General features: G+C 67.2%; 49 protein-coding genes and 1 tRNA gene (2 of these 50 cut by a window edge). 30 read left to right on the top strand and 20 right to left on the bottom strand.

Annotated features, from left to right (window positions below; translation table 11 throughout):
* Nucleotides 1-845, top strand: the 3' portion of a protein-coding gene (locus tag GC146_RS15580) for a DUF4147 domain-containing protein (protein WP_291840688.1). The gene continues 358 nt to the left of window position 1, outside the view; only the last 845 of its 1,203 coding nucleotides appear in the window; its start codon lies beyond the left edge, outside the window; it ends in the stop codon at nucleotides 843-845.
* A gap of 58 nt (nucleotides 846-903) precedes the next feature.
* Here the strand turns inward: GC146_RS15580 and dctP are convergent, their stop codons facing one another.
* Genes dctP through GC146_RS15550 form a run of 6 tightly spaced genes read right to left on the bottom strand, consistent with a single transcriptional unit; the run spans nucleotide 904 to nucleotide 6,720 of the window.
* Nucleotides 904-1,962, bottom strand: a complete 1,059-nt coding sequence (gene dctP, locus GC146_RS15575) for a TRAP transporter substrate-binding protein DctP (RefSeq protein ID WP_291840685.1) — start codon at nucleotides 1,960-1,962, stop codon at nucleotides 904-906.
* A 28-nt stretch (nucleotides 1,963-1,990) separates the two neighbouring features.
* Nucleotides 1,991-3,484, bottom strand: coding sequence for a TRAP transporter large permease (locus tag GC146_RS15570; protein WP_291840682.1), 1,494 nt, complete (start codon nucleotides 3,482-3,484; stop codon nucleotides 1,991-1,993).
* A complete protein-coding gene (locus tag GC146_RS15565) occupies nucleotides 3,484-4,077 on the bottom strand; it encodes a TRAP transporter small permease subunit (RefSeq protein WP_291840679.1) in 594 nt (197 codons plus the stop codon). Before GC146_RS15565 ends, GC146_RS15570 begins: the two co-directional genes overlap by 1 nt.
* A 60-nt stretch (nucleotides 4,078-4,137) precedes the next feature.
* Nucleotides 4,138-4,653, bottom strand: a complete 516-nt coding sequence (locus tag GC146_RS15560) for a flavin reductase family protein (RefSeq protein ID WP_291840677.1) — start codon at nucleotides 4,651-4,653, stop codon at nucleotides 4,138-4,140.
* 1 nt (nucleotide 4,654) lies between these two features.
* On the bottom strand, nucleotides 4,655-5,551 hold the full coding sequence (locus GC146_RS15555) for an aldo/keto reductase (protein WP_291840674.1): 897 nt from the start codon (nucleotides 5,549-5,551) through the stop codon (nucleotides 4,655-4,657).
* Entirely contained in the window at nucleotides 5,551-6,720 is a 1,170-nt protein-coding gene (locus tag GC146_RS15550; RefSeq protein ID WP_291840672.1) for an LLM class flavin-dependent oxidoreductase, read from the bottom strand. Before GC146_RS15550 ends, GC146_RS15555 begins: the two co-directional genes overlap by 1 nt.
* Before the next feature lie 84 nt (nucleotides 6,721-6,804).
* Between GC146_RS15550 and GC146_RS15545 the strand changes: the two genes are divergently transcribed.
* Complete coding sequence (locus tag GC146_RS15545) at nucleotides 6,805-7,536, top strand: GntR family transcriptional regulator (RefSeq protein ID WP_291840669.1); 732 nt, start codon at nucleotides 6,805-6,807, stop codon at nucleotides 7,534-7,536.
* Nucleotides 7,537-7,541: 5 nt separating this feature from the next.
* Nucleotides 7,542-8,630, top strand: a complete 1,089-nt coding sequence (locus tag GC146_RS15540) for a Gfo/Idh/MocA family oxidoreductase (RefSeq protein WP_291840666.1) — start codon at nucleotides 7,542-7,544, stop codon at nucleotides 8,628-8,630.
* On the opposite strand, the gene GC146_RS15535 is transcribed toward GC146_RS15540, so the two are convergent.
* Nucleotides 8,627-9,517, bottom strand: a complete 891-nt coding sequence (locus GC146_RS15535) for a LysR substrate-binding domain-containing protein (RefSeq protein ID WP_291840663.1) — start codon at nucleotides 9,515-9,517, stop codon at nucleotides 8,627-8,629. The two genes, GC146_RS15540 and GC146_RS15535, sit on opposite strands and share 4 nt — an antisense overlap.
* Before the next feature lie 126 nt (nucleotides 9,518-9,643).
* Between GC146_RS15535 and GC146_RS15530 the strand changes: the two genes are divergently transcribed.
* Nucleotides 9,644-10,801 carry a glycine cleavage T C-terminal barrel domain-containing protein gene (locus tag GC146_RS15530; protein WP_291840660.1) on the top strand — a complete coding sequence of 386 codons (1,158 nt, stop codon included), beginning with the start codon at nucleotides 9,644-9,646 and terminating at the stop codon, nucleotides 10,799-10,801.
* Nucleotides 10,802-10,811: 10 nt separating this feature from the next.
* Here the strand turns inward: GC146_RS15530 and GC146_RS15525 are convergent, their stop codons facing one another.
* The 4 genes from GC146_RS15525 to GC146_RS15510 all read right to left on the bottom strand — a co-directional run bounded on the left by GC146_RS15525 (nucleotide 10,812) and on the right by GC146_RS15510 (nucleotide 17,287).
* Nucleotides 10,812-13,871: an efflux RND transporter permease subunit gene (locus GC146_RS15525; RefSeq protein WP_291840657.1), complete on the bottom strand. Its 3,060-nt coding sequence runs from the start codon at nucleotides 13,869-13,871 to the stop codon at nucleotides 10,812-10,814.
* A complete protein-coding gene (locus GC146_RS15520) occupies nucleotides 13,868-14,920 on the bottom strand; it encodes an efflux RND transporter periplasmic adaptor subunit (RefSeq protein WP_291840654.1) in 1,053 nt (350 codons plus the stop codon). Before GC146_RS15520 ends, GC146_RS15525 begins: the two co-directional genes overlap by 4 nt.
* A complete protein-coding gene (locus tag GC146_RS15515) occupies nucleotides 14,917-15,981 on the bottom strand; it encodes an efflux RND transporter periplasmic adaptor subunit (protein WP_291840650.1) in 1,065 nt (354 codons plus the stop codon). The genes GC146_RS15520 and GC146_RS15515 overlap by 4 nt, the downstream gene beginning before the upstream one ends.
* 112 nt (nucleotides 15,982-16,093) lie before the next feature.
* Nucleotides 16,094-17,287: an iron-containing alcohol dehydrogenase gene (locus GC146_RS15510; RefSeq protein WP_291840648.1), complete on the bottom strand. Its 1,194-nt coding sequence runs from the start codon at nucleotides 17,285-17,287 to the stop codon at nucleotides 16,094-16,096.
* Between the two features lie 129 nt (nucleotides 17,288-17,416).
* Between GC146_RS15510 and GC146_RS15505 the strand changes: the two genes are divergently transcribed.
* The gene (locus GC146_RS15505; RefSeq protein WP_291840646.1) at nucleotides 17,417-18,316 is read left to right on the top strand and encodes an alpha/beta hydrolase; all 900 of its coding nucleotides are present in this window, start codon (nucleotides 17,417-17,419) and stop codon (nucleotides 18,314-18,316) included.
* A 106-nt stretch (nucleotides 18,317-18,422) separates the two neighbouring features.
* Here the strand turns inward: GC146_RS15505 and GC146_RS15500 are convergent.
* From GC146_RS15500 to GC146_RS15480, 5 genes are all read right to left on the bottom strand, one after another.
* Nucleotides 18,423-18,497: transfer RNA gene (locus GC146_RS15500), tRNA-Gly, on the bottom strand.
* Between the two features lie 91 nt (nucleotides 18,498-18,588).
* Nucleotides 18,589-19,404, bottom strand: coding sequence for a phosphodiesterase (locus GC146_RS15495; RefSeq protein ID WP_291840643.1), 816 nt, complete (start codon nucleotides 19,402-19,404; stop codon nucleotides 18,589-18,591).
* 3 nt (nucleotides 19,405-19,407) lie between these two features.
* The gene (locus GC146_RS15490; protein ID WP_291840641.1) at nucleotides 19,408-19,791 is read right to left on the bottom strand and encodes a VOC family protein; all 384 of its coding nucleotides are present in this window, start codon (nucleotides 19,789-19,791) and stop codon (nucleotides 19,408-19,410) included.
* Nucleotides 19,792-19,992: 201 nt separating this feature from the next.
* Nucleotides 19,993-23,436 (bottom strand): pyruvate carboxylase, encoded by a 3,444-nt coding sequence (gene pyc, locus GC146_RS15485; protein WP_291840638.1) that lies wholly within the window; start codon nucleotides 23,434-23,436, stop codon nucleotides 19,993-19,995.
* A 153-nt stretch (nucleotides 23,437-23,589) separates the two neighbouring features.
* Nucleotides 23,590-24,027, bottom strand: coding sequence for a CHRD domain-containing protein (locus GC146_RS15480; RefSeq protein WP_291840635.1), 438 nt, complete (start codon nucleotides 24,025-24,027; stop codon nucleotides 23,590-23,592).
* A gap of 184 nt (nucleotides 24,028-24,211) precedes the next feature.
* On the opposite strand from GC146_RS15480, the gene GC146_RS15475 reads away from it, so the two are divergent.
* A complete protein-coding gene (locus GC146_RS15475; protein ID WP_291840631.1) occupies nucleotides 24,212-26,677 on the top strand; it encodes a UvrD-helicase domain-containing protein in 2,466 nt (821 codons plus the stop codon).
* Nucleotides 26,678-26,749: 72 nt separating this feature from the next.
* Here GC146_RS15475 and GC146_RS15470 read toward each other — a convergent pair whose 3' ends face one another.
* Nucleotides 26,750-27,349, bottom strand: a complete 600-nt coding sequence (locus GC146_RS15470; protein WP_291840629.1) for a LysE family translocator — start codon at nucleotides 27,347-27,349, stop codon at nucleotides 26,750-26,752.
* Nucleotides 27,350-27,423: 74 nt separating this feature from the next.
* Here GC146_RS15470 and GC146_RS15465 point away from each other — a divergent pair, with 74 nt between their 5' ends.
* Together GC146_RS15465 and GC146_RS15460 are read left to right on the top strand one after the other, a co-directional pair.
* Nucleotides 27,424-27,876: an Lrp/AsnC family transcriptional regulator gene (locus GC146_RS15465; protein WP_291840626.1), complete on the top strand. Its 453-nt coding sequence runs from the start codon at nucleotides 27,424-27,426 to the stop codon at nucleotides 27,874-27,876.
* A 72-nt stretch (nucleotides 27,877-27,948) separates the two neighbouring features.
* Nucleotides 27,949-29,778 (top strand): hypothetical protein, encoded by a 1,830-nt coding sequence (locus tag GC146_RS15460; RefSeq protein WP_291840624.1) that lies wholly within the window; start codon nucleotides 27,949-27,951, stop codon nucleotides 29,776-29,778.
* A 490-nt stretch (nucleotides 29,779-30,268) separates the two neighbouring features.
* Here GC146_RS15460 and GC146_RS15455 read toward each other — a convergent pair whose 3' ends face one another.
* Nucleotides 30,269-30,499, bottom strand: coding sequence for a DUF1127 domain-containing protein (locus GC146_RS15455; RefSeq protein WP_291840621.1), 231 nt, complete (start codon nucleotides 30,497-30,499; stop codon nucleotides 30,269-30,271).
* 263 nt (nucleotides 30,500-30,762) lie between these two features.
* Here GC146_RS15455 and GC146_RS15450 point away from each other — a divergent pair, with 263 nt between their 5' ends.
* The 9 genes from GC146_RS15450 to murD all read left to right on the top strand — a co-directional run bounded on the left by GC146_RS15450 (nucleotide 30,763) and on the right by murD (nucleotide 41,884).
* Nucleotides 30,763-31,848: an Mrp/NBP35 family ATP-binding protein gene (locus GC146_RS15450; RefSeq protein WP_291840619.1), complete on the top strand. Its 1,086-nt coding sequence runs from the start codon at nucleotides 30,763-30,765 to the stop codon at nucleotides 31,846-31,848.
* Nucleotides 31,849-32,486: 638 nt separating this feature from the next.
* Complete coding sequence (locus GC146_RS15445; protein WP_291840616.1) at nucleotides 32,487-32,984, top strand: cell division/cell wall cluster transcriptional repressor MraZ; 498 nt, start codon at nucleotides 32,487-32,489, stop codon at nucleotides 32,982-32,984.
* A gap of 4 nt (nucleotides 32,985-32,988) precedes the next feature.
* Complete coding sequence (gene rsmH, locus GC146_RS15440; RefSeq protein WP_291840613.1) at nucleotides 32,989-33,969, top strand: 16S rRNA (cytosine(1402)-N(4))-methyltransferase RsmH; 981 nt, start codon at nucleotides 32,989-32,991, stop codon at nucleotides 33,967-33,969.
* 2 nt (nucleotides 33,970-33,971) lie between these two features.
* Nucleotides 33,972-34,361 carry a cell division protein FtsL gene (locus GC146_RS15435; RefSeq protein ID WP_291840610.1) on the top strand — a complete coding sequence of 130 codons (390 nt, stop codon included), beginning with the start codon at nucleotides 33,972-33,974 and terminating at the stop codon, nucleotides 34,359-34,361.
* Entirely contained in the window at nucleotides 34,358-36,139 is a 1,782-nt protein-coding gene (locus tag GC146_RS15430; RefSeq protein WP_291840609.1) for a penicillin-binding protein 2, read from the top strand. The genes GC146_RS15435 and GC146_RS15430 overlap by 4 nt, the downstream gene beginning before the upstream one ends.
* Before the next feature lie 24 nt (nucleotides 36,140-36,163).
* On the top strand, nucleotides 36,164-37,687 hold the full coding sequence (locus GC146_RS15425; protein ID WP_291840605.1) for a UDP-N-acetylmuramoyl-L-alanyl-D-glutamate--2,6-diaminopimelate ligase: 1,524 nt from the start codon (nucleotides 36,164-36,166) through the stop codon (nucleotides 37,685-37,687).
* Nucleotides 37,684-39,126 carry a UDP-N-acetylmuramoyl-tripeptide--D-alanyl-D-alanine ligase gene (gene murF, locus GC146_RS15420; protein ID WP_291840603.1) on the top strand — a complete coding sequence of 481 codons (1,443 nt, stop codon included), beginning with the start codon at nucleotides 37,684-37,686 and terminating at the stop codon, nucleotides 39,124-39,126. The genes GC146_RS15425 and murF overlap by 4 nt, the downstream gene beginning before the upstream one ends.
* Nucleotides 39,127-39,131: 5 nt before the next feature.
* Nucleotides 39,132-40,214 carry a phospho-N-acetylmuramoyl-pentapeptide-transferase gene (gene mraY / locus GC146_RS15415; protein WP_291840600.1) on the top strand — a complete coding sequence of 361 codons (1,083 nt, stop codon included), beginning with the start codon at nucleotides 39,132-39,134 and terminating at the stop codon, nucleotides 40,212-40,214.
* A gap of 272 nt (nucleotides 40,215-40,486) precedes the next feature.
* Entirely contained in the window at nucleotides 40,487-41,884 is a 1,398-nt protein-coding gene (gene murD, locus GC146_RS15410; protein WP_291840596.1) for a UDP-N-acetylmuramoyl-L-alanine--D-glutamate ligase, read from the top strand.
* 6 nt (nucleotides 41,885-41,890) lie between these two features.
* Here murD and GC146_RS15405 read toward each other — a convergent pair whose 3' ends face one another.
* Both GC146_RS15405 and GC146_RS15400 read right to left on the bottom strand, forming a co-directional pair.
* Nucleotides 41,891-43,018 carry an NADH:flavin oxidoreductase/NADH oxidase gene (locus GC146_RS15405; RefSeq protein ID WP_291840593.1) on the bottom strand — a complete coding sequence of 376 codons (1,128 nt, stop codon included), beginning with the start codon at nucleotides 43,016-43,018 and terminating at the stop codon, nucleotides 41,891-41,893.
* A gap of 53 nt (nucleotides 43,019-43,071) precedes the next feature.
* A complete protein-coding gene (locus GC146_RS15400) occupies nucleotides 43,072-44,253 on the bottom strand; it encodes an NAD(P)/FAD-dependent oxidoreductase (RefSeq protein WP_291840590.1) in 1,182 nt (393 codons plus the stop codon).
* A 139-nt stretch (nucleotides 44,254-44,392) separates the two neighbouring features.
* Between GC146_RS15400 and GC146_RS15395 the strand changes: the two genes are divergently transcribed.
* From GC146_RS15395 to GC146_RS15335, 13 genes are all read left to right on the top strand, one after another.
* Nucleotides 44,393-45,559: a putative peptidoglycan glycosyltransferase FtsW gene (locus GC146_RS15395; protein WP_291840588.1), complete on the top strand. Its 1,167-nt coding sequence runs from the start codon at nucleotides 44,393-44,395 to the stop codon at nucleotides 45,557-45,559.
* Entirely contained in the window at nucleotides 45,559-46,653 is a 1,095-nt protein-coding gene (locus GC146_RS15390) for a UDP-N-acetylglucosamine--N-acetylmuramyl-(pentapeptide) pyrophosphoryl-undecaprenol N-acetylglucosamine transferase (protein ID WP_291840585.1), read from the top strand. Before GC146_RS15395 ends, GC146_RS15390 begins: the two co-directional genes overlap by 1 nt.
* A gap of 17 nt (nucleotides 46,654-46,670) precedes the next feature.
* Entirely contained in the window at nucleotides 46,671-48,086 is a 1,416-nt protein-coding gene (gene murC / locus GC146_RS15385; RefSeq protein WP_291840582.1) for a UDP-N-acetylmuramate--L-alanine ligase, read from the top strand.
* The gene (locus GC146_RS15380; RefSeq protein ID WP_291840774.1) at nucleotides 48,086-48,352 is read left to right on the top strand and encodes a DUF2484 family protein; all 267 of its coding nucleotides are present in this window, start codon (nucleotides 48,086-48,088) and stop codon (nucleotides 48,350-48,352) included. Before murC ends, GC146_RS15380 begins: the two co-directional genes overlap by 1 nt.
* Complete coding sequence (locus GC146_RS15375; protein ID WP_291840580.1) at nucleotides 48,349-48,597, top strand: DUF2484 family protein; 249 nt, start codon at nucleotides 48,349-48,351, stop codon at nucleotides 48,595-48,597. Before GC146_RS15380 ends, GC146_RS15375 begins: the two co-directional genes overlap by 4 nt.
* Nucleotides 48,598-48,633: 36 nt before the next feature.
* The gene (locus GC146_RS15370) at nucleotides 48,634-48,939 is read left to right on the top strand and encodes a hypothetical protein (protein ID WP_291840577.1); all 306 of its coding nucleotides are present in this window, start codon (nucleotides 48,634-48,636) and stop codon (nucleotides 48,937-48,939) included.
* A 204-nt stretch (nucleotides 48,940-49,143) separates the two neighbouring features.
* The gene (gene murB / locus GC146_RS15365) at nucleotides 49,144-50,061 is read left to right on the top strand and encodes a UDP-N-acetylmuramate dehydrogenase (RefSeq protein WP_291840574.1); all 918 of its coding nucleotides are present in this window, start codon (nucleotides 49,144-49,146) and stop codon (nucleotides 50,059-50,061) included.
* Between the two features lie 90 nt (nucleotides 50,062-50,151).
* A complete protein-coding gene (locus GC146_RS15360) occupies nucleotides 50,152-51,066 on the top strand; it encodes a D-alanine--D-alanine ligase (RefSeq protein ID WP_291840571.1) in 915 nt (304 codons plus the stop codon).
* Complete coding sequence (locus GC146_RS15355) at nucleotides 51,054-51,941, top strand: cell division protein FtsQ/DivIB (protein WP_291840568.1); 888 nt, start codon at nucleotides 51,054-51,056, stop codon at nucleotides 51,939-51,941. The genes GC146_RS15360 and GC146_RS15355 overlap by 13 nt, the downstream gene beginning before the upstream one ends.
* Nucleotides 51,941-53,275, top strand: coding sequence for a cell division protein FtsA (gene ftsA, locus GC146_RS15350; protein WP_291840566.1), 1,335 nt, complete (start codon nucleotides 51,941-51,943; stop codon nucleotides 53,273-53,275). Before GC146_RS15355 ends, ftsA begins: the two co-directional genes overlap by 1 nt.
* Nucleotides 53,276-53,450: 175 nt before the next feature.
* Complete coding sequence (ftsZ, locus tag GC146_RS15345; protein ID WP_291840563.1) at nucleotides 53,451-55,073, top strand: cell division protein FtsZ; 1,623 nt, start codon at nucleotides 53,451-53,453, stop codon at nucleotides 55,071-55,073.
* Between the two features lie 220 nt (nucleotides 55,074-55,293).
* A complete protein-coding gene (gene lpxC / locus GC146_RS15340; RefSeq protein ID WP_291840560.1) occupies nucleotides 55,294-56,214 on the top strand; it encodes a UDP-3-O-acyl-N-acetylglucosamine deacetylase in 921 nt (306 codons plus the stop codon).
* 132 nt (nucleotides 56,215-56,346) lie between these two features.
* Nucleotides 56,347-56,510: the beginning of an outer membrane protein assembly factor BamD gene (locus tag GC146_RS15335; RefSeq protein ID WP_291840772.1), read on the top strand. 691 nt of this gene lie beyond the right edge of the window; only the first 164 of its 855 coding nucleotides appear in the window; its start codon is at nucleotides 56,347-56,349; its stop codon lies off the right edge, out of view.

Below are 56,510 nucleotides of genomic sequence, written 5' to 3'. Positions count from 1 at the left end.
TGCTGCCTGCGCCAGTGGCGGGGGTTAGCCTGCAGGACAAGGCCGAGGTCAGCCGGCTGTTGTTGGCGTCGGGTGCCGATATCCGGGCGATGAACCTTGTCCGGCAGAACCTGTCGCGGCTGAAGGGTGGGGGTCTTGCCCGGCTGGCCGCGCCCCATCCCGTCACCGCGCTGATCCTGTCGGACGTGGTGGGGGATGATCTTTCGACCATCGCCAGCGGGCCGACGGTGGCACCCCTGGGTGGCCCGGCAGAGGCGCGCGCGGCGCTGGTGCGGTTCGGGATCTGGGACAGGGTGCCCGCCCCGGTGCGCACCCACCTGGGGCAGGCGGCCCCCGCCGGGCCGCTGCCGCCGGTCGAGAACCAGTTGATCGGCTCGAACGCGCAGAGCCTGGCCGCGATGGCCGCGGCCAGCCCCGGCGCGCGGGTTATCTCTCGGCCCATCGAGGGCGACGTGGCCGCCGCGGCGCGCGCCATCTGCGATGCCGCGGGGCCGGGCGTGACCCTTTGGGGTGGCGAGACGACGGTGGTGCTGCGCGGGCAGGGGCGCGGCGGGCGCAACCAGGAACTGAGCTTGCGCATCGCGGCCGAGGCCGCGCGGCGCGGCTGGCCCGCGCCCTGGGCCTGCCTGCAGGGCGGAAGCGACGGTCGCGACGGGCCGACGGACGCGGCGGGCGGGCTGGTGGATGACGGCACGCTGGGGCGGATCGCGGCGGCGGGGCTGGACCTGGACCGGATCCTTGCCACGAACGACAGCTATACCGCGCTGGCCGCCGCGGGCGATCTGCTGATGACCGGGGGCACCGGGACCAACGTGGCCGACCTCGGCGTGCTGATCCGGCCCTGAAACGCGAAAGGGCGCGGCCCCCTTCAGGACCGCGCCCCCCGTTTTCAGATCATGACCCTCAGTTCAGGTCGGTCTTGTACTGCGCGGCAAGTTGCGCATTGACGTCGGCCACAGCCGAGCGCAGCGCGGCCAGCATTTCCTTGCCGCCGTCGACGTTGTTCTCGAACCAGGTGTAGACCGGCTCGGCCGCCTTGGCGAACTGGGCCTTCTCGTCGGCGGTGGGCACGTAGACCTCGCCACCGGCAGCCTTGAACGCGTCATAGGCCGGGATCGACTTGCGCTTGGGGCTGGCGAAAGTGGCCTGCTGCAGCGCGTAGAAGCCGTCATCGACGATCTTGCGCATGTCTTCGGGCATCGCCATGAACTTGTCGTTCGACATCCACCAGAAGGCGCCCATGTAGCTGTGGTTGTCCAGCGTCAGGTACTTCAGGCCGGCATCGGGGAACTTCATGTTCATGATGTCGGTGATGCCGTTGGCGGTGCCTTCAACCACGCCGGTCTGCAGCGAGGTGAAGAGTTCCGGCCATGGAATCGGCGTCGGGCTGGCGCCAAGCGCACGGGTCAGCTCCTGCGGCAGGTCGGCCGGCACGGTACGCATCTTCAGGCCGGCCATGTCGGCGGGCGTGTGGATGGTGTGCTCGGTATTGGCGAACGAACGCCAGCCGCCGGTGTTGCCGATGGTCATCAGCCGGATCTTGCCGCCAGAGGCGTCAAGCGCGGCCTTGCGCATCGTTTCGACGAACGGGCCCGACAGCACGGCTTCGGCCACGCGGTCGTCGTTCATCAGGTAAGGCAGGTCGAGGACCTGCACGAACGGGAAGATCGACGCAGCACCGCCCGAAGTGGAGATGTAGACGTCGATTGAGCCGTCGGCGACGGCCTGAAGGCATTCCTCGCCGGTGGCACACAGCTGCGTGCCCATGAAGATCTCGACCTTGATCGCCCCGTTCGAGGCGTTCTCGACGTAGTTCTTGAACACGGTCAGACCGTCATAGTCCTCGTCCTGTTCGTTCGAGTTGGCGGTGGCGCGAATGGTGTATTGCTGCGCGAAAGCACTCACCGCCCCCCCGCCGATCAGCGCTGCGGTCAGCAGCACTCTTGTCAGACCCTTAAGCATTGGTTTCCTCCCTATTTGCTATGGTCGGTCATTGGGCGAAGCCCGCAAGACGCGGGATCGTCATCGAAATGAAGGGGAAATAGGTAATCAGGAAGATCACCAGAATTTCCACCAGCAGGAACGGCATGATCGCCTTGACGATGGTCTCTACTCGTTCGCCGCTGACGGATGACGCGACGAACAGCACCAGCCCCATCGGCGGTGTGGCAAGGCCCACGGTCAGGTTCACCGACATGATGATGGCGAAGTGCACCGGGCTGACGCCGAGGCCGATGAAGATCGGGGCAAGGATCGGCCCGAGGATGATGATCGCCGGCCCTGCATCAAGGAACATGCCTACCACGAACAGCAGGATGTTGATGAGAAAGAGCAGGATCAACGGATTGCTCGACAGGCCAAGGATGCTGTGGGTCAGGATCTCGGGCGCGTGTGACAGGCTCACGACGGTTTTGAACGCCACCGCCGCGCCGACTAGCAGCAGCACGGCCGAGGTGCCCAGCGCCGACCGCGACAGGACGCCTGCAAGATCCTTCAGCGTCATCGAATGAAGGATGAAGAAGCTGATGACCAGCGCATAGGCCACGGCAACGGCACTTGCCTCTGTCGGGGTCGAGACCCCCAGAAGGATGCCGCCGAGAATGATGATCGGCGTTTGCAACGGTGCGACGGCCTTCTTGCAGATCAGCCGGAAGTCATGGCTGGCGCGCCGCCGCATCCAAAGCAGGAAAAGATGCGCCAGCGGCAGGCCCACCACGAAGACCGCCCAACCGGGGATCGCACCGGCGGCATCAAAACCAATCGCCCAGCGCGCAAGGCTGTAGATGCCCCAGATGATGGCCGCGAAATTCACCCGCAGCAGCACGAAGCTGACCCAGTATTCCAGCCCGGTAATGGTCTGGTTGGCATGCACGATCCGCTCGGCCTTGGGCAGGTCGTAGCGGTCGGCCATCAGCACCACGACCAGCATCAGGCCAAGGCCCACCAGCAGGCCCGGCACGATCCCGGCCAGAAACAGCGCCGCGACGCTTTCGCCCATCACGTAGGCATAGATGATCATGATGCCCGAGGGCGGGATGATCGGCCCGATGACCGAACTTGCCGCCGTCAATGCCGCGGCGAAACGACGGGTATAGCCGTTCTTTTCCATCGCCGGGATCAGGGTGGAGCCCAGTGCGCTGACATCGGCCACGGCCGACCCCGACATGCCCGCGAAGAGGATCGAGGACAGGATGTTGACGTGGGCAAGGCCGCCACGCAGGTGGCCCATGAAGGCCTGGCTGAAATCGACCAGCCGCGTAGTGATGCCGCCGCGGTTCATGATCTCGCCTGCCAGCATGAAGAACGGCAGCGCCATCAGCGGGAAGCTGTCCATGCCGGAATAGACGTTGCGGTAAAGCACGGCGAGGTCGCGGCCCTGGCCGTTGAGCATCAGCAGCGCGCCGGGGGCGGCCAGCAGGGCAAAGACCACCGGCAGGCCGACCATGATCAGGACGAGAAAGACGGGAAGAAACCAGATCAGCATCAGTCGGCCCTCGCCACATCGGGGTCGGCCAGCTGCGTCAGGCGGTCACCGGCCCCGAAGAGGGTGATGACCTGACGCAGGATCAGCTCGACATTGATAAGGATCAGCATCCCCATGCCCAGCGCGAGCGAGGCATAGGCCCATGAATTGCGGAACCGGATCTGCTGACCGCCGAAAAGGTCGAACGGCAGCCGCAGCGACGGGCTGGTGCCGCGCCCGGTCAGGCTGAAGACATGGCTCCAGACGCCCTTCTGGAACATGATCACCAGCACGCCCAGCGAGATGGCCAGCAGGATCAGCGACAAGATCGCCGAAATGGTCCGGGGCAGGGCGCGGCCCAGCATGTCGATCGAGACGAAGCCGCCCTGCCGGTAGGCCAGCGGCGCCATCAGCCCGGTCATCCAGAGCATACCGAAGCGCGCGCCTTCCTCTGTCCAGGCCGGCGCGTCGTTAAGGACGTAGCGGAAGAACACCTGACCCAGGATCAGGCACACCATCACCGACAAGGCGATCACCGCCAGAATACGGCCCACGGCAAGAATTACCGTGTTGAGCCGTTCGAGGGGCCAAAGGACCCCGAACAACAGCGCCATGCGGCACCCTCCCTGATCGCGGCCCCCTCCCCGGGGCCGGTTTCTTTTCGCGGGGTCTTGCTAGGCCCCGCGTCCGAAATGCCCGTAACTGCCGCCATGAAATACCAGCGGCACGCCGGGCGCATGATGGGCGCGGATCACCCGGCCCACCACGATGTCATGATCGCCGGCATGATGCGCGGCCTCGAAATTGCACTCGAAGATCGCCAGCACACCCGAGAGCAGCGGCACACCGGCATTGTTGGGCGTCCAGTCCAGGCCGTCAAAAGCGGTCTTGGAGCGGGTGAAGGCGTCGCAGACATGCTTTTGATCCGCGGCCAGTACATGGATGGCAAAGCGCGGCGCGCGGGCGAAATGCTCGAACCGGCGCGAATGGCGCGAAGGCGACCACAGCACCAGCGGCGGGTCGAGCGAGACGCTGGCAAAGCTGTTGGCAGTGATGCCCATCGGCCCCTCTTCGGTGATCGTAGTGATCACCGTCACGCCCGTCGTGTAGGCGCCAAGAGCCCCGCGAAAGGACTGCGAATCCTCGACGGGCGAGAAGCTGTTGTTCAGGATGGCGGGGCCGGCGTCCATGTCAGGCTACCTCTTGGCCAAGCGCGGCCGTGTAAAGTTCGTACCAGGTCTGCCGGTCCATCCTGACGCGCAACGCGTCGGAAAGGCGTGCAATTCGCCCCAGATTGTTGGTGCCCATCACGGGCAGGATACGTGCCGGATGCGCAAGCAGCCACGCCACCGCCACGGCACTGGCATCCACGCCATGACGCGCTGCGACCTCGGCCATCTTGCCCTGCAACACGACGTTGCCCGGCTGTCCGCCGACCAGCGCACCGCCGCCCAGCGGCGACCACGCCATCAGCGGGGTTCCGTGGCGCTGGTGAAACGCCACGTCGCCGTTGGTGAAACCCTGATGTGCCAGCAGGCTGAGTTCGATCTGGTTGGTCAGCAGCGGCGTCTTCATCGCCGATTGCAGCAACTCCCAGTCCCACGGGCGGAAATTGGACACGCCAACGGCCCGCACCTTGCCCGACTGCACAAGCTCGTCCAGCGCGGCGCCGGTGACGGCATGGTTCATCATCGGGTCGGGGCGGTGGATCAGCAGAAGGTCGATGTAATCGGTGTTCATCAGCCGTAGCGAGGCATCGACCGAGGCCGTGATATGCGACCGCCCGGTGTCATAATACTTCACCCGCGCATCTGCGTGCCGGCCCGCCGGGGCGACGATGCCGCATTTCGTGACAAGCTCGATCTTGTCACGCAGGCCGCTGCCCTTCAGCGCATGGCCCAGAATCTCTTCGGCCATGTAGCCGCCATAGATATCGGCCTGGTCCATCGTGGTGATGCCCTGCTCAAGGCAGGCCTCGATCTTGGCGCGCACATGGGCGGGCGAGGTATCGGCATCGTCGTCCAGCCGCCACATGCCGTAGACGATTCGGCTGAGCGTCAGGTTCTTGTCGAAACGCACCCGTTCCATCAGCGGCGCACCCCACAGCCCAGCGGTGTCGCCGGCGTTTCGGCCGGCACCCGACCATAGACATGGGGGAGCGATACCGTTGTCAACTCCGGCAGGACGCGGGTGCCGAAATGGCGCGCCTCGTCGATATGCGGATAGCCCGACAGGATGAAGGCGCGGATGCCCATCTTGCGGTAGTCCTCCAGCGCGCTCAGCACCTGGTCGGTGGAGCCTACCAGCGCCGCGCCGCAGCCCGACCGCGCGCGGCCCACGCCGGTCCACAGGTTCGGCTCGACATAGCCGAACTGGTCGGCCAGCTCGCGCGCACGGGACTGGTGCGACACGCCCAGGCTGATCGAATCATGCGCCCGGTCGCGGATCAGCTTGCCGTATTCGTCGTCCAGCTTGCTGACGAGATGCTCGGCATATTCCTTCGCCTCGGCCTCGGTATCGCGGACGATCATGTGCACCCGCAGCCCGTAATCGAGCGTGCGGCCATGCGCCTCGGCGCGTGCATGGACCGCGCGCATCCGCTCGGCCAGCATGTCCTTGGTCTCGGGCCACATCAGGTAGACGTCGCACTGCGCGCCGCACAGCTCCAGCGCGTCGGGCGAATAGCCCCCGAAATAGAGAAGCGGGCCGCCGTTCTGCTGGTAGGGCTTGGCCGGATCGGTCGTCAGACCCGAAAACTGGTAGATCTCGCCCTGATGCTCGATCGTGTCCTGCGTCCAGGCCTGCCGCAGGATCTGCACCACTTCGTGGCTGCGGCGGTAGCGGAAGGCGCTGTCGGCCTTCTCGCCCGGAAAATCCGAACTGATCACGTTCAGCGTCAGCCGGCCCTTGAGCATGTGGTCCAGCGTGGCGACCGTGCGCGCCAGCATGATCGGATGCATCTCGCCGCAGCGGATGGCGGCAAGGAAGTTGATGCTGCTGGTCAGCGGCGCCATGCCGGCTACGAAGCTGAGCGTATCCTGCCCGACCTGATAGGACGAGGGGGCCAGGATGTTGCGAAAGCCCTGCTTTTCGGCCTCCAGCACGATGTCGCGGCAATGCTCGAAGCTGGACCGCAGCTCGCCGTCGGGGACGCCGAGATATTCGTAGTCATCCGAGCAAAGGGCCGAGAACCATGACACTTCCGCGCCATCCAGATCGGCGCTGGTAACCGGGACAACCTGTTGGGACGCTGCCATCGACTCTGTTCCTCTCCCCTCGATTTGCACTTGCGTAGCATCCCAAAACGAATGCATCAATAGTGTATCAATTCGGGACGCAACATGAGTGTGCAGGCGGGCAGAGGCGATCCGGGACGGGGATCGCTGCCGAAATACATCCAGATCAGCGAGATGCTGATTCGCCGGATCGCCGCTGGGCAACTGGCCGATGGCACGCGCCTGCCGCCCGAGCGCGAGATGGCGCAGGGCCTTGGCATCGCCGTGGGCACGTTGCGCAAGGCGCTGGCCGATCTCGATGAAAAGGGCCTGCTGCACCGGGTGCAGGGGTCGGGCAACTACATTCGCACCCGGCCGGAAGTGGCCAGCCTTTATGCGTTTTTCCGGCTGGAGCGGGTCGAGGGCGGGGGGCTGCCCACGGCCGAGGTCCTCTCGCTCGACCTGATGGGCAAACCGTCCGATGCGCCCGATTTCGGACCTTCGACGCTGGCGCACCGAATCAGGCGCCTGCGGCGTCTGGACGGCGAGACCGTGGCGCTGGAGGAAATCTGGCTCGACGCGAGTCATGCCCAGGCAATCGCGGCGGGCGAACTGGTCGAATCACTGTATCTCTACTACCGCCGCGCGCTGGGCCTCGTGATCACCCGCGCCGAAGACCGGGTCGGTGCCGCGCCGATGCCGGACTGGACGCCGCCCGCCGCGCCGTTGCCGGCCGGCGCGACGGCAGGCTTCATCACCCGGCTGGCCTGGGCCCAGACCGGGGCACGCGCGGAATATTCGCGCACATGGTTCGATTCTGAAAAGGCGGTCTATGTAAACCGCATGGGAAGGGGCTGACTAAATTGAAGAAGATCAACTATGGCCTGATCGGCTGCGGGATGATGGCGCAAGAGCACGTCCGCAACATTGCGCTGCTGCCGGAGGCGCGCGTCGCCGCCGTCTTTGACCCGGTCGATGACCTGGCACGGCAGGCCGCCGCGCTGGCGGGTGGCGCCGAGGTGATGGCCTCGTTCGAGGCGCTGCTGGCGCGCGACGATCTGGATGCGCTGGTCATCGCCAGCCCCAACTTCCTGCATGTCCCGCAATTGCAGCAGATCGCGGCCAGCGCTCCGCGCCCGGTGCTGGTGGAAAAGCCACTTTATACCGATCCCGCGCAGGCGGCCTGGGTCGCCGAATTCGCGAAAACCTATCCGGCGCCGGTCTGGGTGGCGATGGAATACCGCTACATGCCCCCCGTCGCCGCGCTGATCGCGCAGGCCGAGGCCGCGACGGGCGGCATCCGGATGTTCACGATCCGCGAACATCGCTTTCCCTTCCTGCCCAAGATCGGCGACTGGAACCGCTTCAACGCCAATACCGGCGGCACGCTGGTGGAGAAATGCTGCCATTTCTTCGACCTGATGCGGCTGGTGCTGCGGTCGGACCCGGTGCGCGTGATGGCCAGCGCCGGACAGGCTGTGAACCACCTTGACGAGACCTACGACGACCGGACCCCTGACATCTGGGACAATGCCTATGTCATCGTCGATTTCGCCAACGGCGCGCGGGCCATGCTGGAGCTGTGCATGTTCGCCGAAGGCTCGCGCTATCAGGAGGAAATCAGCGCGGTCGGCCCCACCGGCAAGATCGAGGCGCTGGTGCCCGGACCGGGGCGGTTCTGGCCGCCGCACCTTGGCGAGCCGCCCACCGCGCAGTTGATCGTCAGCCCGCGTCACCCGAAGGGCCCCGAAATGCGCGAGATCCCGGTGGATCCGGCGCTGCTCGCCGCGGGCGACCACAACGGCTCGACCTTCTACCAGCACCAGAAATTCGCGGCCGTCGTGCGGGGCGAGGGCACGCCGGAGGTCACGCTGCATGACGGCGCGATGGCGGTAGCCATAGGCCTTGCGGCGCAGGAATCGGCCCGCACCGGGCAGGCCGTCACGCTTTAGCCGCCGCGGTTGACCACGTTCACTGGGTCGGCCTCGGCCTCGGACAAAAGCCATGCGCGGAAGGCGCCCGCGTCGGGGTGGGCGCCGCCCGCCTCGGGCAAAAGCAGGTGAAACGCCTCGGCCACCGGCACCCCAAGGTCGAGCGGGCGCACCAGCCGTCCGCCCGCCAGCGCGCCCGTCGTCATCGACGAGCGGCCCAGCGCCACGCCCACCCCCGCCTCGGCCAGTGCGAAGGCCATCAGCGAGGTATCCACTTGCAGCCCCGGCCCCTGCGCCGACACCCCCGCCGTGGCCAGCCAGCGCCCCCAGCCCTCTTCGTAGCCCAGCACGTGCAGCAGGCATTGGCCCGCGATGTCCTCGGGCGTGGTTACGAGATCGGGCAGGCAAAGCGGCTCCAGCACCTCCCAGGTCAGCCGGTCGCTGCGAAAGCCGGGCCAGGGGCCGGTGCCATAGCGGATGTCGAGGTCGTAGCGGTCCTTGTCGCTGCCCTCGTTCCAGACGCTGGAGACCAGCCTCAGCGCCCGGCCCGGATGCGCGTCGCGCCAGCGCGGCAGGCGCGGGGCCAGCCATGTCACGGCGAAACTGGTGGCCACCCGCACCGTCAGAACGCGCGCGCGCCGGGTGCCAAACACCTCCTCGGTGCCCTCGGCCAGCCGTGCGAAGGCATCGCGCAGCTTGGGCACATAGGCCGCGCCCACCTTGGTCAGCGTCAGGCTTCGCGGCCCGCGTTCGAACAGTGGCGCACCCAGCGCCTGTTCCAGCAGGCGCACCTGCTTGCTGACCGCCGCCTGCGTCAGGTGCAGTTCGGCGGCCGCATGGGTAAAGCTGAGATGCCGCGCCGCGGCCTCGAAGGCGCGCAGCCAGGGCAGCGGGGGAAGCTGTGCCATGCGCGGCAGGTTAGCATGACCGAGCCATAACGAAAACGGGGTCATTGGCATCGAATGTGTCGTTTGTCGCGCGGGCCACCTTGGCACAAGGATCGCGCCACCACCGCTTTCACGAAGGTCGCCACCATGGTCCAGATCGCCCCCGCCGAACCGCTCGTCACCGCGCTGCCGCGCCCGGCGACGTTCCAGATTTCCCCCTCCGCGCGCCTGCGCCCCTCGCCCTTCTTCGAGGCGACGGTGGCCGAAGGCGTGACGGCGATGACCACCTACAACCACATGCTGATGCCCACCTCCTACGGCCACCCGGAAGAGGAATACTGGCGGCTGATCAACGGCGTCTCGATGTGGGACGTGTCCTGCGAGCGGCAAGTGCAGCTTGCCGGCCCCGATGCGGGGCGGCTGGCGCAGATCCTCGCCACCCGCGACCTGTCGAAATGCAAGGTCGGGCAGGGCAAGTACGTGGCGCTGTGCAACCATGACGGCGTGCTGATCAACGACCCGATCCTGCTGAAGCTGGACGAGGACCGCTACTGGCTGTCCATCGCCGACAGCAACATCTGGTTCTGGGCCCGCGCCATCGCCGCCGAACGCGGCCTGCGGGTGGAGGTCAGCGAGCCTGACGTGTCGCCGCTGGCCGTGCAGGGGCCGCGGGCCGAGGACGTGGTGGCCAGCATCTGCGGCGACTGGGTGCGCGACCTGAAATATTTCTGGTTCAGGGAGACCGAGATCGCCGGCATTCCCGTGGCGGTGCAGCGGTCCGGCTGGTCGAAACAGGGCGGGTTCGAGATCTACCTCAAGGAGGCCAGCCGCGGGGCCGAACTGTGGGCCATCGTGAAGGAGGCGGGCCAGCCCTACGGCATCGGCCCCGGCAACCCCAACTGGGTGGAGCGGATCGAAAGCGGCCTGGTCTCTTACGGCGGCGATACCGACGGGCAGACCAACCCCTTCGAGGTGCGGATGGGCAAATACGTGGACCTGCACGTGCCCGACGACACCATCGGCATTCAGGCCCTGCGCCGGATCGCCGCCGAGGGGCCGAAACGCCATTCGCTGGGCATTCGCCTTGACGGCGGGGCGCCCGCCGCGCCCGCCTTCCGCTGGAACGACATCGTGGTCGACGGCATCAAGGCGGGCGACCTGACCAACTGCGCCTGGTCGTGGCGGCTGGAGCAGAACATCGGCTTCGCCCTTGTCTCGGTCGCGCTGCAACCGGGCGACCGGGTGACGGTGCTGCGCGAGGACGGCCCGATGGGCGGCACGCTTTGCGAGATCCCGTTTCTCTGATCGGGGCCGGTCAGGCGGGGCTGTCGGCCTCGCCTGGCGGTTCCGGTCTGACGCGGAACACCGCACAATAAAGCGCCGGCGCGAAGAGCAGGGTAATCAGCGTGCCGGCGATGATGCCGCCCATCATCGCATAGGCCATCGGCCCCCAGAACACCTCTTGCGAGATCGGGATCAGGGCAAGGCTCGCAGCCGCGGCGGTCAGCAGGATCGGCCGCGCGCGGCTGTCCGAGGCGCCCAGCACCGCGTCCCACGCGCCCATGCCGCCCTCGCGCAGCACCTCGATCTCGTGGACCAGGATGATCGCGTTGCGGATCAGGATGCCGACCAGCGCCAACACGCCAAGAATCGCGACAAAGCCCAGCGGCGCGCCGGAGGGCACCAGCGCCGCCACGACCCCGATCAGGCCCAGCGGTGCCACGGCCAGCACCACGAACATGCGCCGGAACCCCTGCACCTGAACCATTACCAGCGTCAGCATGACCAGCAGCATCAGCGGCACCACCGCGATGATCGGTGCCTGGCTTTGTGCCGAGCTTTCCACGGTGCCGCCCGTCACCAGCTTGTAGCCTGCGGGCAGGGCGGCCGCGAAATCTGCAATTTTCGGGGCCAGCGCCTTGGCGATGGTATCGGGCTGGGCATCGGTAGAAATCGCCGCCTTGACGGTGATCGTCGGCACCCGGTCGCGTTGCTGGATCTCGGGCTGTTCGGTCGTCCATTCAAGGCTGGCAAAGCTGGTCAGCGGAATCGGCACGCCCGCGGCATTGCCCAGTTGCAGGCTCTGCAACCCGGCCAGCGAGGCCCGGTCGGCGCCCGCGCCGCGCGCCAGCACGTCGATCAGGACCCGCCCATCGCGCAGTTCCGTCACGTTCAGCCCGTCGTAAAGCCCGTTGAGCGCGCGGGCCACGTCCGTCTGCGTCAGGCCCAATTGCCGCAGCTTGTCCTGGTCAAGCACCACGCGCGCCACCCGCGCCGGTTCGTTCCAGTCCAGCGTCACGTCTTTCAGCCGCGCATCACCCGCCACCAGCGCGGCCAGATCGCGCGCATGGTCGCGCAGCACCGCCGGATCGGGGCCGGAAATGCGGTACTGCACCGGCTTGCCCACCGGCGGGCCAAGCTCGAGATACTTGGCGAAGACCTCGACCCCGGTCAGCCCCTTGGAGAAGTCTTCCACCGCGGCCTTCAGTGCGTCGCGGTCCTTCAGGCTGGGCGTCACGATGACGATCTGCCCGGCATTGGGCCCCGGCGTGCCCAGATCCAGCGCGAGGACGAAACGCGGCGCCGACCGGCCGACGTAGGTGGCCCATGATGCCGCCTCGGACCGGCTGGCAAGGAAGGTGTCCAGTTTCGTCATCACGGCATCGGTCGCCGCGATCGAGGCATTCTGGCGCAGTGTCACGTCAAGGATCAGCTCGGGTCGGTCGGATGTCGGAAAGAACTGTTGTTCCACGAACTTCATGCCGAAGACCGCGCCGCCGAAAGCCACCAGCGTCACCGCGATGGTCAGCCATTTCGCACGCATCGCGCCGGCCAGCACGCGGCGGAACGCCCGGCGCAAACGGCCCGGCCCGGCATGGGCATGGGCCAGTTGCCGCGGCAGGAACGTGGTGCCGAGGATCGGCGCGAAGAGGACCGCGACGATCCAGCTCAGCACCAGTGACGAGGCGATCACCCAGAACAGCGAATTGGTATATTCCCCGGCTTTCGACCCGTTGAAGCCGATCGGGATGAAGCCTGCCACCGTCACCAGCGTGCCGGTCAGCATCGGGAAGGCAATGGAGGTCCAGGCGTGGCTTGCGGCCTTCTTCAGCCCGTCGCCCGCCTCCAGCCGCGAGATCATCGTTTCGATGGTGATCATCGCGTCATCCACCAGCAGCCCCAGCGCGATGATCAGCGCGCCCAGCGAGATGCGCTGCAACGCGATATCCATCATCTGCATGAAGACAAAGGTCAGCGCGAGCACCAGCGGGATCGTCATTGTCACGACAAGGCCCGCGCGCATGCCCAGCGAAATGAAGGATACCGCCAGCACGATCACCACTGCCTCGACCAGCGCCTTGAGGAAGTGATCGACCGAATCGGCCACCACCTTGGGCTGATCGGCAACCTTGTGCATCTCCAGCCCGATCGGCAGCTTGGCCGCGATTCCGGTCATCAGCGTGTCCAGCTTTTCGCCGAAGTCCAGGATATTGCCGCCCGGCCTCATGCCAATGGCCAACGACAAGGCCGGCTTGCCATCGAACCGCACAAGGCTGCTGGGCGGGTCGGCGTAGCCCGGCGTCACGTCGGCCACGTCAGACAGGGCGAAATAGGTGTCGCCCACACGCAGGTTGGTGTCGGCCAGTGCTGCGGGCGAGGTGAACTGGCCCGTCACGCGGACAAGGATCTGCTCTTCTCCCGTGCGCACCACGCCAGACGGCACGATGGCATTCTGCTTGGCCAGCGTGTCCAGCACCTGCCGCTCGCTCAGACCAAGGGCTGCCAGCTTGCGCACCGAGAACTCGATATGCACCTGCTGGTCCTGCGTGCCGATCAGGTCCACCTTGCCGGCATCTTTCAGTTGCAGCACCGCCGCGCGGATATCCTCGACCCGGTCCTGCACCTCGCGCGGGGTGAAGCCGTCCGAGGTGAAGGCGTAGATATTGCCGAAGACATCGCCGAAATCGTCGTTAAAGCCGAAGCCGGCGAATTCCGAGGGCATTTGCCCCCGGATGTCGGACATCATCTGGCGGACGCGGGTCCATGTCGCGCGTACCTCCGGCGCCGGCGTGGTGTCGCGCAGATCGACGTAAACCAGCGTCCGGCCCGGAAACGTGACAGAGCGGGTATGATCGAGCGAGGGCAGCTCTTCGAGCTTCTTCTCGATCCGGTCGGTGACCTGCGTCACCGTCTCTTCGGCGGTGGCGCCGGGCAGGGCGGCGGTGACGACCATGGTCTTGATGGTAAAAGGCGGGTCTTCCTCGCGGCCAAGGCCTATGTAGGCCAGCGTGCCCGCCAGCAGCGAGACGAGGATCAGGTACCACACCATCGAGCGGTGGCGCAGCGCCCAGTCGGACAGGTTGAAGCCCTTCATTGCACCCGCCCTCCCAGCGCCTGGCCCTCGGTCAGCGAATGCACGCCCTTCACGACCACCTCGTCGCCCACCGTTATGCCGGTGGCAATCACCACCCGGCCGCCCAGTGCGGGCCCCAGCGTTACCGGCACCTCATGCGCCTTGCGGCCCTCCGCCACGATCCAGACTGATGGCGCATCGGGACTGCCCGCGATGGCGCTTTGCGGCAGGGTGAGAACCGGCGCGGCGTCGCCTGACAGCGATGCACGCACCAGCGCGCCGATCTTCCATTCCGCCGTTGCGCCGGGCAGGCTGACGCGGATGCGCCGGCTGCGCGTGGTGGCATCAGAGACCGGTTCCACCAGCCGCAGCGTTCCGGTGATCGGCGCCGCGCCCTGCACCCGGCTGGTCACGGTAAAGCTCCTCCCGGGCTGCAGCAGCGAGAGGTAATCGGCCGGTACGTCCAGCACCGCCTCGCGCGCGGGGCCCAGCGCCATCGTCAGAACGGGCGAGCCTGCCCCTACGACCGTGCCGGGCTTTACCGCGATCTGCAGCACCACGCCATCGCTTGGCGCGTGCAGCGTGCCAAAGCCCAGCGCGTTCTGCGCGCGCGCAAGATCTGCCCGCGCCGCGCGGGCCTGCGCGGCAGCCGTATCATTGGCCTGCTGTGCGCTGTCGAGCACCTGCTGACTGGCCACGCCACGCTTGGCCAGTTCGCTGACGCGGGCGAGATTGTCGGCGGCGGCCTTGGCGCTGGCCTCGGCCGAGGTAACGCCGGCCTGCGCGGCATCCACATCTTCCTGCAAGGTGACCTGATCGAGCGTGGCCAGCACCGCGCCATCTGCCACGCTGTCGCCGGTCTGGACCGGCAGATCGGCCACGCGTCCGGCAGTCTGGAACGCCAGCACCGCCTCTTTCTCGGCCTCGATCACGCCGGTGAAGCTGCGCACCGGCAACTGGTCAGGCGCCACGATTTCTGACACGACCGGGCGCGGCGGCGTATCGGCCACTGCCGGCAGGGCCGAGAGGGCGGCACAGAGCGCCAGCGCGGCGAAACGAAGCGGGCTCATTGCGCACCCCCCGCGGCCGTCACCAGCCGCCCCGGGTAAAGCAGTTGCGAGCCTGCGCCGACCACCAGCGCGCCATCGGACAGGCCGCTGGCGACGGCAATTTCACCCTCGCTGTAGCTCTCGACGGTAATGGAGGTCAGCTTGGCGCGCATCGTTGCGGGGTCCACGGTCCAGACTGCCGGGCCATCCGCGGTGGCGGTCAAGGCGTCCCATGGCAGATGGATTGCGGGCGGGCGACTGTAGTCCAGCTCGGCCAGCACCGGCACGCCCAGCAATGGCTGGTCGCTTGGCGGATCGGCGATCTTTGCGCGCACGCGGACCGTACCGGTCTTGGGATCGACCAGCGGTGAGACCTCGCTGACCCGGGCGCTAAGGTGGACGTCGGGCTTGTTGATCAGGCTGAGGCGGATCGTCTCGCCGATGAAGGCGTCCACGTCCACCGTGTCGGGCGCGTAAAACACACCCACCCGCCTGTCGCGCGAGGCCAGCGTCAGCACGCCCTGGCCCGGCCCCACTACCTGTCCCACCTCAAGGCTGCGGGCGGTGACGATGGCATCCTGCGGCGCGCGCAGCACGGTGTCATCCACCGCGCGCTGCGCCTTGGCCAGCGTCGCCTGCGCCTGATCGCGGGCGGCCTGGGCTGCCGCCAACCCTTGGTTGGCGTTGTCGAGTTCCGCCCGCGTGGCCACGCCACCCTCAAGCCGCGCCTGCATCCGCGCCTGCGCAGTTTTCGCCTCGGTCAATGCGGCTTCGGCCCCCGAAAGGGCGGCGGCGGCGCTGTCGCGCGCGGCCTCGGCCTGGCTGGCATCGACCCGGGCCAGTTCGTCGCCCTGCGCAACGCTGTCGCCCGCCGAAACCGCGACCGAGATCACCCGGCCACCATCCCGAAACGCCGCGCTCACGGTGTCGGGCGCCTCGATCGTGCCGGCAAGCTGGTAACTGGCGCTTTGGCTGGTCGTGGTTGCGGTCACGATCTCGACCGGCAGGGCAGTTTCCGCCCATAGCGGCGCTGCGGTAGCCAGCGCAACAAGGGCGATTGCCCCCCGAAGCAGGATTCCCATGCGCCGTCTCCCCGGTGCTTTTCCAAGGGCTAGGGGGATTCGGACCTTGGATCAAGCATGCCGCGGCGGTACCGGCGGCTTTGTTGGAACTTTGGGCAGCTTGCCGGGTCGCTCAGCCGGGCCGTGCGCCAGCAATCGCCGTTTCTACCAGCGCGCGCACCTCGCCAAGCCGCGCCGGCCGCGGATTGGAGCGCGACGCGCCATCCTGCATTGCCTTGGCGGCGATCCTTTCTGCGCAATCGGCTGGCACACCGATCTCGGCCAGCGACCGGGGGATGCCGATCCGGTCCAGCAGCGCGTCGATCGCCCGGATGAATCCGTCAACCGAGGTATCCGGTAGCGCCATCGCCTCGGCCATCCGGCGCACCTTGGCCTCTTGCCCGGGCAGGTTGAACCGCAGCACCACCGGCAGGATTACAGCGTTGGTCAGCCCGTGCTGCGTGTCGAACTCGGCCCCCACCATGTGCGAGATCGCGTGAACCAGTCCCAGCCCCTTCAGGAACGCGATGCCGGCAAGGCAAGAGCCGGTCAGCATGCCGCCGCGCGCGGCCATGTTGGCCGGTTCGTCCACCACCACCGGCAGCCAGCGCGCGATCAGCGCCAGCGCCTCCAGCGCCATCGCATCGCAGAGCGGGTGAAAGCCGGGCACCATATACGCCTCGATCGCATGGGTCAGCGCGTCGGCCCCGGTCCATGCCGTCAGCGTCGGTGGCAGCCCGACCGTCAGGGCCGGATCGAGCAGGGCCAACGCGGGCTTGTAAAGCGGGTGCCATGCGCAGAACTTCATCCCCCGCTCGACATCGGTGACCATGGCGGTGCTTTCGGTCTCGGCCCCGGTGCCCGCGGTCGTGGGAATGGTGATCAGCGTAGGAAAGCTCCCCGTGCCCGCGACCTCGGGCACCGGCGCGGCATAGTCGAAATCCTGCAACCTGTAGTCGGACCGCGCGGTCAGCCCGATGGCCTTGCCCCCGTCCATCGCGCTGCCGCCGCCGATGGCGATGATCGCGTCATGTGCGCCCGCGCGCAGGGTATCGGCGCCCGCCCCGATCTCGTCCGAGCGGGGGTTGGGCGAGATTTCTGCGAAAAGGTCGGTACGTAGCCCCGCGGCCCGCAGGTTTTCGTGCAGGGTAGCGATGAAGGGCAGGGCGCGGCTGCCCCGGTCGGTCACGATCAGCGGGTTCGTCAGGCCCATCGCCTTACAACGTGCGCCGATCTCGGAGAGCCGCCCCGGGCCATAGGCGATGGGCACCGGAAAGCTCCAGTCCTGTGGCGCCAGCAGTGCCGCACCCTCGTCGGCCTTGTCCATCGTCGATCCTCCCGCGGTCTCGTCGGCGCAGTTAGTCCCATCCGGCCGCTGCAGGAAAGCCCCTTGTGAAACGGCCCGGGCCTGCGGCAGTCTCGGGCCGGTCATGAGCTCGGCGCGGGGAGGGGATTTATGGACTGGCCGAGCGCTGCGGCGCGGCGTTTCATCGCCCGGACGGTTCCCGCCGCGCCCGACCGAAGTGCCGCGAACCTGCCTGCCTTGCGCGCCGCAGGCCGGGCCGCCGCGCTGGCGCAACAGGCGCAGATCCTTGCCGGCACCGGCGTGACGCTGGACGAGATGGTGCTGGGCGGCGTGCCCTGCCTGCGCGCCACCCCGCCGGGCGACTGTGCAGACTGGACGCTGTTCTACGCGTTCGGCGGCGGCTTTGTGCAGGGCAGCCCGCTGGAAGATCTGCCGATGATCGTGAAACTGGCCGTGCTGACCGGCGCGCCGGTGATCGCCCCGGCTTACCGTCTGGCGCCCGAACACCCGCATCCCGCCGCGATCGACGATGGCATGGCCGTCTACCGCGCCCTGTCGGGACGGCCCCTGGCCATGGCGGGCGAATCCGCGGGCGGCAACTTGGTTCTTGCGGTGATGCAGCGCGCGCGGGCGGCCGGGCTGCCTTTGCCGGGGGCGGCCGTTCTGTTCTCGCCCTGGTGCGACATATCCGGCGGGGGCGACAGCCTGACCTTCAACGAGGGGCGCGACCCGACACTGACACGGGCGGCGGGCATCCAGGCCGCGGCGCATTACGCGGCGGGCCGTGCGCTGACCGATCCCGCGCTGTCGCCGCTTCACGGCGCCTTCGACGCGGGCTTTCCGCCCTGCCTGATCTCGAGCGGCACCCGAGACCTGCTTCTCAGCCAGTCGGTGCGGCTGGCCGGCGTCCTGCGCAGGGCCGGCGTGGCGGTGGACCTGCAGGTGCATGAGGAGATGTGGCACGTCTTCGAATGGTATGACGGCATCCCCGAGGGCGCCCAGTCTCTCCGCGCCGCCGCGGCCCACTTGCGGCAGCATATGCAGGGCTGAGGGGGCAGGGACACGCACCGCATCGCTGCCGCGCGGCTGGACGCGCAGACAGGCCAACCCGCGCGACCGCGTTGGTGATGCCATCAATCCGAGGGAAGTTGGAAACTGGAGCGGGCGATGAGATTCGAACTCACGACCCTAACCTTGGCAAGGTTATGCTCTACCCCTGAGCTACGCCCGCACTCCGTTTCCGTGCCGCGTGATCTATAAAGAGACGCGGGCCGCCGCAAGAGGAAAATTCCGCCTGCCGGCCCAAATATTGCACCCGCCCGTCACCCCTGCCGCGACGCGCGTTCCGAGATTGCGGCCGGCGTTGCCAGCACGTCCTCGCTGTGCGCGATCACGCCGCCGGGCGGCAGCAGCAGCACGCCATAGGCCCCCGGTTCGTCGATCGAGAGCGAGCTGTCAGGCGTCGCCAAGTCCAGCGGTCCTTGATGGCAGGTGGACTTGAACATGGTCCAGCCGACGCCGCCGGTGGTGCCCGAGATGGTGCGGTGAACATGGCCGCAGAAGAGGTGAACCGGGCGGTGCGCCGCCAGCAGCGCCAGCAGTTTGTCCCCCTCCGCCAATGGAATCGCGTCCATCCCCGGAATCCCCACCGGGAAGGGCGGGTGATGGGCGAAGACGAGGCAGGTCCGCCCGCCGGCCCCTGCTAGCGCGGCCTCGAGCCATGCCATCCGGTGGGCGCAAAGCCGCCCGGCATGGTGCCCGCGCGGGTAGGGCGGGCCGTCAAGCGTGTCGAGCGTGATGATCCGGTGATGGGCAAGGTCGAGGATGCCCTGCACATGGCCCTCGGCCGTGCGCGGCGCCTGCGGAAAGGCCGCCTGGAACGGCGCGCGCCGGTCGTGGTTGCCGATCATCGGGATCACCGGCAGCGGCAGGTCGGCCAGCAGGCCCTTCAGCCGGTGGTATTCCGCGCCGGTGCCGTGATGGGTCAGGTCGCCCATGATGACCAGCGCCGCGGCATCGGCATGGCGGGCCAGTGCATGCTCCAGCGCCGCCGTCAGCCGCGCACCGGGGTCAAGCCCGATGATCGTCTCGCCCTCGGGCACCACATGCACGTCCGTCAGGACGAGGATCTTGTCCATGGCCTATCCTTCGCGCCGTTCGATGAGGTCCCAGCGGTTGCCCCACGGGTCGCGGAATACAGCGACAATGCCGTAGGTTTCATGACGCGGCGCTTCCTCGAAGGTCACGCCGGCGGCCTGCATCGCGGCATGATCGCGCGCGAAATCGTCGGTTTCGAGGAAGAGCCAGACGCGCCCGCCGCCCTGTTGGCCGATGTAGGCCGCCTGATCGCCCACCGCGCGGGCCAGCAGGAACGCCGTTTCCGCGCCCTTCGGCGCGACGCGCACCCAGCGCTTGCCGCCGCCCATGTCGGTGTCTTCCAGCAGGTCGAACCCGAGGGCACCGGTGAAGAAGGCGATGGCCGCGTCGTGGTCGGGCACGAGAAGGGAGAGGGCGGAAAGTTTCATGTGCCAGATGTGGCACGGTGGCGGGCGTGACTGCAACGCCTGACCAGCCACCCACCGGTCAGCCCCCGGATAACTGACCTGTCTTGCCCAAGCTCCGCTTGGGCAGCGCCCGAACCGCCCCCACGGGGCGGGCGCTTCTCGCCCACCCCTCGGTTCGGGCGCGGCGCTCCTGACTCAAGGACGGCATGGCCGACTGACCCCTTATTCCAATTCCACCAACAGATCCTTCGCGTCGATCTGGCCGCCTGCGTGGACGTGCACCGCCTTGACCACCGCGTCGCGGTCGGCGTGGATGCCGGTCTCCATCTTCATGGCCTCAATCGTCAGCAGCAGGTCGCCCGCTTTCACCGGCTTGCCCGGTTGGGCCGCCACAGTCGCCACCACACCCGGCATCGGTGCGCCGATGTGATTGGGGTTGCCGGCCTCGGCCTTGGGCCGCTTGGCGGCCTTGGCGGTCACTGCGCGGTTCGGTACGCGCACGGTACGCGGCTGGCCGTTCAGCTCGAAAAACACCCGCACTTCGCCTTCTTCGGTGGTCTCGCCCACCGCTTGCAGGCGAATCTCCAGCGTCTTGCCGGGGTCGATCTCGGCGGCAATCTCTTCGCCCGGCTGCATGCCGTAAAAGAACGTCTTGGTCGGCAGGGTGCGGACCGGGCCATAGGCGCGGTGCCGGCCCATGTAGTCGAGAAACACCTTGGGATACATCAGGTAGCCGTTCAGGTCCTCGTCATCGACGGTCTTGCCTTCCAGCTGCTTTGCCAGGTCTTCGCGCGCGGCCTCCAGATCGACCGGGGCCAGATGCTGGCCGGGGCGGTCTGTGATCGGCTTTTCGCCCTTCAGAATTTTCTTCTGGATCGCCGCGGGCCAACCGCCGGGCGGCTGGCCGAGGCTGCCCTTCATCATCTCGACGACCGAATCCGGGAAGACGACGTCCACCTTCGGGTCTTCGACCTGCGCGCGGGTCAGGCCCTGACTGACCATCATCAGCGCCATGTCGCCCACCACCTTGGACGAGGGCGTGACCTTCACGATATCGCCGAACATCATGTTCACGTCGGCATAGGCTTGCGCCACCTCGTGCCAGCGCTCTTCAAGGCCGAGGCTGCGCGCCTGCGCCTTGAGGTTGGTGAACTGCCCGCCCGGCATCTCGTGCAGATACACTTCCGAGGCCGGGGCTTGCAGCCCGCTTTCGAACGGCAGGTAATGCGCGCGCACGCTTTCCCAATAGTTGGAAATCGTGCGGATTGCCCCGATGTCCAGCCCGGTATCGCGCTCTGTCCCCTTCAGGGCCTCGACGATCGAGCCCAGCGTCGGCTGGCTGGTATTGCCCGACAGCGCGTCCATCGCGGCGTCCACGGCATCGACCCCGGCCGCGGCGGCGGCCATCACTGTGGCAATCGCCGCACCCGAGGTGTCATGCGTGTGGAAATGGATCGGCAGGCCGATCTCGTCCTTCAAGGCGCCGATCAGGGCCGTTGCCGTGGCGGGCTTCATCAGCCCGGCCATGTCCTTCAGCCCCAGAACATGCGCGCCGGCCTTTTCCAGCTCTTTCGCCATCGCGACATAGTATTTCAGGTCATACTTGGACCGGGCCGGGTCCAGCATGTCGCCGGTATAGCAGATTGCCGCCTCGCAAACCTTGTTGGCCTCAACCACCGCGTCCATCGCGACGCGCATGTTCTCAACCCAGTTTAGGCTGTCGAAAACGCGGAAGACGTCGACGCCGCTGGCCGCGGCCTGCTTGACGAAGGCCGCCACCACGTTGTCGGGGTAATTGGTGTAGCCGACGCCGTTGGAGGCGCGCAGCAGCATCTGCGTCATGATGTTGGGCATCACCGCGCGGATGTCGCGCAGACGCTGCCACGGGCATTCCTGCAGGAAACGGTAGGCCACGTCGAAGGTCGCGCCGCCCCAGCATTCGACCGAGAAGAGATCGGACATCATCGTGGCATAGGCCGGCGCCGCGCCGATCATGTCGATCGAGCGCATCCGGGTGGCCAACAGGCTTTGATGCCCGTCGCGCATCGTGGTGTCGGTGATCAGCAACCGCTTTTGCGACCGCATCCAGTTGGCCACGGCGGCCGGCCCTTGTTCGTCAAGGATCTGGCGGGTGCCGTCGCGCACCTCCGTCGTCGGCTTGACCGGCGGGCGCGGCATCCGCACGTCGGCGGCCGGGCGCGGGCGGCCCTGCACCTCCGGATGCCCGTTCACGGTGATGTCGGCGATGTAGGTCAGGATCTTCGTGGCCCGGTCGCGCCGCTTCTTGAAGACGAACAGCTCCGGCGTCGTGTCGATGAACTTCGTCGTGTACTGGTTGTTCAGAAACGTAGGGTGTTTCAGCAGGTTGATGACGAAGTCGATATTCGTGCTGACGCCGCGGATGCGGAATTCGCGCAGCGCACGGTCCATCCGGGCAATCGCCATTTCCGGCGTCGGCGCGCGTGCCGTCACCTTGGTCAGCAGACTGTCATAGAACCGGGTGATCACCGCGCCGGAATAGGCCGTGCCGCCGTCCAGCCGGATGCCCGGTCCGGTGGCCGAGCGATACATCTGGATGCGGCCGTAATCGGGGATGAAGTTGTTCAGCGGATCTTCGGTCGTCACCCGGCATTGCAGGGCGTGACCGTCGAGTTTCACGTCATACTGGCTGGCACAGCCGGTCGCCTCCATCAGGCTCTTGCCCTCGGCGATCAGGATCTGCGCGCGCACGATGTCGATACCGGTCACCTCTTCTGTGACGGTATGTTCGACCTGCACGCGGGGGTTCACCTCGATGAAGTAGAAATTGCCAGAATCCATGTCCATCAGGAACTCGACCGTGCCGGCGCATTCGTAATTCACATGCGCGCAGATCTTGCGGCCGAGGTTGCACAACTGCTCGCGCTGTGCGGGCGAGAGGTAGGGCGCGGGCGCGCGTTCCACCACCTTCTGGTTGCGTCGCTGGACGGAACAGTCCCGCTCCCACAGGTGGTAGATGTTGCCTTGCTTGTCGCCCAGGATCTGCACCTCGACATGGCGCGCGCGCTGGATCATCTTTTCAAGGTAACCCTCGCCGTTGCCGAAGGCGGCCTCGGCCTCGCGCCGGCCCTCGCGGACCTTCTCGGACAATTCGTCTTCGTTCAGGATCGGGCGCATCCCGCGCCCGCCGCCGCCCCAACTAGCCTTGAGCATGAGGGGATAACCCACCTCGGCCGCCTGTTTGCGGATCAGGTCCATATCCTCGCCCAGCACCTCGGTGGCGGGGATGACCGGCACGCCGGCCTCGATCGCCACGCGCCGGGCGCTGGCCTTGTCGCCAAGTTCGCGCATCGTTTGCGCCTTGGGGCCGATGAAGGCGATGCCCGCGGCGGTGCAGGCATCAACGAAATCAGGATTTTCCGACAAGAGGCCGTAGCCGGGATGGATCGCATCCGCGCCTGCCATCTTGGCCACGCGGATGATCTCGGGGATGCTGAGATAGGCCGCCACGGGGCCCAGCCCTTCGCCGATCCGGTAGGCCTCGTCCGCCTTGAAGCGGTGCAGGCCCAGCTTGTCCTCCTCGGCGAAGACGGCGACGGTTTTCTTGCCCATCTCGTTGGCCGCGCGCATCACGCGGATCGCAATCTCGCCGCGATTGGCGACGAGGATCTTGCGGAACTCGGTCATCGAAGAAGCCCCTTTTCGCAGTTGCAGCAACGGTATGAAGATTCCGTGACGGCGGCAACGGTAAAAGGGGCAGGTTTTCCGGCCCTCGCACGTGGTCGGGGGCGGGAAACGGGGTGCGCGCGCCGGGCCGGGTTCCGGCGCGCGCCGGGGCGATTACATCGCGGGCATAACCTGGCCGCGGATCTCGCCTTTCACGTTGGCGGAGGTGTGGATGTTGATGTACCACATCCCGTCCTCGACCTGCTTCATCTGGTCGGCGGTCAGCGTTGCCTGCCCGGCCGAGGGGCTGGTCAGGCCGGAAATGTCGCCGATGTTCACGGCGACGCCGGCATCGGCGCCCTTGGCGGCGGGGCCGTGGAAATGCATGCCCGTGGCATCGCCCGAGAGGCCCTCGAAGGTGATGTTCCAGGTCATTACGCCGGTATCGGTGTCGAGCGTGCCCGTGGCCGAGCCCTTGGCGTCCATCACGGCGGTGTCGACAGAGGTTTCCTGAGCTTGGTCGAGCGTCGCGCTCCAGTTCATCATTTCGGCCGAAGCGGCCTGCGCGAACGACATCGCGATCGCGGCGGCAAGGGTGAGACGGGTCAGCATTGGCAATCTCCCTGGGTCATGACTGATGGGCCGGGCCGGAATGGCCAAGCCGCTGGCAGGAAAGGTAGAGCCGTTGCACGTCCCGGCCAGCCACCCCACGAAAACGTGGGCGATTGAAACAGGCGGACGGAACATTGCACGAACAACCTTTCGCGCCGGGCGCATCGGCGCTAGATTGGCGGGCATGAGCAGTTTTTCCGAAGAAGACGCCTTCGAGGCCGCCGTGCCTCTGTCGGCCCGCGCGATGGCGGGCCGCGCCGCGCCCTACCTTGCCGATCTCAACCCCGCGCAGCGGCAGGCGGTCGAGGCGCTGGATGGCCCGGTGCTGATGCTGGCGGGCGCGGGCACCGGCAAGACCAAGGCGCTGACAACCCGCATCGTCCACCTTCTGGCCAGCGGCAAGGCGCGCCCGAACGAGATCCTGGCGGTGACCTTCACCAACAAGGCCGCGCGTGAGATGAAGACCCGCGTCGGTCGCCTGATGGGCGAGGCTGTGGAGGGGATGCCGTGGCTGGGCACCTTTCACGCGATCTGCGTGAAGCTGTTGCGCCGCCATGCCGAACTGGCCGGGCTGAAGTCCAACTTCACGATTCTGGACACCGACGACCAGATCCGCCTGCTCAAACAACATTTGGAAATATACAACATCGACCAAAAACGTTGGCCGCCCCGGATGCTTATCGGTGTCGTCGATGGGTGGAAAAATAGGGCCCGCTCTCCATTCGATGCGCCGAAATCTGAGGACATCGAATTGGGTGTGTTGTGGTCAGATGCGGAAATGCGACACGCAATCCAAACTGGCGCCAAGCTCCCAGAATACAAAGACTTTGTGTCCTTCATCAAAATTGCCAGGGAATACCAGCGCCGTCTCTTGGACCTCAACGCGGTCGATTTCGGTGACCTGCTGCTGCACATGGTCACGATCTTCCAGAAACATGACGACGTGCTGGCGCAATACCGCCGCTGGTTCCGCTATATCCTCGTCGACGAATACCAGGATACCAACGTCGCCCAATACCTGTGGCTGCGCTTGCTGGCCGGTGGGCACAAGAACATCTGTTGCGTTGGCGACGACGACCAGTCGATTTATGGCTGGCGCGGCGCCGAGGTGGGCAACATCCTCCGGTTCGAAAAGGATTTTCCCGGCGCGGTCGTGGTGCGGCTGGAACAGAACTACCGCTCTACCCCGCATATCCTTGCTGCCGCCTCTGGCGTGATTGCCGCCAACAAGGGGCGGCTGGGCAAGACGCTGTTTACCGATCTGGAAGAGGGCGAAAAGGTCCGCCTGATCGGTCATTGGGACGGCGAGGAAGAGGCGCGCTGGATCGGCGAAGAGATCGAGGCGATGCAGCGCGGCACGCGGGGGATGGCGCCCATGTCGCTTGACGGAATGGCGATCCTCGTGCGCGCCAGCCACCAGATGCGCGCCTTCGAGGATAGGTTCCTGACTATCGGTCTGCCCTATCGCGTCATCGGCGGCCCGCGCTTTTACGAACGCCTCGAAGTGCGCGACGCGATGGCCTATTTCCGCCTCGCGGTCAGCCCCACCGACGATCTGGCGTTCGAGCGTATCGTCAACACGCCCAAGCGCGGGCTGGGCGACAAGGCGGTGCAGACAATCCAGCGCACGGCGCGCGACAACGGCGTGTCGCTGCACGAGGGCGCGCGACTGGTCGTGGAGGGGCGGCTATTAGGCGGCAAGGGCCTGGCGGCGTTGGCCGAGCTGGTCGACGGGATCGACCGCTGGCACGCGCAGGTGCTGGCCGAGGCCGACACCCATGTCGAACTGGCCGAGATGATTCTGGACGAGAGCGGCTATACCGGCATGTGGCAGGCCGACAAGACGCCCGAGGCGCCGGGCCGGCTGGAAAACCTCAAGGAACTGGTCAAGGCGCTGGAGAACTTCGACAACCTGCAAGGGTTCCTCGAACACGTCGCGCTGATCATGGATAACGAGGCCGAGGCGGACGAGCCTAAGGTCAGTGTCATGACGCTACACGCCGCCAAGGGGCTGGAGTTTCCCGCCGTGTTCCTGCCCGGCTGGGAGGATGGCCTGTTTCCCAGCCAGCGCAGCATGGACGAAAGCGGCCTGAAGGGCCTCGAAGAGGAACGGCGGCTGGCCTATGTCGGCATCACCCGCGCCGAGGAAATCTGCACGATCAGCTTCGCCGCCAACCGCCGGGTTTATGGCCAGTGGCAAAGCCAGCTACCTTCGCGGTTTATCGACGAACTGCCGGAGGATCACGTCGAGGTGCTGACGCCGCCGGGCCTTTATGGTGGTGGCTATGGCGCGGCGGGAATGGCCGCCAGCGCCTCGCCCAGCATGGGCATGGCGCGCGCCTCGGAGTTGAACGAGCGTGTCGCCAAGGCCGACGTCTACAATTCCCCCGGCTGGCGCAGATTGCAGGCGCGCGGGGCCGGGGCACGCGGCATGGCGCAACCGTCCGAAGCCCGCCACATCACGATTGATGCCGAGGCGGTGTCGGCCTTTTCGGTGGGTGAGCGGGTGTTTCACCAGAAATTCGGCTACGGCCTGATCGAGGGGATCGAGGGCGACAAGCTGCAGATCGCCTTCGACAAGGCCGGCACCAAGCATGTCGTCGCGCGCTTCGTGACCCCAGCCAATCTGGCTGATGATATTCCGTTCTGAGTGGCCCGGGGCCGTGCCGGCCCCGGATGCCTCCGGCGGAGGTATTTGCTGCCAAGATGAAGGGCCGTCGCCTCAGTGGCTGAGGATCGGTGCCAGTGTCGCCACCAGCCCCAGCGCCATGGTGATGTTGAAGGCGCGCAGCCGGGCGGGCGAGGTCAGAAACCGGCGCATCTGCTGGCCAAGGATGGTCCAGCTGGCGATGCAGGGCAGGTTGATGGCCCCGAAAAGCCCCGCGACCATCGCCACCAGCAGCAGCGTTTCCGCGGGCACGTAGGCCGACAGCGCGGTCAGCGCCATCGCCCAGGCCTTGGGGTTGACCCATTGAAACGCCACGGCCTGCAGGAAACTCATCGGGCGGCGCCCGGTCTCGGCGGCCTCTGGTGGGGCGGGCGCGGCGCTGCCGATCTTCCACGCCAGCCATAGCAGGTAGACGACGCTGGCCGCCTTCAACAGGTCATGCGCCAGCGGAAAGGCCACGAAGACCTGCATCAGCCCAAGCCCGACCAGCACGATCATCAGGGTAAATCCCAGCGCGACGCCCAGCATGTGCGGCAGGCTGCGGCGCAGGCCGAAATTCGCCCCCGAGGCCAGAAGCATCATGTTATTGGGCCCCGGCGTGATCGACGAAACGAAGCAAAAGCCGGCGAGGGCATAGAGAATTTGTGGTGTCATGGTGCGCAATCATCCACCGCGGCGGGCGCAATGAAATTGCCAAGTTGCGCCTGAACGCGCTATTGCTGCAATCCATGACCATGATCGACGACATCAGCCGCAGGATATTGCGTGAGCTCACCCGCGACGGACGGATCAGCAACCTTGCGCTGGCCGAGAAGGTGGGCCTCTCGCCCTCGGCCTGCCTGCGCCGGGTGCAGGAGTTGGAACGCCGCGGAGTCATCCGCGGATACCGCGCACGGCTTGACCCGGGCCAGACCGGGCGCGCCTTTGTCGTTTATGTGATGGTGGGGCTGGCCGAACATACCAAGGCCGCGCAGGAAGGCTTTGAACGCGCAATGGCCCGGGCCGATGAAGTGGCCGAATGTCATAACATCGCCGGTGCTTTCGAATACCTGCTGCGCGTCGAAGTGACGGATCTCGCCGCCTACAAGGCATTTCACACCGATATCCTGGGCACCGTGCCGCATGTCCGTGCGATCACCAGCCACATGGTGATGGGAACCTCCAAGGACCAGCGCGGCTGACCTGAAGCGGCCGTTTGGCGAAATGGCGAAACTGGTTTATGGTCCTGCTCATTATAGCCGGATGAGCGGCCAATGCGTCATTTCCTAGCGGTTTGCCTTTTCTGGCTTTCTCTCGCTCCGGCGCGGGCCGACGACCTACTCTTGTCCGAAACCGGCAGCCTTGCCACCGACGTGGCCATGATGACCGAGATGCTGTCAAGCGGTGCGATGCCCGGCATTCCGCCCGGCTGGTCAGACATCCTTGTGCCCGATGCATTCATTGCCGCCTTTGCGCCGGGGTCGGCGCAGCGTCGCCTTTACGACGAGATGACGCACTTCGTTCCGGTGCGCGACATCTGCATGGACCTTGCCGGTGCGGCGCCCTGTCCACCGCAGGTACCACTGGACCTGCCCGATGCCAGCGGTTTTTTCGACCATCATCATGCCGCTTTGTTGCGCCTTCGTGCGGAACTTCGCCGGGCCGAGGCCGCGCCGGGCACCCCGGCTCCTGACACAATCAGCCAGCTTGCCGATCTGATCGAGACTCATGACGCCATTATGGAGATCCTGCACGATGCCGCGATCCCCTATTATCCGCAGGGCCTTGAGGGTGTCGCACGCCTGCCGGAGCTGGTCTCTCGCCGGTTTCTGGAACCGTCCCGGCCCAACGCCGCTTTCACCCTGACGCATCAGGCCGCGTGGCAGCCCGAGATGGGACCGCTCCCGGTGCCGTTGCCGGACACGCCCGCGGCACAGGCCCTGACTCGCGTGATCTTCCGCGCGAGCAACGTAGGCGCGGCGCAGGCTGATCATGCAACGCTTACCTTCGTGTCCGACCTAGCGCTGCGAAGTGACACGTCCGGCTGTTCCGGTAGCCCGGCCCTGACTTGCGAGGTAGCCCTTCAGGACGGGACGGCCGAGGTGGTGCTGTTGGTCGGTCCGCCCAGCCGCGGCTGGGACGCGGACGAGGCGCTGACCGCCGATATTGCCGCGCGCCTTGTCGTCGACCTGCCCGATCGTCCCGCGCTTCAAGTCGACGACCGCTGGACATTGCGGTTCCGCCGCTGCCGCGAGGCCTTGCGTCAGGGGGTCAACCGGCTTGACGGCATGGCCGGCACGCTGATGCAGGCGCGCGAGGAACTGGCCCGCCTGACCGATCGCATCGCGGCTCTGCCGGGCGAACCGCTGTCGCCGGCTGTCACGGCGCGCAGTTTGGATCAGGCGGCACTTCGCCCCGACACCGCCAACGGCTATTTGCCACTGGCGACGGTGCGCGAGCAGTTGCAGGCGGTCATCGCAGGGCAGGGCACCGACGCGTGGATGCGCGGCGAGGAGACGGGCATCGGCAGTCTTGCCGCGGTGCGCGTCGCACTTCCCATGCTGGCGGTACATGCCAGTTGCCGTCCCGGCAGCGCCTTTGACGAGGATATCGCCGCGATCCGGGCCGCGCGGGCCACGCTGGCCCGCCGTGGTGCCACGCTGGGCAGGCTTGCCGCCCAAGCCGACAGCGCGGCTTTCTACTGGGGTCAAGCGGTGCGGCAGGGGCTCGATGCGCTGGATCTGCCGCCGCCGACCGATCCGCAGGCAGAAGTGGCCAGTCTTGCCGGCTCGACCTTCGTGGGGGGTATGCTGAACGTGCTGACCAGCCTGACGCATGGTGCTGTGGCGGGTGAGGCGCTTGCGGCGCGGGCCAACGCGGTCGGTGCCGTGATGGGCACCGTCGTGATGCTGGAAGCGGCATATGACCTTGCCGTCATTTCTGAACTTGCCGATCAGGCGGACGAGGCCACCGCATGGATGGAGGCGGCCGCCTATTTCACCGGCATGCGCGGCCGGTATGACCGGCTCGACCAGCATCTGGCGGCGATGGAGGCGTCCCTGACCCGTGCCCGGGTCGATGCCTGCACCTGCGCGCAGCCCTGACCCTGAAAACTTGCGTCTGAAAATAAGACGGCAACGCCCGGGAGGAGGTGGGCGCCGCCGCTTATTGTTGTGTCCGGCCGGGGAGGAGGTCGACCGTCACATGCTCAGGCAGATCGGCCCGGGAGGAGGTGAGCCTTGCTGCCTGTCTTGCCGGACCCTCGGGGAGGAGGTCGAAGGCCCGTATTCTATTCGGGTGGACGGCGGCACCCGGGAGGAGGTGGGTGCCGCCGATCCGTTCCGCGACGGACCGGGGAGGAGGTCGGCCGTCACATCGTCAAGCAGCGTGGCCCGGGAGGAGGTAGGCCGTACTGCCTGTCTTCACGGACCCTCAGGGAGGAGGAGGAAGGCCCGTATTCCGTTTCAGGCAGGCGGCACCGGGGAGGAGGATCGGTGCCGCCGCCTTGTCTTGCGACCCGCGGAAGGGAGGAGGTTTCCGCAGATCGTCGTCATCGGCGCGCCCCGAGGGAGGAGGAGGGGCGGCCGAAATCCGTCAGTTCTCGCCGTAGGCGGCCTGCCGGGCGATGTCCGCGATCTGGATCCGGGAAATCCCCAGATCGGCAAGGTCGCGGTCATTCAGGCTGGCCAGTTCGGCGATCGTGGTGCGGTAAACCTTCGCCTTGGCGGCGCGGTCGTTCCAGGCGGCGCGAAGCGCGGCGACACGCTCGAGGATCGTGGCCCCGAAGCTGCGACCGGCGCTGCGAATATCAGTTGCATAAGCCATCTTGGTCTCTCTACTTTCTCTGCTCTCGGCATCTGGCGCTTGTTCGTGTTAGCGCTCTCGGGAACCAAGATAGGCGAATGCTGCACCTGCACAATAGTCGAGGCCGCAACGCTGCCATGCAGCAATTGCATACGCAATGCTGACCTATTTTCAAGCAATCGTCATATAACTGTGCTGGCGTCCGGCCTGCCCTTGTCCTTTGCCGAAAACCTGACAAGTGTTGCCGCGAACGCAGGCAGATTGCGAAGTGTGGAGGGTGAGACATGGCTGTGACGCAGGAACAGGTGCTGGCGGCGCTGAAGCGAATCGAACTGCCGGATGGCGGCGATCTGGTCGGGCGCGATCTTGTCCGTGCACTGTCTTACGACAACGGCACCGTCCGCTTCGTGATCGAGGCACCCAGCCCCGAACAGGCCCGCGCGCTGGAAGGCGCCCGGCAGGCGGCCGAGGCGGCAGTTGCGGCATTGCCGGGTGTCACCTCTGTCTCGGCGGTGTTGACGGCCCATGGCCCCGCAAAGGCCGCTGCACCCCGCCCGTCAGCCCCGCCAAATCTGTCCATCGGCCGCCACCCCACGCCGCAGGCCGGCCCCGAGCCGGTGGCCGGCGTCGACCGGATCATCGCCATCGCGTCGGGCAAGGGCGGCGTGGGCAAATCCACCGTCTCGGCCAACCTTGCCGTGGCGCTGGCGCGGGCGGGCCGCAAGGTGGGCCTGCTGGACGCGGACATCTATGGCCCCTCGCAGCCGCGCATGATGGGCGTCAGCGATCGCCCGGCCAGCCCCGACGGCAAGACCATCATCCCGCTGCAGGCGCATGGCGTGACGATGATGTCGATCGGCCTGATGCTCGACCCCGCCAAGGCGGTGATCTGGCGCGGCCCGATGCTGATGGGCGCGCTGCAGCAGATGCTGGGGCAGGTGGCGTGGGGCAAGCTTGACGTGCTGCTGGTGGACTTGCCGCCGGGCACGGGCGACGTGCAGCTGACACTGTGCCAGCGCACGCAGCTGACCGGCGCCATCGTCGTCAGCACGCCACAGGACGTGGCGCTGCTGGATGCGCGCAAGGCAATCGACATGTTCAATACGCTCAAGACGCCGATCCTCGGCCTCATCGAGAACATGTCGACTTACATCTGTCCCAATTGCGGGCATGAGGAACATATCTTTGGCCATGGTGGCGTGGCGGCAGAGGCGCAGCGCATCGGTGTGCCATTCCTGGGCGAGTTGCCGCTTGACCTGCCAACCCGGCTTTCGGGTGACGCCGGCACACCTGTCGCCGCGGGCGAGGGGCCGATGGCCGAAGCCTTTGGCCGCCTTGCGCGTCGCCTGATCGACGGCGGCATGGGCTGAGCGCCCACGCACGGGATTTTCCGGGACAAGACGGCCTTTGACGCCGTTTGAGGGCGCGCGCGTCGAATCACGGCGGCGCGACGGGCCGTGATTCGCCCGTATTTGGCAGGATTCCCCGCCGCTTTCACCGTTTCTCCTGTGGATAAACCGGTGTATGAGAATGCTTCTGGGAAACTTCCGGGATTTTCTGGGAATTCATAGGCTATCCTAGAGCTATCCATATATAGTATTCGATTGCACAAATTAGACAATTGGTGGGGTGCATTCTGCAATTTTGGCCCAACACCTTGTCTGGTGGGCCCACCAAATCCCAGATGTGGTACCCATCTGCACAACTTTCTTGTTGATTACCATGAAATCCCATGCCACCTTCTGACCACGGAAGACGGGCAGACGATCAAGGGGCATCAAAAGAACCCCACACGGCAACCGAACCTGAGCAGGTTTCATACAGGCCCCGCCCTTCCAGACATCGAGATCCGGCGCGCGAGCGAGCAGACATCCCCCCAGGTGGCGCGCGCAGTCGGACAACCCGGAGACGGGTCGAGGGCGGCGGATTGGGCAGTGGCAGCAGCTCAATCCGCCGTTTTCAGTTTCAGGACAGGCCTGGGGCGGAACAACGGAAGGGCCGCGGGGCAGTGGTTCTGAGCTTCACAGGCGAGCATCAGCCGAAAGTGGACGGCAAGGGGCGCATGTCGATCCCGGCCGACTTTCGTCGCGTGCTTGAACGTGGCGATCCGGACTGGACCGAAGGCCTCTCGCCCAAGCTGATGCTGCTTTACGGCGACCACCTGCGCGACACCCTTCACGTCTATACCGTCGAGGAATTCGGCCGCATCGTGGCCAGCATCTATGCGATGCCCGCCTCCAACCCCAACAAGCGGCGCCTGTCGCACCTCATCATCGGCCAGTCGATCCGGCTGGAGGTGGACAAGGACGGGCGCGTCGTGCTGCCCATCAAGCAGCGCCAGAAACTCGGCATGGGCGAGGGCGAGCTTTACGTGCGCGGCGTGGGCGACCATTTCGAAATCTGGAAGGCCGAAACCTTCGAGAACAGCGTCGGCGCCGGCCTGCAGGATTGGTTGGACGAGCAGGGCGAGGATTTCGACCCGCTCGGCTTGATCGACGGAACGTAAGATCATGTCCCCCGCTGCCGCGATGCCCGAAACACCCCACATTCCCGTCCTGCTGCGCCCACTTCTGGCGGCGGTCGCCCCGGTCTCGGGCATCTGGCTGGACGGCACATTTGGCGCGGGCGGCTACGCGCGCGGCCTGCTGGAGGCCGGCGCCGACCAGGTGATCGGTGTTGATCGCGACCCCAGCGTTCTGGCGATGGCGGAAAGTTGGGCTCCGGCCTATGGCGACCGTCTGCGGCTGGTCGAGGGGCGATTTTCGCAGCTTGACCAGTATGGGCATGACCTTGACGGCGTCGTGCTCGACCTCGGGGTTTCCTCGATGCAGCTTGACCAGCCCGAGCGCGGCTTTTCCTTCATGCGCGACGGCCCGCTTGACATGCGCATGAGCGATGAAGGGCCGACAGCTTCGGATCTTGCCAACAGCCTCGACGAGGGCGAACTGGCCGATATCCTTTATCTTTATGGCGAGGAACGCGCGTCGCGCCGGATCGCACGGGCGATCGTGGCGGCTCGCCCGGTCACCACGACCGGGCAACTGGCCAGCATCGTGCAGTCCTGCCTGCCGCGGCCCAAACCGGGGCAAAGCCATCCCGCCACCCGCAGCTTTCAGGCGCTGCGCATTGCGGTCAACGACGAATACGGCGAACTGGCCGAGGGGTTGCAGGCCGCCGAACGCGCATTGAAACCGGGCGGCAAGCTGGCCGTGGTCACCTTCCATTCGGTCGAGGACAGGATGGTCAAGCGTTTCGTCCAGATCCGCGCGGGCAAGGCCGCCAACGCCAACCGCTACCAGCCCGAAATGGCCCAGCCCGAGGCGGCCTTTGAAATCGTCACGCGCAAGGCCGTGGAGCCTGACGCCACCGAGCTTGCCGCAAATCCGCGCGCCCGCTCGGCGCGGCTGCGTGTGGCCCGGCGCACCGCTGCGCCGCCTGCGCCGGTCAGCCGTGCCGCGCTGGGCATGCCGCTGCGCAAAGGGGAACGCTGAAGATGCGGGGGCTCACGAACGTGTTGCTGGCCATCGCCGTCATGGGACTGGGCTTCTGGGCCTACCGCGAGAATTACCGCACCCAGCAGGTGATGCACGAGGTGCGCGATCTGCACGACAAGATCGCCAATGCGCATGAGCGGCTGGCGATGCTGCGCGCTGAATGGGCCTATGAGAACCGTCCCGACCGGCTGCGCGAACTGGCCGACATGAACTTTGCCCGGCTGGGCCTCTTGCCGATGGTGCCCGAATCCTTCGGCACGGTCGACGCGGTCCCGCGCCTTCCGCTGGCCGCCGCACCCGAAACACCGCCCACCAACGGGGCCGTGACCGGCCCCATCACCAACCCGGTCGCCACCGCGGCGCCGCTGGGCAAGGGAGAACCGCTGTGATCCGTGCGCCCCTCAGACCACTCGCCCGCATCCTGCGCGCCCGCGAGAATGGCGAGAACCCCGCCCGGATCGAGCGCGAGGCCCGGCTGAAACGCGCGGCGCAAGTCCAAGATCGCGCCCGCGCCCGCGCCGAAACCCGGCTGACGGTGATGGGCCTCTTGTTCGTCTTTGCCTTCGCCTCGATCGGCTATCGCATGGCCACGCTGGCCGGCTCCGCCCCGGAAGAGCCGCGCGCCTCGGTCAGCAACAACCCCATCATCGGGCTGCGCGCCGACATCCTCGACCGCAATGGCAACATCCTTGCCACGAACCTCGAAACCAACTCGGTCTATGCCCAGCCGCCGCAGATGATTGATCCTGTTGGCACCGCGCGCAAACTCGCCGCGATCTTCCCCGAGTTGAACGCTGATCAGTTGATCCGCGACTTTACCGGCAGCCGCAAGTTTGTCTGGATCCGCCGCCAGATCAGCCCCGAGCAGATGCAGCAGGTTCATGACATCGGCGATCCGGGCATCCTTTTCGGCCCGCGCGAGATGCGCATTTATCCCAATGGCCCGGTGGCCAGTCACATCCTTGGCGGTGCCACCTATGGCCGCGAGGGGGTCAATGCTGCGGAAATCGTGGGCGTGGCAGGCGTGGCGCGCCAGTTCGACAGCTTCCTGCGTGACCCGGCCAACAACGGCGCACCGCTCAAGCTGTCGATCGACCTTTCGGTGCAGGCCGCGACCGAACAGGTGCTGGCCGGCGGCATGAGCCTGATGAACGCCAAGGGCGCGGCAGCTGTCTTGATGGATGTGCATACGGGCGAGATTCTGGCCCTTGCCTCGCTGCCCGACTTTGACCCCAACAACCGGCCGCGCCCGTTGACTACGGGCGATGCGTCCGACAGCCCGCTCTTCAACCGTGCGGTCCAGGGGGTTTATGAACTGGGCTCGACGTTCAAGGTCTTTGCCGTCGCGCAAGCGCTGCAACTTGGCCTGATCACGCCCGATACCATGATCGATACCCGCGGCCCGCTGGTCTGGGGCAAGTTCCGTATCAATGACTTTCACGACTACGGATCGCACCTGAGCGTCACCGACGTGATCGTCGAAAGCTCCAACATCGGCGCGGCACGGATCGCCCAGCAGATCGGCACTGACCGGCAGCGTGCCTTCCTCGGCTCGCTGGGCCTGCTTGACGCGACCCCGGTCGAACTGGCCGAGGCGCCGGGGGGCAGGCCGCTGGTGCCGCCGCACTGGTCGGAACTGTCGACGATGACCATCGCCTATGGCCACGGCATCGCCGATTCCCCGCTGCACCTCGCCGCGGCCTATGCCTCGATCCTCAACGGCGGCACGCTGGTGCGCCCGACGCTTCTGAAACAGGACCATCCGCAGGCCGGCCCCCGGATCGTCAGCGAGGCCGTGTCCGAACAGATGCGCCAGATGTTGCGCGCCGTCGTCACCCGCGGCACGGCCTCGTTCGGCGATGTGCCGGGCTATCAGGTTGCGGGCAAGACCGGCACCGCCGACAAGCCCGACCCGCAGGGCGGCTATTACAACGACAAGGTGGTGGCCACCTTCGCCTCGGCCTTTCCGGCCAACGATCCGCGATATGTCCTCGTGGTAACGCTGGACGAACCTTCCGAGACAACCGGCGGCGCCCCCAAGCGTACCGCGGGCTGGACGGCCGTGCCGGTCGCTGCCGAGATGATCCGCCGGGTCGGGCCGCTCTTGGGCCTGCGGCCGCAGATTGAAACCCCCGACGCGGCGGGTATACAACTGTCCTCCAACTGAGGCAGGCGAAAGCGACGGAGAAATATGACCGCAGGGCAAGGCAGCGGGGCGGAAACGGGCGGACGCACGATGTCGCTTGCCGATCTGGGGCTGCATGCCGCGGGCGGGCGAGAGGCGCGCGTGGCCGGATTGACCTCTGACAGCCGAGAGGTGCGCCCCGGCATGCTTTTTGCCGCACTTCCGGGCAGCCGGGCCCACGGTGCCACCTTCATTGATACCGCCTTGCGGCAAGGCGCGGTCGCGATACTGACCGATGCCGCCGGGGCCGAAATCGCCCGCCCCGCGCTGCCGGGCACCGGCGCGGCCCTTGTCGTGGCCGAGGATGCGCGCGCCACGCTGGCCCGTGCTGCAGCACTGTGGTTCGGGCCGCAGCCGGCGACGATGGTCGCGGTGACGGGCACGAACGGCAAGACCTCCGTCGCCACCTTCTGCCGCCAGATCTGGGCCGAGATGGGGCTGGCCGCGATCAACCTGGGCACGACCGGCGTCGAAGGCGCATGGACCCACCCGCTGCGCCACACCACGCCCGACCCCGTCATGCTGCACCGCGTTCTGGCCGAGGCCGCGGGCGCGGGCATCAGCCATTGCGCGATGGAGGCGTCCAGCCACGGGCTTGACCAAAGGCGGCTTGATGGCGTGCTGCTGGCCGCTGCGGGCTTCACCAATTTCAGCCAGGACCACCTCGACTACCATAAGACGTTCGAGGCATATTTCGCCGCCAAGATGGGCCTTTTCACCCGCATCTTGCCTGAAGAGGGCGTTGCGGTCGTCAACCTCGACGATCCCAAGGGACCGGAAGTGGCAGAGATTGCCCGTGACCGCGGGCAAGAGGTGATCGGCGTCGGGCGAAGCAAGGATGCGCGCCTGCGGCTCGTCACCGAACGCTTTGACGCGACAGGGCAAGAGCTGCGCTTTGAATGGCAGGGCCGCCCGCACCTTGTCCGGCTGCGGCTGATCGGCGGGTTTCAGGCCGAGAACGCGCTGGTTGCCGCGGGCCTCGTGATCGCCGCAGGCGGTGATCCGGACGAGGTGTTCCGCGCGCTGCCGCAGCTGTCCACCGTGCGCGGGCGGATGCAGCTGGCCGCGACCCGCGACAACGGGGCCGTGGTCTTTGTCGACTATGCCCATACGCCCGACGCGATCGAAACCGCGCTGGCCGCGCTGCGCCCGCATGTCATGGGCCGGATCGTCGCCATCATCGGGGCCGGCGGCGACCGCGACGCGGGCAAGCGCCCGCTGATGGGGGCCGCCGCCGCGCGCCATGCCGATCATGTCATCGTGACCGACGACAACCCCCGCAGCGAAGATCCGGCCGCGATCCGCGCCGCGGTGCTGGCCGGCATCGAGGCGGGCACCGACGTGGCCGAGGTGGGCGACCGCGCCACCGCCATCCTGCATGGCATTGATGCCTTGGGACCGGGCGACGCGCTGCTGATCTGCGGCAAAGGGCACGAGACGGGGCAGGTCGTCGGTCAGGATGTGCTGCCTTTCGACGATGCCGAACAGGCCAGCATTGCCGTGGCCGCACTGGACGGGAGGGGCGGATGACGCTCTGGACCGCAGCCGAGGCCGCCGCCGCAACGGGCGGTACCGCCACCGCGCCTTTCGTCGCCAACGGCGTCAGCATCGACACCCGCACACTTGAGCCGGGTGACCTGTTCGTGGCGCTCAAGGCCACGCGCGACGGGCATGATTTCGTGGCACAGGCACTGGCGGGCGGCGCTGCGGCTGCCCTTGTCACCCACCACCCCGCCGACGTGCCCGCCGATGCGCCCCTGCTGATCGTGCCCGACGTGCAGGCGGCGCTCGAGGACCTCGGCCGCGCCGGACGCGCCCGCAGCCGTGCCCGCGTTGCGGCCATCACCGGATCAGTTGGCAAGACCTCGGCCAAGGAGATGCTGCGCGCCGCCCTCGACGGGCAGGGGCGCGTCCATGCCGCCGAGGCGAGCTACAACAACCACTGGGGCGTGCCACTGACGCTGGCCCGGATGCCGCCCGATGCCGATTTCGCGGTGATCGAGATCGGCATGAACCACCCCGGCGAGATCGCACCGCTGGCCCGCCAGGCCCGCCCCCATGCGGTGATGATCACCACCGTCGCTGCCGCCCATTTCGAGGCGTTCGGCAGCCTCGAAGGTATTGCCATGGAAAAGGCCAGCATTTGCGAGGGGCTGGAGCCGAACGGGACCGCGGTCCTGCACGGGGACCTGCCCCAGACCGACATCCTCGTCGATACCGCCCGGCGGGCGGGCGCGCATGTGGTGCTCTTCGGGATGCAGCCGCATGATCATCACCGCCTGACCCGCATTCGCGTCGGCGACGGTCATACCGTGGCCGAAGGGCGGGCATGGCGCACGCCGATCCTGCTGAATGTCGCCAGCGAGGGGCGGCACTTCGCGCTGAATGCTTTGGGCGTGCTCGCGCTGGCGACATCCCTTGGCGCCGACCGCGCGCGCAGCCTCTGCGGCCTTGCGGGATGGAGCCCGCCCGCAGGGCGTGGCACGCGCGAGACGGTGCTCCTCGACGTTGCGCGCGAGAACGAGACGATCGACCTGATCGACGACGCCTTCAACGCCAATCCCGCGTCGATGGCCGCCGCGCTGGAGGTGCTGGCCGCGGCCCAGCCGCGCAACGGCGTGGGACGCATCTCGCAGGGCCGCCGCGTGGCGATCCTCGGCGACATGCTGGAACTGGGCCCGACCGAGGCCGAGATGCACGCCGATCTGGCCCGCTTGCCCGCGATGGCCGACATCAGCACCGTGCACTGCGTCGGCCCGCGCATGCGCGCCTTGCACGCCGCGCTGCCCCGGGACAAGCGTGGGGTCCTGGCCGACCGGGCCGAGGACCTGACGCCGCGGGTCGCGCGCCTGCTCGACGCCGGCGATGTTGTGCTGGTCAAGGGCTCCAAGGGCAGCCGTGTCAGCCTTGTCGTTGACGCCATCCGCAAACTGAGGCATCGCGGGCCCGTTCCCGACATGGAGGCCTGACGCCCATGCTTTACTGGCTGACACATCTGTCCGACGGCGGCGACCTCTTCAACCTCTTCCGCTACATCACCTTTCGGGCTGGTGGCGCGTTCCTGACGGCGCTGGTCTTCGGCTTCATCTTCGGAAAGCCGCTGATCAACGTGCTGCGGCGCAAACAGGGCAAGGGCCAGCCGATCCGGCTGGACGGTCCCGAGGGCCATTTGTCAAAGGCCGGCACGCCAACGATGGGCGGGCTGCTGATCGTGGGGGCGCTGACCACCTCGACCCTGCTGTGGGCGCGGCTCGACAATGCCTTCGTCTGGCTGGTGTTGCTGGTGACGCTGAGCTTTGCCGCGTTGGGTTTTGCCGACGACTATGCCAAAGTGCGCAAGCAGACCTCGGCCGGTGTATCAGGCCGGGTGCGGATGCTGCTGGGCCTCGTGATTGCCGGGCTGGCGGGCTATGCCGTCATGCGGCTGCATCCCGCGGACCTGTCCGGTGATCTGGCCTTCCCGGTTTTCAAGCGGCTGCTGGTCAATCTCGGCCTCTTTTACGTGCCTTTCGCCATGGTCGTAATCGTGGGCGCGGCCAATGCGGTGAACCTGACCGACGGGCTTGACGGGCTGGCGATCATGCCGGTGATGATCGCGGCCGGCACGTTCGGGGTGATCGCCTATTTCGTGGGGCGGGTCGACTTCTCCGACTATCTCGATCTGCATTACGTGCCCGATACCGGTGAATTGCTGATCTTTTGCGCGGGCCTTGTGGGCGGCGGGCTGGGGTTCCTGTGGTACAACGCACCGCCGGCCGCCGTGTTCATGGGCGATACCGGCAGCCTCGCACTGGGCGGTGCGCTGGGGGCGATCGCTGTTGCCACCAAGCATGAGATCGTGCTGGCCATCGTTGGCGGCCTCTTCGTTGTCGAGGCGCTGAGCGTGATCATTCAGGTTCTCTACTTCAAGCGGACCGGGCGGCGGGTGTTCCTGATGGCGCCGATCCATCATCATTACGAAAAGAAGGGCTGGGCCGAGCCGCAGATCGTGATCCGCTTCTGGATCATCTCGCTGATCCTCGCGATGATCGGGCTGGCCACGCTGAAGGTCCGCTGAGGAACGGCGGGGCTCGGCAGCCGCCGGGGCAGGGGGCTGTCTGCCCCCTCGCGCCTTGCGGCGCTCACCCCCGAGGATACTTGGCAGGCAAAGGCAGCCGTTAACCGTTCGTTAACCAAGGGGGCCAGGCCCGGCCCGCCTTTGCCTTGCAAATATCCCGGGGGGAGGCCGCGCCAGCGGACGGGGGGCAGCGCCCCCCAAGCTCGCCTCGGGCGCTTGCGCAAGCTGTGCGGTTGCGGTCAACCTCGCGCGGTAATGGCAGAGGTGCTTTGATGATTCCGGTACGCGGCTACGACGGTGAGACGGTGGCGGTCCTGGGCTTGGGCCGCTCGGGCCGGGCGACGGCGCGCGCCTTGCAGGCGGGCGGGGCGCAGGTGATCGCGTGGGACGACAGCGCGCCTGCGCGCGATGCGGCCGAGGCCGATGGGCTGTCGTTGCGTGATCTGTCCCGTGAGGGGGCGCTGAAGGGGGTGGCGGCGCTGGTCACCTCCCCCGGGATCCCTCACCTTTATCCTGCTGCCCATCCGGCCATCGCCGCGGCCTGGGCGGCTGGCGTGCCGGTCGACAACGACATCGGCCTGTTTTTCCGTTCTTTCGCGACTGATGCCTGGGACAACTTCGACCAGACCCCGCGGGTGATCGCCGTCACCGGCTCGAACGGCAAATCGACCACGGCGGCGCTGATCCACCACATCCTTGTCGAAGCCGGGCGGCCCACGCAGCTGGCCGGCAATATCGGCCGCGGCGTGCTTGACATCGAGCCCGCGCGTGATGGCGAGGTCGTGGTACTGGAGCTGTCGTCCTACCAGACCGATCTTGCCCGCGCGCTGACCCCCGACATCGCCGTCTTCACCAACCTGTCGCCCGATCATCTGGACCGGCACGGTGGGTTAGGCGGCTATTTCGCGGCCAAGCGGCGGCTGTTCGCGGAAGGTGGCCCCGATCGCGCGGTGATCGGGGTGGACGAGGCCGAGGGGCGATACCTTGCCAACCAGATGGCCGAAGGGCCGGGAGATGACAGGGTGATCGCGGTCTCTGTCACGCGCAAACTGGCCCAGGCGGCGTGGTCCGTCTTTGCGTCGAAGGGCTTTCTCGCCGAATGGCGTCATGGCCAGCAGGTGGCCAGCATCGACCTGCGCGCCGTGCCCGGCCTGCCGGGCCGGCACAACCACCAGAACGCCTGCTCGGCCTATGCCGCCGTCCGCAGCCTTGGCCTTGGCCCCAAGACGATCGAGGCGGCGCTGGCGACCTATCCGGGCCTGCCGCATCGCAGCCAGCGCATTGCCGAGAAGGACGGGGTGATCTTCGTCAACGACAGCAAGGCCACCAATGTCGACAGTGCCGCGCAGGCCTTGCAGGCATTTTCGCGCATCCGCTGGATCTGCGGCGGGCTGGAGAAGGAGGGGGGGCTGGGCGGCCTGCTGCCCTACCTGGGCGCGGTCGCCAAGGCCTACGTCATCGGGCGCGAGGCTGATGCCTTCGCCCGCCAGCTGACGGGTGTCGAGGCTGAGGTCTGCACCACCATGTCCCGCGCGGTCGAGCGCGCGATGGCCGAGGCGCAGCCGGGCGAGGTGGTGCTGCTCGCGCCCGCCGCGGCCAGCTTTGACCAGTACGACAATTTCGAAAAGCGCGGCGAGGATTTCGCGGCGCAGGTCCGGGCCCGGCTCTGACCGCGACTACCCGCCGAAGCTGCGCCGCCCCAGCACCCTGTCCATCGCCTTGACGGCATAGCCCGCCTGCGGGGCCAGCGCCGCGTATCCTGCCTCGCCATCAAGCCTCAGCGCGGCATGGGTGGCCCAGTTCGGATCGTCCAGCGCGGGCCTTGCCAGCGCCACAAGGTCGGCCTCGCCCGCGGCCAATATCGCCTCGGCCTGGGCAGGGTCGGTGATCAGGCCGACCGCCATGCTGGGCATTCCCGCGGCGCGGATCGCGGCGGCAAAGGGCACCTGGTAGCCGGGCTTGCCCGCGCCCACCATCGCCCCGTCGAACCCGCCCGACGAGGCGGTGACCATGTCGACGCCCAGCGCCTTCAGTTCCGCAGCGAAGGCCACCGAATCTTCGAGCGTCCAGCCGCCCTCGATCCAGTCGGTGGCTGAGATCCGCACCGTCAGCGGCTTGCCCGCGGGCCAAGCCGCGCGCACCGCCGCGACCACCTCCAGCGGAAAGCGCATCCGGTTGGCGCGGCTGCCGCCATAGGCATCACTGCGCGTGTTGGCCACGGGCGAGAGGAATTCGTTCAGAAGATAGCCATGCGCGGCATGAACCTCGACCATGTCGAACCCCGCCGCATCGGCCCGGCGCGCGGCAGCGACGAAGGCCTCGCGGATCCGCGCCATCCCGGCCGCGTCCAGTTCGGCGGGGGTCTTGTAGGCGGTGGAATGGGCCGCGGCGCTGGGCGCGACGGGCTGCCAGTCGGCATAGCCGATGGCGGCGCGCGCCGCCGGGTCGTCGGGCAGGGTGGGGCGGTAGGGCACCGGGGCCGAAGCCTTGCGCCCGGCATGGGCCAGCTGGATGCCGGCGGCCGCACCCTGGCCGTGCAGGAAATCCACCGCGCGGGCCAGTGGCGCGATCTGCGCGTCCTCCCACAGGCCCAGGTCGCCATAGCTGATCCGCCCCTCGGGGCTGACCGCCGTCGCCTCGGCAATGACAAGGCCGAAACCGCCGATGCCGAAGCGGCCAAGGTGCACGAGGTGCCAGTCGTTCGCCATGCCGTCGATGCAGGAATACTGGCACATCGGCGAAACGACGGCGCGGTTGCGCAGGGTCAGGTCACGCAAGGTAAAGGGCGAGAAAAGCAGGGACATGGCACTTCCTGTTGGCTGGGGCGCCCGCACCTGACCTCAAGCGTGGCGGGGAATCAAGGCCGCGCGGCAATCGCCCGTCCCGCGGCATGGGCCGAGGCCCAGGCCCATTGAAAGTTGTAGCCGCCCAGCCAGCCGGTCACGTCCACCGCCTCGCCGATCACGAACAGGCCCGGCACCGCCCGCGCCTCCATGCTGGCGCCGTCAAGGCCGCGGGTATCGACGCCGCCCACCATCACCTCGGCAGTGCGGTAGCCTTCGGTTCCGCCGGGCCGCAGGCGCCAGTCGGTCAAACGGGCGGCAAGGCTGGCCAGCGCCCGGTCGGACTGGTCGGCGATGTTGCCCTGCGGGCCGGTTTCGGCGGCAATCGCCTCGGCCAGCCGCGCGGGCAGAAGGCCCGCCAGCACCGCGCTGACGCTGCGCTTGCCCGCCGTGCTGCGCGCCGCCTTCAGACCGGCCAGCGCGTCTTGCCCGGGCAGCAGGTTCACCGCCACCTCGCCGCCTTCGCGCCAGTAGGATGAGGCCTGCAGCACCGCCGGCCCCGACAGCCCGCGATGGGTGAAAAGCAGCGCCTCGTCGAACGCGGCCTTGCCCGCCGCCACCCGCGCCGGCACTGCGACGCCCGCCAGCGCGGCAAAGCGCCCCTCGGGAAAGGTGAAGGGCACAAGGCCGGGGCGTGTTTCGGTCAGGCCCAGCCCGAATTGCGCGGCGATCTCCAGCGCCAGCCCCGTCGCGCCCATCTTCGGGATCGACTTGCCCCCCGTCGCCAGCACCAGGTGCCGCGCGCGCACCTCGCGCCGCGCGCCCTCGCGCTCCAGCACAACGCGGAACACGCTGCCATCATGGGCCACCTCGCGCAGGGTCGTCGACAGCCACAGGTCCGCCCCCGCGCGCGCCACCTCTTCCAGCAGCATCGACACGATCTGCCTGGCCGAGCCGTCACAGAAAAGCTGGCCCAGCGTCTTTTCGTGCCAGGCGATGCCGTGCCGGTCGACCAGCGTCACGAAATCGCGCGGGGTGTAGCGGCTCAGCGCCGACTTGGCGAAATGGCGGTTGGCCGACAGGAAGTTGCCGGGCCCCGCGCCGAGATTGGTGAAGTTGCACCGCCCCCCGCCCGAGATGCGGATCTTCTCGCCGGGGTTGGCTGCATGGTCGATCACCAGCGTGCCCGCCCCGGCATGGGCGGCGCAGAACAGGCCGGCCGCGCCGGCGCCAAGGATCAGGGTCTTCACGTCCATCGCCGCCACTTGGGGCAAAGGGCCATCGTTGTGCAAGAGGCAGGCGATATCCCCCAATTTTTCTGGAAACCGCGCCGGTTCCGGGGTAGGCTGTCGGACAGACCCGGAAAACCGGGCAGGCAGAGGCAGACAGCAGACCATGACGGAAATGGTGCATGGGTCGATCCCGGTTCCCGCCGGCGATCCGATCATCCCGCGCTGGTGGCGCACGATCGACAAGATCACCCTCTCCTGCGTGCTGATCCTTTTTGCGATCGGCCTGCTTCTGGGGCTTGCCTCGTCGCCGCCGCTGGCCGCGCGCAACCATCTGCCGCCCTTCTACTACGTCTCGCGTCAGGCCGTTTTCGGGCTCATGGCGATGGGCGTGATGATGCTGGTCTCGATGCTGTCGCCCACGATGGTGCGGCGCTTGGGCGTGCTGGGCTTCGCACTGGCCTTTGCCGCGCTGGCCATGCTGCCGGTCCTCGGCACAGATTTCGGCAAGGGCGCGATCCGCTGGTATTCGCTGGGATTTGCCAGTTTCCAACCCTCCGAATTCCTCAAGCCCGCCTTTGTGGTCGTCGCGGCGTGGTTCATGGCCGCCAGTTACGAGCCGGGCGGGCCGCCGGGGCGGCTTTTCTCCTTCGGGCTGATGATTGTCATCGTGCTGATCCTCGCGCTACAGCCCGATTTCGGTCAGGCCAGCCTGATCCTTTTCGCTTGGGGCGTGATGTATTTCGTCTCGGGCGCGCCGATGACGCTGCTCAGCGGGATCGCGGCCAGCGTCGCGGTGGCCGGCACCTTCGCCTACAGCCATTCCGAGCATTTCGCCCGCCGGATCGACGGGTTTCTGTCGGCCGATGTCGATCCGCGCACCCAGATCGGCTATGCCACCGACGCGATCCGCGAGGGCGGGTTCTTTGGCGTCGGTCTGGGCGAGGGGCAGGTCAAATGGTCGTTGCCCGACGCGCATACCGATTTCATCATCGCGGTGGCGGCCGAGGAATACGGCATGATCCTCGTGATCCTGATCATCGCGCTTTACACCGTCGTCGTGGTCCGCTCGCTCAGCCGCCTCAAGCGCGAGCGTGATCCGTTCATCCGGCTGGCCGGCACGGGCCTCGCCTGCGCCTTTGGCGTGCAGGCGATGATCAACATGGGCGTCGCGGTGCGGCTGCTGCCGGCCAAGGGCATGACTCTGCCTTTCGTTTCCTATGGCGGGTCGTCACTGATCGCGGGCGGCATCGCGGTGGGCATGCTTCTGGCGCTGACCCGCCAGCGGCCGCAAAATGCCATCGGTGATTTCCTGTCGAGCCGGGGCGAGTGATGGCAGACCCGCTTCTGGTCATCGCGGCAGGTGGCACCGGCGGGCACATGTTTCCCGCGCAGGCACTGGCCGAGACGATGCTGGCCCGCGGCTGGCGGGTGAAGCTGTCGACCGACGCGCGCGGCGCGCGCTACGCGGGGGGCTTTCCGCAGGCCGTCGAGGTGGTCCAGACGGCCAGCGCCACCTTTGCCCGTGGCGGCGTGCTGGCCCGCCTGATGGTGCCGTTTCGCATCGCCGGTGGCGTGATCGGTGCGGCGCTGGCCATGCTGCGCGACCGGCCATCGGTGGTGGCAGGTTTTGGCGGCTACCCGGCGATCCCGGCCATGGCGGCGGCCTGGGCGCTGCGCATTCCGCGTCTGATCCATGAACAAAACGGCGTGCTGGGCCGCGTCAATCGCGTCTTCGCGCGCCATGTCGGGCGTGTCGCCTGCGGCACCTGGCCCACGGCACTGCCCGAGGGCACCAGCGCCGTGCATACCGGCAACCCGGTGCGCGGCGCGATCCTTGCCCGCGCCGCCGCGCCCTACATTGCCCCCGGCGATTACCCGATGGCCGTGCTGGTGATCGGCGGCAGCCAGGGCGCACGGGTATTGTCTGACATCGTGCCGCCCGCGCTGGCGGCCCTTCCCGAGGCACTGCGCCGCAACATCCGCGTCAGCCATCAGGCCAGGGCCGAGGACGCGGACCGCGTCGCCGCCTTCTATGACGAACAGATGATTGCCGCCGAGGTGCGCCCTTTCTTTGATGACGTGCCCGAGCGGATGGCCGAAGCACAGCTTGTCATCAGCCGCGCCGGGGCCTCGTCCATTGCTGACCTGTCGGTGATCGGCCGTCCGGCGATCCTGATCCCCTATGCCGCCGCCACCGCCGACCACCAGACCGCCAATGCCCGCCAACTGGCCGAAAGCGGCGGCGCGGTGGTGATTGCAGAGGCCGATCTTGAAGTCGCGCCGCTGACGGATGTTGTCACGAAAATCCTGTCCGACCCCGAAGGAGCCGCTGCGATGGCCGCCGCGGCGCTTGCCTGCGGTCTGCCAGACGCGGCGGAACGGCTGGCGGCCGAGGTCGAAACTCTGGCACAAGGGGAGAAATGATGGATGGAAGCCCGCTCATGACCGCAGTCACCAAGCTCCCCCTCGACGTCGGCCCGATCCATTTCGTCGGCATCGGCGGCATCGGCATGTCCGGCATTGCCGAGGTGCTGGTGAACCTCGGCTACAGCGTGCAGGGCTCGGACCTGAAGGGCTCGAAGATCACAGAGCGGCTCAAGGCCATGGGCGCCACCATCTTCGAAGGCCAGCGCGCCGAGAACCTTGAAGGCGCCGACGTGGTGGTGATTTCCTCGGCCATCAAGCGTGGCAATCCTGAACTGGACGAGGCGCGGCGGCGTGGCTTGCCCGTCGTGCGCCGGGCCGAAATGCTCGCCGAGCTGATGCGGCTGAAATCCAACGTTGCCGTGGCCGGCACCCATGGCAAGACCACGACGACGACGCTCGTCGCCACCTTGCTGGACGCGGGCGGGTTCGACCCCACGGTGGTCAATGGCGGCATCATCCATGCCTATGGCTCGAACGCCCGGATGGGGCAGGGCGAGTGGATGGTGGTCGAGGCGGATGAGAGCGACGGCACCTTCAACCGGCTGCCTGCCACCATCGCCATCGTCACCAATATCGACCCCGAGCACATGGAGCATTGGGGCACGATCGAGAACCTGCGGCAGGGATTTACCGATTTCGTCTCGAACATCCCGTTCTACGGCCTTGCCGTCTGCTGCACCGACCACCCCGAGGTGCAGGCGCTGGTTGGCAAGATCACCGACCGCCGCGTCACCACCTTCGGCTTCAATGCGCAGGCCGACGTGCGCGCCACGAACCTGACCTACAAGGCAGGCGTTGCACATTTCGACATCGCATTGCAGCCCGAGGATGACGTGATAGAGGGTTGCACCCTGCCGATGCCGGGTGACCATAACGTGTCGAACGCACTGGCCGCAGTCGCGGTCGCCCGTCACCTTGGCATGGCGCCGGATGCGATCCGCGCCGCGCTGGCGGCGTTCGGCGGCGTCAACCGCCGCTTTACCAAGGTCGGCGAGGTCGGCGGCATCACCATCATCGACGATTACGGTCATCACCCCGTCGAGATTGCCGCGGTTCTCAAGGCCGCGCGGCAGGCCGTGGCCGATACTCCCGGCGCGCGGGTCATCGCCGTGCACCAGCCGCATCGCTACACACGGCTGCACAGCCTCTTTGACGAGTTCTGCAGTTGTTTCAACAATGCCGACGTCGTGGGCATCGCCGAGGTTTACGCCGCTGGCGAAGACCCGATCCCCGGCGCCAGCCGCGATGACCTTGTCGCGGGCCTGATCCGGCATGGCCACCGCCACGCCCGTGCCGTCATCGACGAGGCCGATCTGGAGCGTCTGGTGCGCGAACAGGCGCGGCCCGGGGACATGGTGGTCTGCCTTGGCGCCGGCACGATCAGCACATGGGCCAATGCGCTGCCCGCGCGGCTGGAGGGCAAGGCATGATGCACGGACCCCTGCCTTTCGCGTTTCTTTGGGTGGTCGCCGCGACCGTCACCGCCTTCCTGCCGATGCGCCGGCAGATGGTGCCGGGGCTGGCACTGTTGATCGCGGCACCTCTGCTGATTGTCTGGCTGGGGATCATCTATGGCTGGTGGCTGGCGGCGCTGGGTCTGGCGGCCTTCGCCTCGATGTTCCGCAACCCGCTGCGTTACCTGTGGGCGCGCGCGCGTGGCCAGACGCCCGAACTTCCTGCGGAGTTGCGCCGATGACCTTCTCGCTCACACTCTGCCTGGTCTGGATGCTGGTCGCCAACGTGCTGGCCCTGATCCCCAGTCGCGACAACCACTGGACGCGCGCCTACGGCCTGATCGCCACCGGTATCCCGCTTCTGGGGTATGCAACATGGCAGAATGGCCCGCTTGTGGGCCTGCTGCTTTTTGCCGCCGGAGCAAGCATCCTGCGCTGGCCGCTGATCTTTCTCTGGCGCTGGGCGCGGCGGCAGGCTGCCCGCTAAGGGCCGCACCACTGCCGCCAGACCGAGGAGAGCGCCATGGGCGAACCCGTCATCCTGACCGTCCTGCCAGTTGGCAGTGGGGTGGTTGGCGCAGCCCTCGGGTATGGCCTTGGCAGGACCGGACGGGCATGGGCGGTCTGGGGGCCCGTCGGGTTGATGCTGGCATGCGTCGGTTGGCTTTGGTTTCTGGCCCGCGCGACACATGGCTGGGACGGGCTGGGCTACTTCATCGCCGCCCTCTTCATCGTCCTTCCCGCCGCCGTCGGACTGGCAATCGGCGGCCTGATCGGCCGCCATCATGCCAAAACCCGCGCAAACGCCAAGCCGCCGAACGCGCCCTGAGGGCGTAGCCCGGTGAGCGGCCCGACAGGCCTTCCGCCCGTCCGCACGGCGGGCAGGTGCCCTATGAGATTCCGGGCGGCAGAACCCGTCCAAAAAATTATATCATAAAATCAAATCACTAAAAGCTGTCCCCATGGGGACGCCCCGAAATCCCCGCTTTTCGGGCCCTTGCCAAGCGGCCCACGCTCGGCGAAACCAGCCGGCATGACAGAGCTTCCTACCCCCCGTGGCACCCTCACGCCCCACCGCCCGCTGGCGGACCTGACATGGCTGCGCGTCGGCGGGCCGGCGGACTGGTTGTTCCAGCCCGCCGACGAGGAGGATCTGGCGGCTTTCCTTGCCGCGCTCGACCCTGCCGTGCCGGTCTTTCCGATGGGGGTGGGGTCCAACCTGATCGTGCGGGATGGCGGCATTCGGGGCGTCGTCATCCGCCTCGGGCGTGGCTTCAACGCCATCGCGGCGGCCGAGACCGTCACCGCAGGGGCTGCCGCGCTGGATGCCCATGTCGCGCGCCGCGCGGCGGAGGCGGGGCGCGACCTGACCTTCCTGCGCACCATCCCGGGCACGATCGGCGGCGCCGTGCGGATGAACGCGGGCTGCTACGGCAGCTACGTGGCCGAGCTGCTGCAATCGGTCCGCCTTGTCCTGCGCGATGGCACCGTCGCGGACTGGCCCGCCGCCCGCCTGCAACTGGCCTACCGGCAGAGCAGCCTGCCCGACGGCGCCGTCATCACCGCCGCGACCTTCGCCGCACCCCCGGGCGATCCCGCAGCCCTTGCCGCGCGGATGGATGACCAGATCGCCCGCCGCGATGCCAGCCAGCCCACCAAGGACCGCACCGCGGGCTCGACCTTCCGCAATCCGGCGGGGTTTTCCTCGACCGGGCTCGCCTCCGATACCCACGAAATGAAAGCGTGGAGCCTGATCGACGCGGCCGGGCTGCGCGGTGCCCGGCTGGGCGGCGCACAGATGAACCCGATGCACGCCAATTTCCTGACCAATGCGGGCGGCGCAACCGCGGCTGACCTTGAAATGCTGGGCGAAGAGGTCCGAAAAAAGGTTTACGAAAACAGTGCGATCACGCTAGAGTGGGAAATCATGCGGGTCGGCGATCCCGCCTGAGAATTGACCCCGAAACGGGGCAGGTCCAGGGCAAGGGCCGAATGACGAATACGACGGGCCAGCCAAGGTCCGCGTTCAGAGGCAGCGGGAATGTCGAGCAGGACAAACCCCCGCGTCGTGGTGTTGATGGGTGGCCCTTCGGCCGAGCGTGACGTGTCGCTCAGTTCGGGCCGCGAATGCGCTGCCGCGTTGCGGGTTGCAGGATGCGAGGTGATCGAGGTCGATGCCGGCCCCGACCTGCCCGCGCGGCTGGCCGAGACCGCCCCCGATGTCGTCTTCAACGCACTTCATGGCCGCTGGGGCGAGGATGGCTGCGTTCAGGGCCTGCTGGAATGGTTGCGCATCCCCTACACGCATTCCGGCGTGCTGGCCTCGGCGCTGGCCATGAACAAGACCCGCACCAAGGAGGTTTACCGCGCGGCTGGCCTGCCCGCGATGGACAGCCTGCTGGCCCCACGCGACGAGGTGCGCGCGCGCCACGTGATGCCGCCGCCCTACGTGGCGAAGCCCAATAACGAAGGCTCCAGCGTGGGCGTCTACATCGTGCGCGAGGCCGCCAACAGCCCGCCGCAGCTGGACGACACGATGCCCGACACAGTGCTGGTCGAAGCCTTCGCGCCGGGTCGCGATCTGACCGTTGCGGTGATGGGCGACCGGCCGCTCGGCGTCACCGATATCGTGACTGACGGCTGGTACGACTACCACGCGAAATACGCCCCCGGCGGGTCGCGCCACATCGTGCCTGCCGAGGTGCCGGCCGAGATCGCCGATGCTTGCCTTGATTACGCGCTGCGCGCCCATCGGGCGCTGGGCTGCCGCGGCCTCAGCCGGACTGATTTCCGCTGGGACGAAAGCCGTGGCCTTGACGGCCTGATCCTGCTGGAAACCAACACCCAGCCGGGAATGACCCCCACATCGCTGGCCCCCGAGCAGGCGGCACTGGCAGGTGTGCCCTTCCCGGATCTCTGTCGTTGGCTGGTGGAGGATGCCTCATGCAATCGTTGAGTTTCTTCCGCGGCGCGACCCGGCGCGATCCCGCCCCTTCGCGGCTGGATTACCGGATGCAGCGCATGATGCTGACACCGTCATTCCGCGCGCTTTTGCGGGTGGGTGTGCCGATGGCATTGATCGCCATCATCGTCTCGGTCTGGCTTGATCGGCCAGAGAACCGTGCGCTGGTCATGCATTCTTACGCTCAGGCGATCCAGAACCTGCATAACCGCCCCGAATTCCGTGTGGCCACGCTCGACATCACCGGCGCCTCTCCCGAAACCACCGCGGCGGTCAGGGCGGTGCTGCACCTGTCGCTGCCTGTCTCGTCTTTTGATCTGGACCTGACCGCGATGCGCCATGCCGTCGAGGCGATCCCGGCCGTGCGCGATGCGACGCTGGGGATCGGGCCGGGTGGCACGCTACAGGTGGCCATCGTACCGCGGGTGCCTGTGGCGATCTGGCGCGGTGATGACGGACTGCAACTGATCGATGCCGAGGGCGAGCTTGTGGCGCCGCTGGCCGCGCGGACAGACCGGCTCGATCTGCCGCTGATCGCGGGCGACGGCGCAAGCGACGCGATGGCCGAGGCGCTTCAGATCTATGCCGCTGCCGGTCCGCTGGGCCCGCGCATTCGCGGTCTGGTGCGGATGGGCGAGCGCCGCTGGGACGTCGTGCTCGACCATGACCAGCGCATCCTGCTGCCTGCCGACGGAGCCCCGCGCGCGTTCGAGCGGGCAGTCGCAATGCAGCAGGCACAAGGCGTTTTCGACCGGGCCATCGTGGCGCTCGATCTGCGTAACGAGGACCGGCCGACAATCCGGTTGAGCAAGGCGGCCCCCGATGCGGCGCCAGAGATCAAGGCAAGTATAACAGGGACGGGACAGTGATGCAGAACCTCTACCAGAGCCAGCGCGCGATGCGGAACATGCGCAAGGCGGCGATGCAGCGCGGCGTTGTCGCGATCCTCGACATTGGCACCTCCAAGATCGCCTGCCTCGTGCTGCGGTTCGACGGGCCCGACAGGTTCCGACCGCAGGACGGCGTAGGCGCGATGGCCGGGCAATCGGCCTTTCGGGTGATCGGGGCAGCCACCACCCGTTCACGCGGCGTGCGGTTTGGCGAGATCGACGCGATGCAGGAAACCGAACTGGCGATCCGCACCGCGGTGAAGGCCGCGCAGAAGATGGCCAACCTGCGCGTCGATCACGTCATCGCCTGTCTCTCGGGGGCCAATCCGCGGTCCTACGGGCTGGAAGGGCAGGTCGAGGTCGAGGGGCAGACGGTGGGCGATGCCGATATCGGCCGCGTGCTGGCTGCCTGCGACGCCCCCGATTTCGGCGCGGGCCGCGAGGTGCTGCACGCCCAGCCGGTGAACTTCGCGCTTGATCACCGCAGCGGGCTGGCCGATCCGCGTGGCCAGATCGGCAACATGCTGACCACCGACCTGCACGTCCTGACCGTCGACCAGACCGCGATCCGCAACATGCTGCACTGTATCGGGCGCTGCGATCTGGAGGTCGCGGGGCTGGCCTCGTCGGCCTATGTCGCGGGCATTTCCAGCCTAGTCGAGGACGAGCAGGAACTGGGTGCCGCCTGCATCGACATGGGCGGCGGCGCAACCAGCCTGTCGGTCTTCATCAAGAAACACATGATCTATGCCGACACCGTGCGGATGGGCGGCGATCACGTAACCGCCGACATCTCGATGGGCCTGCAGGTGCCGATGAACAATGCCGAGCGGATCAAGACCGTCCATGGCGGTGTGGTCGCCACCGGCATGGACGACCGCGAGATGATCGAGACCGGCGGCAATTCCGGCGACTGGGAGCGCGACCGCAGGACCGTCAGCCGGGCCGAACTGATCGGCATCATGCGTCCGCGGGTCGAGGAGATCCTCGAAGAGGTGCGCGCGCGCCTTGATGCGGCCGGGTTCGACCATTTGCCCAGTCGGCAGATCGTGCTGACCGGCGGCGGCAGCCAGATACCCGGCCTTGATGGCCTGGCCTCGCGTATCCTTGGCCAGCAGGTGCGCATGGGCCGTCCGTTGCGGGTGCAGGGCCTGCCGCAGGCGGCGACCGGCCCGGCCTTTTCCGCCGCGGTGGGCCTTGCCCTCTTCGCGGCGCACCCGCAGGACGAATGCTGGGATTTCGATATTCCGGCCGAAAGGAACGGGGGCCGGTCGCTGAGGAGGGCCGTCAAATGGTTCAAGGACAACTGGTGATCCGCAAGATTTGGCGCTTCCGTCGAAATCGAGCGGGAAATCAGCGGAATCCAGCCAGATTTTGTGGTCAAAGGACGTTTTTTCCGTGACCTCGGCTGTAGATACCGGTAGCATTCGATCAATTTAGGGAAGAGGCCCCGGTGGGACGGGCCCGTAACAGACAGGCGGACAGAGCATGACACTCAATCTCTCCTTGCCCGGGCAGGACGAGCTCAAGCCCCGGATCACCGTCTTCGGCGTGGGCGGCGCTGGTGGCAACGCGGTTAACAACATGATCGACAAGCAACTCGATGGAGTCGAGTTTGTCGTCGCCAATACCGACGCGCAGGCGCTTCAGCAGTCGCGCTCGCAGGCGCGCATCCAGATGGGTGTGAAGGTAACCGAGGGCCTCGGCGCGGGCGCCCGTCCCAGTGTTGGATCGGCTGCCGCCGAAGAATCGATCGAACAGATCGTCGACCATCTGGCCGGCGCGCACATGTGCTTCATCACTGCGGGCATGGGCGGCGGCACTGGTACCGGCGCGGCCCCGATCATCGCGCAGGCGGCGCGCGAGCTGGGCGTACTGACCGTTGGCGTTGTGACCAAGCCATTTCAGTTTGAGGGCGCCAAGCGGATGCGTCAGGCCGAGGAGGGGGTCGAGGCGCTTCAGAAGGTTGTCGATACCCTCATCATCATTCCCAACCAGAACCTTTTCCGCCTTGCCAACGAGCGCACGACCTTCACCGAAGCCTTCGCGATGGCCGACGACGTGCTCTACCAGGGCGTCAAGGGTGTGACCGACCTGATGGTGCGGCCCGGCCTGATCAACCTCGACTTTGCCGACGTGCGTGCGGTGATGGACGAGATGGGCAAGGCGATGATGGGCACGGGCGAGGCCGAGGGCGAAAACCGCGCCATCGAGGCCGCCGAAAAGGCCATCGCCAACCCGCTGCTCGACGAGATCAGCCTTGAAGGCGCGCGTGGCGTGCTGATCAACATCACCGGCGGGCATGACCTGACCCTGTTCGAACTGGACGAGGCTGCCAACAAGATCCGTGAAAAGGTCGATGCCGACGCCAACATCATCGTTGGTTCGACGCTCGATTCCTCGATGGAAGGCCGGATGCGCGTTTCGGTCGTGGCGACTGGCATCGACGCGGTCAGCCGCAGCGAGGCGGTTCCGGGCCCGCGCCGTTCGATGGCGCAGCCGTTGAAACAAAGCGTCAGTGCAGAAACCCCGCGTGAGAAACCCGCGGCGGCCTCCGCGCCCGTTGCCGCTGCTGCGCGCACCGAAGCACCCGCGGCCGAACCCGAGCCCACGCTCTTTGACGAGGAGCGCGAGACGGCCTTCGAGCAGGCAGAGGACATCTTTGACGACTTCGAGACCGACGATGACGACGAGCTTCCGCCGCCGGCCTACGCGCCGCGCGCCCAGCCGGTAAGCACGCCCGAGCCCGAGGCCTTTGTTGCCCCGCGTGCGCCCGCGCCCGGCACGCCGACGCCCGAGGCGTTGGCCCGGCTGCAGGCAGCGATCAACCGTGGCCCCGGCGCCGCGGCGCAGCGCCCCGCCCAGCAGCCTGCCGCGGCACAGCCGGCCGCACCGCGCCCTGCGGCAGCTGCCCCGGCCCGCGCGCCCGAGGGCGAGAAAAAGGGCTTTGGCATCAACTCGTTGATCGGGCGCATGACGGGCCACCATGCCGAGGCGGCCCAGCCCGCGCGGCAGCAGCCGCAGGTCAGTGCGCAGCGCGAAACGGCCGAGCCCGACCCCGAGCAGGAGCGGATCGAGATACCTGCATTCCTGCGTCGTCAGGCCAACTGACCTTGTCGATCGGACTTATCGCAAAGGCCGCCTTCGGGCGGCCTTTCGCGTCTTTGGTAACAGATTTAGCTCAAAATGGCGAGATTCCGCCGATGCCGCCGTTGAACGCGGGCTGGTGCGGGGGCCTGTTTCAGTCTGTTGCAATCTGTGAGTTGAGGCGGTGAGAACGTCCGTTTACCCGATATCCACAAGAGTTTCCGCCGGGGTGCAGGGGGCAGGTTTGCAGACGACGATCAGACAGGTAGTGCGCTTTGCCGGGGTGGGCCTTCATCGTGGCCGCCCTGCGCGCCTTGTGCTGCGCCCCGCACCTGCCGATCACGGGATCGTCTTTTGCCGGGTTGACGCCGCCGCGCGTGGCGCGTTGCTGCCCGCGCGCTGGGACATGGTCGAGCAGACGCCGCTCAACACCCGGCTGCGTAACGCCGATGGCGTCAGCGTTGCGACGGTCGAACACCTGATGGCGGCGCTTGCGGGCTGCGGTCTGCACAACGTCCTTGTCGAGATCGATGGCCCCGAAGTGCCGATCCTTGACGGCAGTGCAGCGCCGTTCGTCCGCGCGATCCTTGCTGCTGGCGTGCAAAGGCTGGCAGCGCCGCTGCGCGTCATGCGGATGCTGCAGGCGGTCGAAGTCCGCCGCGGTGCCGCCGTCGCGCGTCTGGAGCCGGCCGACCGCCTGCGCATCGATTTCCGAATCGACTTTGCCGATGCCGCGATCGGGCAGCAGGAACTGGCGCTCGACATGGCAAACGGTGCCTTCGTGCGCGAACTTTGCTCCAGCCGGACGTTCTGCCGGCAGGCCGATGTCGACGCGATGCGCGCGAAGGGGCTGGCGCTGGGTGGCACGTTGGAAAACGCGGTGGTGGTCGACGGTGACCAGGTGCTCAGCCCGGGTGGCCTGCGTCAGAAGGACGAGGCCGTGCGCCACAAGATGCTGGACGCGATGGGCGATCTGGCAACTGCCGGCGCGCCGATCATTGGCCGCTACACGGGCCACCGTGCCGGCCATGCCCTGACCAACGCACTTCTGCGCGCGGTGATGGAGCGTCCCGAGACCTGGACCTGGGATACCTGCACGCCGGACATGGAGCGGCTTCTGCCCGGGGCGAGCCTGCATGCCGCAGACCTTGCCGCGGTGGCCTGAGGGCCGCGTCGCGGCCACCTTCACCGGGTGGGAAAAGAACATTTTGCCCCTCGTTTTTCTATGCTAGACCGGCAGGCAACCGGGGCCGCGCGTGCCCTGTCGGACGATCGGCACGAGGCGGGGACGCGAGTTATGGCAGGGTGGAAATCGGGTTTGGCAACGCGACAGGCATTGGCCGCGGCGTTTCTTGCGGCAACCGTGCTGGGTGGTTGCAGCAACTTCGACCCCAAGGCGCCCGGTGCGCTCGACAATTATTCGGCCTCCGATATCTACACCCGCGGCGAATACGAGCTTCA

This window comes from Limimaricola sp., from assembly GCF_016125575.1.
GTDB lineage: Bacteria > Pseudomonadota > Alphaproteobacteria > Rhodobacterales > Rhodobacteraceae > WGLM01.
Note: the sequence above shows the minus strand (reverse complement) of the source record. Positions and strands in the feature narration are given on the sequence as shown.

What these genes read in the sequence shown, in the direction of transcription:
- GC146_RS15395 (WP_291840588.1), top strand. Translation starts at nt 44,393, where the DNA reads ATGACGGAAATGGTGCATGGGTCGATCCCGGTTCCCGCCGGCGATCCG.
- murF (WP_291840603.1), top strand. Translation starts at nt 37,684, where the DNA reads ATGACGCTCTGGACCGCAGCCGAGGCCGCCGCCGCAACGGGCGGTACC.
- GC146_RS15570 (WP_291840682.1), bottom strand. Translation starts at nt 3,484, where the DNA reads ATGCTGATCTGGTTTCTTCCCGTCTTTCTCGTCCTGATCATGGTCGGC.
- GC146_RS15460 (WP_291840624.1), top strand. Translation starts at nt 27,949, where the DNA reads ATGCGTCATTTCCTAGCGGTTTGCCTTTTCTGGCTTTCTCTCGCTCCG.
- ftsA (WP_291840566.1), top strand. Translation starts at nt 51,941, where the DNA reads ATGCAGAACCTCTACCAGAGCCAGCGCGCGATGCGGAACATGCGCAAG.
- GC146_RS15390 (WP_291840585.1), top strand. Translation starts at nt 45,559, where the DNA reads ATGGCAGACCCGCTTCTGGTCATCGCGGCAGGTGGCACCGGCGGGCAC.
- GC146_RS15435 (WP_291840610.1), top strand. Translation starts at nt 33,972, where the DNA reads ATGCGGGGGCTCACGAACGTGTTGCTGGCCATCGCCGTCATGGGACTG.
- GC146_RS15565 (WP_291840679.1), bottom strand. Translation starts at nt 4,077, where the DNA reads ATGGCGCTGTTGTTCGGGGTCCTTTGGCCCCTCGAACGGCTCAACACG.
- GC146_RS15475 (WP_291840631.1), top strand. Translation starts at nt 24,212, where the DNA reads ATGAGCAGTTTTTCCGAAGAAGACGCCTTCGAGGCCGCCGTGCCTCTG.
- GC146_RS15480 (WP_291840635.1), bottom strand. Translation starts at nt 24,027, where the DNA reads ATGCTGACCCGTCTCACCCTTGCCGCCGCGATCGCGATGTCGTTCGCG.
- GC146_RS15520 (WP_291840654.1), bottom strand. Translation starts at nt 14,920, where the DNA reads ATGAGCCCGCTTCGTTTCGCCGCGCTGGCGCTCTGTGCCGCCCTCTCG.
- GC146_RS15545 (WP_291840669.1), top strand. Translation starts at nt 6,805, where the DNA reads ATGAGTGTGCAGGCGGGCAGAGGCGATCCGGGACGGGGATCGCTGCCG.
- GC146_RS15495 (WP_291840643.1), bottom strand. Translation starts at nt 19,404, where the DNA reads ATGGACAAGATCCTCGTCCTGACGGACGTGCATGTGGTGCCCGAGGGC.
- pyc (WP_291840638.1), bottom strand. Translation starts at nt 23,436, where the DNA reads ATGACCGAGTTCCGCAAGATCCTCGTCGCCAATCGCGGCGAGATTGCG.
- GC146_RS15400 (WP_291840590.1), bottom strand. Translation starts at nt 44,253, where the DNA reads ATGGACGTGAAGACCCTGATCCTTGGCGCCGGCGCGGCCGGCCTGTTC.
- GC146_RS15550 (WP_291840672.1), bottom strand. Translation starts at nt 6,720, where the DNA reads ATGGCAGCGTCCCAACAGGTTGTCCCGGTTACCAGCGCCGATCTGGAT.
- murD (WP_291840596.1), top strand. Translation starts at nt 40,487, where the DNA reads ATGATTCCGGTACGCGGCTACGACGGTGAGACGGTGGCGGTCCTGGGC.
- GC146_RS15425 (WP_291840605.1), top strand. Translation starts at nt 36,164, where the DNA reads ATGACCGCAGGGCAAGGCAGCGGGGCGGAAACGGGCGGACGCACGATG.
- GC146_RS15465 (WP_291840626.1), top strand. Translation starts at nt 27,424, where the DNA reads ATGACCATGATCGACGACATCAGCCGCAGGATATTGCGTGAGCTCACC.
- GC146_RS15505 (WP_291840646.1), top strand. Translation starts at nt 17,417, where the DNA reads ATGGACTGGCCGAGCGCTGCGGCGCGGCGTTTCATCGCCCGGACGGTT.
- GC146_RS15510 (WP_291840648.1), bottom strand. Translation starts at nt 17,287, where the DNA reads ATGGACAAGGCCGACGAGGGTGCGGCACTGCTGGCGCCACAGGACTGG.
- GC146_RS15535 (WP_291840663.1), bottom strand. Translation starts at nt 9,517, where the DNA reads ATGGCACAGCTTCCCCCGCTGCCCTGGCTGCGCGCCTTCGAGGCCGCG.
- GC146_RS15370 (WP_291840577.1), top strand. Translation starts at nt 48,634, where the DNA reads ATGGGCGAACCCGTCATCCTGACCGTCCTGCCAGTTGGCAGTGGGGTG.
- GC146_RS15450 (WP_291840619.1), top strand. Translation starts at nt 30,763, where the DNA reads ATGGCTGTGACGCAGGAACAGGTGCTGGCGGCGCTGAAGCGAATCGAA.
- GC146_RS15525 (WP_291840657.1), bottom strand. Translation starts at nt 13,871, where the DNA reads ATGAAGGGCTTCAACCTGTCCGACTGGGCGCTGCGCCACCGCTCGATG.
- murC (WP_291840582.1), top strand. Translation starts at nt 46,671, where the DNA reads ATGACCGCAGTCACCAAGCTCCCCCTCGACGTCGGCCCGATCCATTTC.
- GC146_RS15530 (WP_291840660.1), top strand. Translation starts at nt 9,644, where the DNA reads ATGGTCCAGATCGCCCCCGCCGAACCGCTCGTCACCGCGCTGCCGCGC.
- GC146_RS15560 (WP_291840677.1), bottom strand. Translation starts at nt 4,653, where the DNA reads ATGGACGCCGGCCCCGCCATCCTGAACAACAGCTTCTCGCCCGTCGAG.
- GC146_RS15355 (WP_291840568.1), top strand. Translation starts at nt 51,054, where the DNA reads ATGCAATCGTTGAGTTTCTTCCGCGGCGCGACCCGGCGCGATCCCGCC.
- rsmH (WP_291840613.1), top strand. Translation starts at nt 32,989, where the DNA reads ATGTCCCCCGCTGCCGCGATGCCCGAAACACCCCACATTCCCGTCCTG.
- GC146_RS15380 (WP_291840774.1), top strand. Translation starts at nt 48,086, where the DNA reads ATGCACGGACCCCTGCCTTTCGCGTTTCTTTGGGTGGTCGCCGCGACC.
- mraY (WP_291840600.1), top strand. Translation starts at nt 39,132, where the DNA reads ATGCTTTACTGGCTGACACATCTGTCCGACGGCGGCGACCTCTTCAAC.
- GC146_RS15470 (WP_291840629.1), bottom strand. Translation starts at nt 27,349, where the DNA reads ATGACACCACAAATTCTCTATGCCCTCGCCGGCTTTTGCTTCGTTTCG.
- dctP (WP_291840685.1), bottom strand. Translation starts at nt 1,962, where the DNA reads ATGCTTAAGGGTCTGACAAGAGTGCTGCTGACCGCAGCGCTGATCGGC.
- GC146_RS15375 (WP_291840580.1), top strand. Translation starts at nt 48,349, where the DNA reads ATGACCTTCTCGCTCACACTCTGCCTGGTCTGGATGCTGGTCGCCAAC.
- GC146_RS15515 (WP_291840650.1), bottom strand. Translation starts at nt 15,981, where the DNA reads ATGGGAATCCTGCTTCGGGGGGCAATCGCCCTTGTTGCGCTGGCTACC.
- GC146_RS15555 (WP_291840674.1), bottom strand. Translation starts at nt 5,551, where the DNA reads ATGGAACGGGTGCGTTTCGACAAGAACCTGACGCTCAGCCGAATCGTC.
- murB (WP_291840574.1), top strand. Translation starts at nt 49,144, where the DNA reads ATGACAGAGCTTCCTACCCCCCGTGGCACCCTCACGCCCCACCGCCCG.
- ftsZ (WP_291840563.1), top strand. Translation starts at nt 53,451, where the DNA reads ATGACACTCAATCTCTCCTTGCCCGGGCAGGACGAGCTCAAGCCCCGG.
- GC146_RS15455 (WP_291840621.1), bottom strand. Translation starts at nt 30,499, where the DNA reads ATGGCTTATGCAACTGATATTCGCAGCGCCGGTCGCAGCTTCGGGGCC.
- GC146_RS15360 (WP_291840571.1), top strand. Translation starts at nt 50,152, where the DNA reads ATGTCGAGCAGGACAAACCCCCGCGTCGTGGTGTTGATGGGTGGCCCT.
- GC146_RS15490 (WP_291840641.1), bottom strand. Translation starts at nt 19,791, where the DNA reads ATGAAACTTTCCGCCCTCTCCCTTCTCGTGCCCGACCACGACGCGGCC.
- GC146_RS15405 (WP_291840593.1), bottom strand. Translation starts at nt 43,018, where the DNA reads ATGTCCCTGCTTTTCTCGCCCTTTACCTTGCGTGACCTGACCCTGCGC.